49 protein-coding genes (2 of these 49 only partly in view) are annotated in these 56,885 nt (G+C 72.0%); 22 read left to right on the forward strand and 27 right to left on the reverse strand.

Annotated elements, in window-relative coordinates:
- On the reverse strand, nt 1-13 hold the start of the coding sequence (locus AB0K67_RS04230; RefSeq protein WP_364052579.1) for a GNAT family N-acetyltransferase. The gene continues 644 nt to the left of window position 1, outside the view; 13 of the gene's 657 nt are visible here — the first part of the coding sequence; the start codon lies at nt 11-13; its stop codon lies beyond the left edge, outside the window.
- Between the two features lie 162 nt (nt 14-175).
- On the opposite strand from AB0K67_RS04230, the gene AB0K67_RS04235 reads away from it, so the two are divergent.
- Nucleotides 176-430 carry a hypothetical protein gene (locus AB0K67_RS04235; protein ID WP_364052582.1) on the forward strand — a complete coding sequence of 85 codons (255 nt, stop codon included), beginning with the start codon at nt 176-178 and terminating at the stop codon, nt 428-430.
- A 108-nt stretch (nt 431-538) separates the two neighbouring features.
- Nucleotides 539-1,378 (forward strand): LLM class flavin-dependent oxidoreductase, encoded by an 840-nt coding sequence (locus tag AB0K67_RS04240; protein WP_364052585.1) that lies wholly within the window; start codon nt 539-541, stop codon nt 1,376-1,378.
- Between the two features lie 70 nt (nt 1,379-1,448).
- Here the strand turns inward: AB0K67_RS04240 and AB0K67_RS04245 are convergent, their stop codons facing one another.
- Nucleotides 1,449-1,976, reverse strand: coding sequence for a MarR family transcriptional regulator (locus tag AB0K67_RS04245; protein ID WP_364052588.1), 528 nt, complete (start codon nt 1,974-1,976; stop codon nt 1,449-1,451).
- Between the two features lie 103 nt (nt 1,977-2,079).
- On the opposite strand from AB0K67_RS04245, the gene AB0K67_RS04250 reads away from it, so the two are divergent.
- From AB0K67_RS04250 to AB0K67_RS04260, 3 genes are all read left to right on the forward strand, one after another.
- Nucleotides 2,080-2,439: a multidrug efflux SMR transporter gene (locus AB0K67_RS04250; protein ID WP_364052591.1), complete on the forward strand. Its 360-nt coding sequence runs from the start codon at nt 2,080-2,082 to the stop codon at nt 2,437-2,439.
- A gap of 28 nt (nt 2,440-2,467) precedes the next feature.
- The gene (locus tag AB0K67_RS04255; RefSeq protein ID WP_364052594.1) at nt 2,468-2,788 is read left to right on the forward strand and encodes a multidrug efflux SMR transporter; all 321 of its coding nucleotides are present in this window, start codon (nt 2,468-2,470) and stop codon (nt 2,786-2,788) included.
- 70 nt (nt 2,789-2,858) lie between these two features.
- Nucleotides 2,859-3,680 (forward strand): TetR/AcrR family transcriptional regulator, encoded by an 822-nt coding sequence (locus AB0K67_RS04260; protein ID WP_364052597.1) that lies wholly within the window; start codon nt 2,859-2,861, stop codon nt 3,678-3,680.
- 12 nt (nt 3,681-3,692) lie between these two features.
- Here AB0K67_RS04260 and AB0K67_RS04265 read toward each other — a convergent pair whose 3' ends face one another.
- The 4 genes from AB0K67_RS04265 to AB0K67_RS04280 form a co-directional block, all read right to left on the reverse strand.
- Complete coding sequence (locus AB0K67_RS04265; protein ID WP_364052600.1) at nt 3,693-4,040, reverse strand: DUF4180 domain-containing protein; 348 nt, start codon at nt 4,038-4,040, stop codon at nt 3,693-3,695.
- A 19-nt stretch (nt 4,041-4,059) separates the two neighbouring features.
- Complete coding sequence (locus tag AB0K67_RS04270; RefSeq protein WP_364052603.1) at nt 4,060-4,368, reverse strand: DNA-binding protein; 309 nt, start codon at nt 4,366-4,368, stop codon at nt 4,060-4,062.
- Nucleotides 4,369-4,499: 131 nt separating this feature from the next.
- Nucleotides 4,500-5,351: an ATP-binding cassette domain-containing protein gene (locus AB0K67_RS04275; RefSeq protein WP_364052606.1), complete on the reverse strand. Its 852-nt coding sequence runs from the start codon at nt 5,349-5,351 to the stop codon at nt 4,500-4,502.
- A 124-nt stretch (nt 5,352-5,475) separates the two neighbouring features.
- Nucleotides 5,476-6,360, reverse strand: coding sequence for a nucleotidyltransferase domain-containing protein (locus tag AB0K67_RS04280; protein ID WP_364052609.1), 885 nt, complete (start codon nt 6,358-6,360; stop codon nt 5,476-5,478).
- A gap of 128 nt (nt 6,361-6,488) precedes the next feature.
- Here AB0K67_RS04280 and AB0K67_RS04285 point away from each other — a divergent pair, with 128 nt between their 5' ends.
- The gene (locus tag AB0K67_RS04285; protein WP_364052612.1) at nt 6,489-7,721 is read left to right on the forward strand and encodes a sigma-70 family RNA polymerase sigma factor; all 1,233 of its coding nucleotides are present in this window, start codon (nt 6,489-6,491) and stop codon (nt 7,719-7,721) included.
- Between the two features lie 31 nt (nt 7,722-7,752).
- The gene (locus tag AB0K67_RS04290) at nt 7,753-8,235 is read left to right on the forward strand and encodes a metallophosphoesterase family protein (RefSeq protein ID WP_364052615.1); all 483 of its coding nucleotides are present in this window, start codon (nt 7,753-7,755) and stop codon (nt 8,233-8,235) included.
- Between the two features lie 38 nt (nt 8,236-8,273).
- On the opposite strand, the gene AB0K67_RS04295 is transcribed toward AB0K67_RS04290, so the two are convergent.
- Nucleotides 8,274-9,326, reverse strand: a complete 1,053-nt coding sequence (locus AB0K67_RS04295) for an ABC transporter substrate-binding protein (protein ID WP_364052618.1) — start codon at nt 9,324-9,326, stop codon at nt 8,274-8,276.
- A gap of 230 nt (nt 9,327-9,556) precedes the next feature.
- Between AB0K67_RS04295 and AB0K67_RS04300 the strand changes: the two genes are divergently transcribed.
- Complete coding sequence (locus AB0K67_RS04300; RefSeq protein WP_364052621.1) at nt 9,557-10,861, forward strand: FAD-binding protein; 1,305 nt, start codon at nt 9,557-9,559, stop codon at nt 10,859-10,861.
- 108 nt (nt 10,862-10,969) lie between these two features.
- Here AB0K67_RS04300 and AB0K67_RS04305 read toward each other — a convergent pair whose 3' ends face one another.
- On the reverse strand, nt 10,970-11,236 hold the full coding sequence (locus tag AB0K67_RS04305; protein ID WP_364052624.1) for a WGxxGxxG family protein: 267 nt from the start codon (nt 11,234-11,236) through the stop codon (nt 10,970-10,972).
- 540 nt (nt 11,237-11,776) lie between these two features.
- Here AB0K67_RS04305 and fusA point away from each other — a divergent pair.
- Nucleotides 11,777-13,789, forward strand: coding sequence for an elongation factor G (gene fusA / locus AB0K67_RS04310; protein ID WP_364052627.1), 2,013 nt, complete (start codon nt 11,777-11,779; stop codon nt 13,787-13,789).
- A gap of 47 nt (nt 13,790-13,836) precedes the next feature.
- Here fusA and AB0K67_RS04315 read toward each other — a convergent pair whose 3' ends face one another.
- The 5 genes from AB0K67_RS04315 to AB0K67_RS04335 all read right to left on the reverse strand — a co-directional run bounded on the left by AB0K67_RS04315 (nt 13,837) and on the right by AB0K67_RS04335 (nt 20,229).
- On the reverse strand, nt 13,837-14,331 hold the full coding sequence (locus AB0K67_RS04315) for a GNAT family N-acetyltransferase (RefSeq protein ID WP_364052630.1): 495 nt from the start codon (nt 14,329-14,331) through the stop codon (nt 13,837-13,839).
- Nucleotides 14,332-14,867: 536 nt separating this feature from the next.
- Entirely contained in the window at nt 14,868-16,907 is a 2,040-nt protein-coding gene (locus tag AB0K67_RS04320; protein WP_364052633.1) for a M14 family zinc carboxypeptidase, read from the reverse strand.
- Between the two features lie 211 nt (nt 16,908-17,118).
- Nucleotides 17,119-17,799, reverse strand: coding sequence for an aspartate/glutamate racemase family protein (locus AB0K67_RS04325; RefSeq protein WP_364052636.1), 681 nt, complete (start codon nt 17,797-17,799; stop codon nt 17,119-17,121).
- Nucleotides 17,796-18,683: a hypothetical protein gene (locus AB0K67_RS04330; RefSeq protein WP_364052639.1), complete on the reverse strand. Its 888-nt coding sequence runs from the start codon at nt 18,681-18,683 to the stop codon at nt 17,796-17,798. The genes AB0K67_RS04325 and AB0K67_RS04330 overlap by 4 nt, the downstream gene beginning before the upstream one ends.
- A gap of 142 nt (nt 18,684-18,825) precedes the next feature.
- Entirely contained in the window at nt 18,826-20,229 is a 1,404-nt protein-coding gene (locus AB0K67_RS04335) for an FGGY family carbohydrate kinase (protein WP_364052642.1), read from the reverse strand.
- Between the two features lie 61 nt (nt 20,230-20,290).
- Here AB0K67_RS04335 and AB0K67_RS04340 point away from each other — a divergent pair, with 61 nt between their 5' ends.
- Nucleotides 20,291-21,178, forward strand: coding sequence for a DeoR/GlpR family DNA-binding transcription regulator (locus AB0K67_RS04340; RefSeq protein ID WP_364052645.1), 888 nt, complete (start codon nt 20,291-20,293; stop codon nt 21,176-21,178).
- A gap of 1,291 nt (nt 21,179-22,469) precedes the next feature.
- Nucleotides 22,470-24,722 carry a rhamnogalacturonan lyase gene (locus AB0K67_RS04345; RefSeq protein WP_364057434.1) on the forward strand — a complete coding sequence of 751 codons (2,253 nt, stop codon included), beginning with the start codon at nt 22,470-22,472 and terminating at the stop codon, nt 24,720-24,722.
- 276 nt (nt 24,723-24,998) lie between these two features.
- Here the strand turns inward: AB0K67_RS04345 and AB0K67_RS04350 are convergent, their stop codons facing one another.
- The 3 genes from AB0K67_RS04350 to AB0K67_RS04360 all read right to left on the reverse strand — a co-directional run bounded on the left by AB0K67_RS04350 (nt 24,999) and on the right by AB0K67_RS04360 (nt 28,677).
- Nucleotides 24,999-25,568 carry a hypothetical protein gene (locus AB0K67_RS04350; protein ID WP_364052648.1) on the reverse strand — a complete coding sequence of 190 codons (570 nt, stop codon included), beginning with the start codon at nt 25,566-25,568 and terminating at the stop codon, nt 24,999-25,001.
- Between the two features lie 265 nt (nt 25,569-25,833).
- Nucleotides 25,834-26,607 carry an ABC transporter permease gene (locus tag AB0K67_RS04355; RefSeq protein WP_364052651.1) on the reverse strand — a complete coding sequence of 258 codons (774 nt, stop codon included), beginning with the start codon at nt 26,605-26,607 and terminating at the stop codon, nt 25,834-25,836.
- Nucleotides 26,608-27,963: 1,356 nt separating this feature from the next.
- Entirely contained in the window at nt 27,964-28,677 is a 714-nt protein-coding gene (locus AB0K67_RS04360) for an ABC transporter ATP-binding protein (RefSeq protein ID WP_364052654.1), read from the reverse strand.
- 665 nt (nt 28,678-29,342) lie between these two features.
- On the opposite strand from AB0K67_RS04360, the gene AB0K67_RS04365 reads away from it, so the two are divergent.
- A complete protein-coding gene (locus AB0K67_RS04365; RefSeq protein ID WP_364052657.1) occupies nt 29,343-30,473 on the forward strand; it encodes a histidine kinase in 1,131 nt (376 codons plus the stop codon).
- Nucleotides 30,474-30,494: 21 nt separating this feature from the next.
- Nucleotides 30,495-31,124 carry a response regulator transcription factor gene (locus tag AB0K67_RS04370; protein WP_364052660.1) on the forward strand — a complete coding sequence of 210 codons (630 nt, stop codon included), beginning with the start codon at nt 30,495-30,497 and terminating at the stop codon, nt 31,122-31,124.
- Between the two features lie 687 nt (nt 31,125-31,811).
- On the opposite strand, the gene AB0K67_RS04375 is transcribed toward AB0K67_RS04370, so the two are convergent.
- Entirely contained in the window at nt 31,812-32,828 is a 1,017-nt protein-coding gene (locus AB0K67_RS04375) for a LacI family DNA-binding transcriptional regulator (RefSeq protein ID WP_364052663.1), read from the reverse strand.
- A 231-nt stretch (nt 32,829-33,059) separates the two neighbouring features.
- On the opposite strand from AB0K67_RS04375, the gene AB0K67_RS04380 reads away from it, so the two are divergent.
- Nucleotides 33,060-35,390 carry a glycoside hydrolase family 3 N-terminal domain-containing protein gene (locus tag AB0K67_RS04380; protein WP_364052666.1) on the forward strand — a complete coding sequence of 777 codons (2,331 nt, stop codon included), beginning with the start codon at nt 33,060-33,062 and terminating at the stop codon, nt 35,388-35,390.
- An 11-nt stretch (nt 35,391-35,401) separates the two neighbouring features.
- Entirely contained in the window at nt 35,402-37,414 is a 2,013-nt protein-coding gene (locus AB0K67_RS04385) for a beta-galactosidase (RefSeq protein WP_364052669.1), read from the forward strand.
- Between the two features lie 121 nt (nt 37,415-37,535).
- Here AB0K67_RS04385 and AB0K67_RS04390 read toward each other — a convergent pair whose 3' ends face one another.
- From AB0K67_RS04390 to AB0K67_RS04410, 5 genes are all read right to left on the reverse strand, one after another.
- Nucleotides 37,536-38,345: a TIGR02569 family protein gene (locus tag AB0K67_RS04390; RefSeq protein ID WP_364052672.1), complete on the reverse strand. Its 810-nt coding sequence runs from the start codon at nt 38,343-38,345 to the stop codon at nt 37,536-37,538.
- Nucleotides 38,346-38,427: 82 nt separating this feature from the next.
- A complete protein-coding gene (add, locus tag AB0K67_RS04395) occupies nt 38,428-39,378 on the reverse strand; it encodes an adenosine deaminase (RefSeq protein WP_364052675.1) in 951 nt (316 codons plus the stop codon).
- A 68-nt stretch (nt 39,379-39,446) separates the two neighbouring features.
- Nucleotides 39,447-39,827: a VOC family protein gene (locus tag AB0K67_RS04400; protein ID WP_364052678.1), complete on the reverse strand. Its 381-nt coding sequence runs from the start codon at nt 39,825-39,827 to the stop codon at nt 39,447-39,449.
- A 191-nt stretch (nt 39,828-40,018) separates the two neighbouring features.
- The gene (locus AB0K67_RS04405) at nt 40,019-40,786 is read right to left on the reverse strand and encodes a class I SAM-dependent methyltransferase (RefSeq protein ID WP_364052681.1); all 768 of its coding nucleotides are present in this window, start codon (nt 40,784-40,786) and stop codon (nt 40,019-40,021) included.
- A 97-nt stretch (nt 40,787-40,883) separates the two neighbouring features.
- Complete coding sequence (locus tag AB0K67_RS04410) at nt 40,884-41,903, reverse strand: RNA polymerase sigma factor (protein ID WP_364052684.1); 1,020 nt, start codon at nt 41,901-41,903, stop codon at nt 40,884-40,886.
- A 76-nt stretch (nt 41,904-41,979) separates the two neighbouring features.
- Here AB0K67_RS04410 and AB0K67_RS04415 point away from each other — a divergent pair, with 76 nt between their 5' ends.
- Nucleotides 41,980-42,624 (forward strand): TetR family transcriptional regulator, encoded by a 645-nt coding sequence (locus AB0K67_RS04415; protein WP_364052687.1) that lies wholly within the window; start codon nt 41,980-41,982, stop codon nt 42,622-42,624.
- Nucleotides 42,625-43,016: 392 nt separating this feature from the next.
- Here the strand turns inward: AB0K67_RS04415 and AB0K67_RS04420 are convergent, their stop codons facing one another.
- A complete protein-coding gene (locus tag AB0K67_RS04420) occupies nt 43,017-44,510 on the reverse strand; it encodes a wax ester/triacylglycerol synthase family O-acyltransferase (RefSeq protein WP_364052690.1) in 1,494 nt (497 codons plus the stop codon).
- Between the two features lie 184 nt (nt 44,511-44,694).
- On the opposite strand from AB0K67_RS04420, the gene AB0K67_RS04425 reads away from it, so the two are divergent.
- Nucleotides 44,695-45,873 (forward strand): cysteine desulfurase-like protein, encoded by a 1,179-nt coding sequence (locus tag AB0K67_RS04425; protein WP_364052693.1) that lies wholly within the window; start codon nt 44,695-44,697, stop codon nt 45,871-45,873.
- 45 nt (nt 45,874-45,918) lie between these two features.
- Here AB0K67_RS04425 and AB0K67_RS04430 read toward each other — a convergent pair whose 3' ends face one another.
- The 3 genes from AB0K67_RS04430 to AB0K67_RS04440 all read right to left on the reverse strand — a co-directional run bounded on the left by AB0K67_RS04430 (nt 45,919) and on the right by AB0K67_RS04440 (nt 50,656).
- Nucleotides 45,919-47,322, reverse strand: coding sequence for a HAMP domain-containing sensor histidine kinase (locus AB0K67_RS04430; RefSeq protein WP_364052696.1), 1,404 nt, complete (start codon nt 47,320-47,322; stop codon nt 45,919-45,921).
- Between the two features lie 76 nt (nt 47,323-47,398).
- Entirely contained in the window at nt 47,399-49,570 is a 2,172-nt protein-coding gene (locus tag AB0K67_RS04435) for a SpoIIE family protein phosphatase (protein ID WP_364052699.1), read from the reverse strand.
- A 150-nt stretch (nt 49,571-49,720) separates the two neighbouring features.
- Entirely contained in the window at nt 49,721-50,656 is a 936-nt protein-coding gene (locus AB0K67_RS04440) for a hypothetical protein (protein WP_364052702.1), read from the reverse strand.
- Nucleotides 50,657-50,946: 290 nt separating this feature from the next.
- Here AB0K67_RS04440 and AB0K67_RS04445 point away from each other — a divergent pair, with 290 nt between their 5' ends.
- Nucleotides 50,947-51,558, forward strand: a complete 612-nt coding sequence (locus AB0K67_RS04445) for a GPP34 family phosphoprotein (RefSeq protein WP_364052705.1) — start codon at nt 50,947-50,949, stop codon at nt 51,556-51,558.
- A gap of 40 nt (nt 51,559-51,598) precedes the next feature.
- Here AB0K67_RS04445 and AB0K67_RS04450 read toward each other — a convergent pair whose 3' ends face one another.
- Nucleotides 51,599-52,135, reverse strand: coding sequence for an XRE family transcriptional regulator (locus AB0K67_RS04450; protein WP_364052708.1), 537 nt, complete (start codon nt 52,133-52,135; stop codon nt 51,599-51,601).
- 76 nt (nt 52,136-52,211) lie between these two features.
- On the opposite strand from AB0K67_RS04450, the gene AB0K67_RS04455 reads away from it, so the two are divergent.
- The 4 genes from AB0K67_RS04455 to AB0K67_RS04470 all read left to right on the forward strand — a co-directional run.
- Nucleotides 52,212-53,345: an aminotransferase class V-fold PLP-dependent enzyme gene (locus AB0K67_RS04455; RefSeq protein ID WP_364052711.1), complete on the forward strand. Its 1,134-nt coding sequence runs from the start codon at nt 52,212-52,214 to the stop codon at nt 53,343-53,345.
- A 27-nt stretch (nt 53,346-53,372) separates the two neighbouring features.
- Complete coding sequence (locus AB0K67_RS04460; RefSeq protein ID WP_364052714.1) at nt 53,373-54,773, forward strand: amino acid permease; 1,401 nt, start codon at nt 53,373-53,375, stop codon at nt 54,771-54,773.
- A 684-nt stretch (nt 54,774-55,457) separates the two neighbouring features.
- Nucleotides 55,458-55,973 (forward strand): hypothetical protein, encoded by a 516-nt coding sequence (locus tag AB0K67_RS04465; RefSeq protein ID WP_364057590.1) that lies wholly within the window; start codon nt 55,458-55,460, stop codon nt 55,971-55,973.
- A gap of 51 nt (nt 55,974-56,024) precedes the next feature.
- A protein-coding gene (locus AB0K67_RS04470; protein WP_364052717.1) for an SRPBCC family protein crosses the window boundary here: on the forward strand, nt 56,025-56,885 show its 5' portion. 714 nt of this gene lie beyond the right edge of the window; 861 of the gene's 1,575 nt are visible here — the first part of the coding sequence; it begins with the start codon at nt 56,025-56,027; the stop codon falls past the right edge of the window.

Raw genomic sequence — 56,885 nt, forward strand, 5'->3', positions numbered from 1 at the left:
CCAAGTTGGTCATGAGCCGCCATGATGGCACGCCCCGCGCATTGCAGAGGCGGGTGGATGCTTTGCCGGGCGGCGGCCTCCTGTTGATCGAATAGCGGGGCGTGGCGAGCACCCCGCCACAAGATCGCTACGTATAGTGATGGCCGATGTCACTTCGTGATTACAGGGGGAGATCATGAGAAGTAGCCTCGTTGCCGCCGGCGGCGCGCTGCTCATCACGGCAGCCGTGTTCGGAACGGCCGGCACTGCGGCCGCCGACATCTGGTCCGACCACAAGTGGAACAAGCACCCGAGGGCGTGCGGGCTCGCTCTCAACGACGACAGCACCTACCACTGGATCACCAAGCACGGCGTCTTCGCCGGCACGCGCCACGCCAACGCCTGCAAGCAGCACGTGCACCACTTCGGCTGGGACGCGGACGACGACTGAGCCGGCCTCCGGCCGCCGCGGCCCGGGGCCTCCCCCGGGCCGCGGCGGCCGTTCCCACTCCCTCGGCCGTTCGCACTCCCCCGAGACGATCACCGGTAGCCTGCGATCATGCGACTTGGTGTGAACGTCCCCAACTTCGGCCCCGGCACCGACCCCGAGACGCTGCGGCGGTGGGCGCTCACCGTCGAGGGGCTCGGCTACGACCTGCTCATGGTCTCCGACCACGTGGTGATCACGCCTGACGTCGCCGAACAGTACCCGGCCCCCTTCTACGACCCGTTCACCACCCTGGCCTGGCTGGCGGGCACCACGACCCGCCTCACGCTCGGCACCACCGTGCTGATCGTCCCCTACCGCCACCCGCTGCTGACCGCCCGCATGGCGGCCAACCTCAACGACCTCAGCGGCGGCCGGTTCGTGCTGGGCGTGGGCGCCGGTTGGGCGCGGCAGGAGTTCGAGGCCCTCGGGGTGGCGCACGAGCGGCGCGGCCGGCTGACCGACGAGCACCTGGCGACGATCAAGGCCGCCTGGGCGAACGAGAGCGACTACCGTTCCGGCGGGGTGCCGATCTGGGTGGGCGGCGGCAGCGACGCGGCCCTGCGCCGTACGCTGCGCTTCGGCCAGGCGTGGCATCCGCTGAGGATGACGCTGCCGTGGCTGCGCGAGACGTGGGCGAAGCTGCGGGACATGGCCGCCGCGCAGGAGCGTCCCGCGCCCGCGCTGGCCCCGCGCATCCTGCTGCGCGTGACGGACCGGCCGGTGACGGGCGCCGAGCGGCGCCTGGGCGAAGGCACGATCGAGCAGGTCATGGACGACCTGGAGCGGCTGCGGGAGATGGGCGCGGAGACGGTGGTGTTCGACCCGTTCCATGAGGATCCGGCCGAGACCCTGCACCCCGAGGCCGCCTGGGAGATGCTGGCCGCCGTCGCCGCCGGGACGCGGAAGTAGGCACCGGTCGGCGGCGGGCGAGCGCCTGGGTGCGGCAGAAGCCGGGCGTGGTCGCGGGCGCCGTCCGGCGTCACTTGCCGCCGCTCCGCGCGGTCTCGGCCAGGGCCGTGAGCGCGGCGGTCAGGTGCGGGTCGGCCTTTCCCGCCTCCGCGAGCGCCGCCTGCAGGGCCTCCTCGTACGTACGGCGCGCCTCGGCGTAACGGGCACGGCCGGCGTCGGTGATGACGGCGTAGACGCCGCGCTTGTCGTCAGGGCACAGGTCGCGGTAGGCGAAGTCGGCCGCGTTCAGCCGGGCGACCAGGCGGGTCACCGAGCTCTGGTTGAGCCCGAGCTTGTCGGCGAGCTCCTGCATGCGCAGCTCGCTGGCGGGAGAGGCGGCGAGGTGGCCGAGCGCGCGGTACTCGGACAGGCCGACGCCGTGCTTGCGCTGGAGCGCGGCGGCGAGCCTGCTCTCGACTTGGGAGTGCAGCAGCAGGACGCGCTGCCAGGTGGCGGTGATGTCACCTGGAGCGTCAGTGGCGGGCGAGCCGGAAACCGGCCCGGGAACCGGCTCGGAAGCCGGCTCTGGATCGGGGGCGGCGGGTGCCGTACGGGTCATCGATGAGCCTCTCTTCGTCCTGGAGATCGGCTTGACAGGAGGATACATGTACATACAACATAGCTCGTACTTATTTGCACGTACATACATATAGGAGGCACTAGTGGCGTGGATCTATCTGCTCATCGCGTCCGTCTTCGAGGTCGTCTTCGCGCTGGCCACCAACGCCACCGAGGGCTTCACGCGGCTCTGGCCGTCCGTGCTCACGGCCGTCGCCGCGGCCGGCGGCATCTTCTTCCTGAGCCTGGCGCTGAAGACCCTTGACGTCGGCGTCGGCTACACCGTCTGGACCGGCATCGGCTCGGTCGGCACCGTCGTCCTCGGCACCCTGATCTTCGGTGAGGAGATGAACGCCTGGAAGGCCCTCGCCTTCGTCCTGATCATCGGCGGCGTGCTCGGGCTCAAGATGGCCGACCGCCTGACGGGCGCCAAGCGGCAGCCCACGGAGCCGACCGCCGCCTGACACCCCTCGCAACCCAAGGAGCTTGATCATGGCCTGGATCTACCTGTCCATCGCGATCGTCTTCGAGATCGCCTTCGCCCTCGGCACCAACGCCACCAAGGGCTTCACCCGGCTCTGGCCGTCGGTCTTCACGCTGCTGGCCGCCGCCGGCGGCATCTTCACGCTCAGCCTGGCGCTCAAGACGCTGGACGTCGGCGTCGGCTACACCGTCTGGACCGGTATCGGTTCCATCGGCACGGTCGTGCTCGGCGCGCTCATCTACAAGGAGAAGATCACCCCGGTCAAGCTCGGCTCGTTCGTCGCCATCATCGGCGGCGTCGCCCTCCTCAAGATCACCTCTGGCGTCTGAGCGTGACGGCCGGTGACCGGGCCGCTGATATCTTATGCCGTAAGGAGTTGTCGGTTCCGGGGAGTTCGGCTTGGTCGTCTACGCCGGTCAGGGTGACGCGCGACGGTCGATGGCGCTGCTGTGGCGCAGCGGCGAGCCGAATGAGGCGCGGCCTGGGCCCAAACCGGGGCTGAGCGTCGACGCGATCGTGGACGCCGCGATCGAGGTGGCCGACTCAGAGGGCATGGCGGCGCTGTCCATGCGCAGGGTGGGCGAGCGGCTGGGCCGCACCGGCATGGCGCTCTACACGTACGTGCCGGGCAAGGGCGAGCTGATCGACCTCATGTACGACCGCGCCCTGGCCGAGCTGCCCGCCGAGTACGACCTGAGCGGCGGCTGGCGGTCGGCGCTGACGGCGTGGGCCGAGCAGACGCTCGCCTTCTACCTGCGCCACCCCTGGACGTTGCAGGTGTCGCAGGCGCGTCCCGTGCTGGGGCCCAACGAGTTCGCGATGCTGGAGAGCCTGGTCGCGATCCTGCGCGGCACCGGGCTCGGCCCGCGCCGGGTGCGCGGGATGGTGGCGCTGCTGTTCGACTTCGTCAGGGGCGCCGCCACGACGGTCGCCGAGTCGCGCCAGGTCCCTTCGGCGACCGGGGTGTCCGATGAGGAGTGGTGGCAGGCGCGCGCGTCGCTGCTCGACGAGGTCGCGCCGGGCTTCGCCGACCGGTTCCCGCTGGTCCGGTGGGTGGAGTCGGACGACTCCGAGCCCGGCGGCGACGAGCCGTACCTGGAGCATCGGGTGAGCGAGACGTTCTCGGTCGGGCTTGCCGTGCTGCTCGACGGCATCGAGGCGGCGGCCGCCCGAGCCGCCCAGAACGGGAACGGCGGCCAGGCCGCGCCACCTTCCACGTGACGCCTCCGGGGTTCAGGTGGACGCGCCCGCCAGGCGGGCGGTCAGCTCATCACCGTCGCGGACGAACCAGATGTGGCGGCCCCTGTTGCACTCCAGCACCCAGGCGCGCAGCGCCGAGCTCGCCGCCATGTGGCCGGAGACGTCGCCGACGATCGACAGGCCGACGCCGTAGTTGACGAACTTCTGCGCGATCTCGCCGGCCACGCCGGTGCTGAGCGTGAAGAAGCCGCCGGGCAGCCGGTCGGCGGGTACGGCCACCCACGCGGCGCCGCTCGACCACGCCTCGCCGATGAGGTCGATCACGTCGCGAGCCTCGTTCAACGGCGCGGCTTGGGGGTCGTACCAGTGGACGCCGGGCATCGGGTTCCCCCTGGGGTGCTCATGGCCGTACGAGAGCGTCGACGATCCGCAGGACCTGGGCGGTCTCCTCCAGCCCGCCGAGCACGATGATCTTAAGCTGCGCGCGCTCCTCGTCGTAGGCGAACTCGACGCGCAGCCCGCTCCGCTCGGCCGACAGCGCGCCGAGGACCATCGTGCCGATCCGGTCCATGCCGGCCCGGTCGATGCCGTCCACCTGGACGACGCTGGTCGCCTCGGCGCGGCGCGGGCTCAGCGGCCGTTCGGCGGGCAGCCCGGCGAAGGCGGCCAGGTCATCCTCGGCGATGCGGTACTTCTTACCGACCCGCACGGCGGGCAGGCGGCACGCGCGTTCGACTATCCGCCACTCTCCGGTCGTCGCGGCCGGCCTGGGCGGCGAGCCGGTTCCGGCCGGCCTTGGAGACGAGGCGGACAGGTACGTTCCGCCATCCGCCGAAAGCGTCAGGCGGCGGGGACGGGCTCGCCGGGCACGGTGACCGGGACGCGGGCGGCGCGGGCGGCCCAGCGGCCGTCGTCGCCGCGCACGAGGCGTACCGGGTGGTCGAAGCAGGCGCTCACCAGCTCGCTGGTGAGGACGTCGCCGACCGGGCCGCTCGCCAGGCAGCGGCCGTCACGCAGCAGCATGGCGTGCGTGGTGGTGGCGGGCAGCTCCTCCAGGTGGTGGGTCACGAGGACGGTGGCCAGCGAGGGGTGCCGGGCGCGCAAGGCGTCGATGCCGGCCAGGAGCTGCTCGCGGGCGGCCAGGTCGAGCCCGGTGGCGGGCTCGTCGAGGAGCAGCAGGCGGGGCTGCGGCATGAGGGCGCGGGCGATCAGCGTACGGCCGCGCTCGCCCTGCGACAGGGTGGGCCACCGGTCGCCGGCCTTGGCGCTCATGCCGAGCATGGCGAGGAGCCGGTCGGCGCGTTCCGCCTCCTGCTCGGTTGGCTGCCAGCGGGGCACGAGCGCGGCGGTGTTGGTCAGCCCGGTCAGCACGACCTCGCGCACCCGCATGGGCCCGTCGGGGGTGTGGCGAGGGTTGACGTGACCGAGGTAGGAGCGCAGCTCACGGACGTCCACCCGGCCCAGCCTGCGGCCGAGCACCTCGACCACGCCCCGGCTCGGATGGTTGACCGCGCCCAGCAGGGCGAGGAGCGTGCTCTTGCCCGCGCCGTTCGCGCCGAGCAGCGCCCAGTGCTCGCCGGGGTGCACGGTGAGCGAGATGTCGCTCAGCAGGTGACGGCCGTCACGGATGAACGCGACCTCTCCGGCCCGCAGCACGGGCCCGCTGTCGGCGGGGCGGGAGACGACCGTCATCGTGCCACCTCACCGTCCGTGACCGCTTTCGCGCCGTCCGTCGTGGACGCTTGCGTCACCACGTCTCTCCCTTCATCGCTTCACATCCGGAGCCCAAGTTATCAGCGTGTCAGACATCTGATGTTTAGCCGGTGGCTCCGCAGGCGGCGCGTACGTCGGCGATGAGGGCGTTGGCGTCTTCGAGGGTGCGGCCGATCTCCTCGGGAGTGCCGCCCACGTTGGCCAGGAGCGCCTGGGCGCGCTCGGCGAAGCGTTCGGGAGCCGACGGCAGCCGGGCGGCGGAGGCGATCATGCCCTTCTCGTTGATCAGCCAGACGCCTTCGGCCGCGTGCAGCGCCTGGCAGGCCACGCCGATGGCGCGGAACAGGGTGGCCGCCGCGTACGAGGGGTCGTTGCCCAGCATGCCGTACGTGGCGATCGTCAGGGCGAAGTCGCACTCCCACAGTCCCTGGATGAGCGCGTCGCGCAGGGCGGGCGGGTAGTGGACGGCCTCGGCGCGCAGCGCGGTCAGCTCTCCCCCGGGATCGGCGAGCACCCGGCACAGGGCCACCTCACCCGCGTACGCGTGCGAGTAGAAGCCGAGCGGATGACCCACCTGGAAGCCGACCTCGTAGCGGCCGGCCCGGCAGTCGCGCCAGATCCGCTGTACCCGGTCGAGGTCGCGGTAGATCCAGTCCACGTGCCAGCCGTCCACGACGAGCCAGCCGCCGCCGTTCACCCACGGCCCCCAGCCGCCCGGCTCGGTCACGTCGGTGTCGGCGCCGGTGATCTCGCGTGCGAGCGCGCGCAGCTCGTCGACGGCGAGCCGGCCCCGGTAGTAGAGGCCGAGGTCGATGTCGGAGTCGGGGCGGTGGGTGCCGCGGGCGCGGCTGCCGCCCAGCGCCACCGCCACCACTCCGGGCACCTCCAGCAGCCGCCGCGCGATCCCGTCCAGGTCGGGGCCGTCCAGGTCGGGGCCGTCCAGGTCACGGCCGTTCAGGTCGGGCCTGTCATGGTCTGTGTGCTGCATTCCGCCGAGCATAGTCAGCACGTCAGGACATCTCCCGGCGGTCATGCGCGCGCCACCGGAAATCGGCGCGGGACGCCGTACCGCCCCTACGATGGCCAGGTGGAAGGCGGGACGTGCGAGGTGAGGGCGTGAGCGAGGTCGAGGCGCTGCTGCGCGAGCTGGCCCCGCAGGTCCTGGGCACGCTCGTGCGCCGCTACGAGCAGTTCGACACCTGCGAGGACGCGGTGCAGGAGGCCCTGCTCGACGCCTCCGTGCAGTGGCCGGAGCAGGGGGTGCCGGACAACCCGCGGGCCTGGCTGACGACCGTGGCATCGAGGCGGGTCATCGACCACATCCGCAGCGAGAACGCGCGCCGCCGCAGGGAGGAGAGCGTGGCGGTCAGCGTCCCCGCCGATGCCCACGTGGCCGCGCCGCCGGGCGAGGAGCGGCCGGGCGACTCCGACGACACGCTGACCCTGCTGTTCCTGTGCTGCCATCCGTCGCTGTCGGCGCCGTCGCAGCTCGCGCTGACGTTGCGGGCGGTGGGCGGCCTGACGACGGCGCAGATCGCAAGCGCGTTCCTGGTGCCGGAGGCGACGATGGCGCAGCGCATCAGCCGGGCCAAGCAGCGCATCAAGGCGAGCGGCCTGGAGTTCGCGATGCCGCCGGAGAGCGAGCGGGCCGAGCGGCTGCGGGTCGTGCTCCACGTCCTCTACCTGATCTTCAACGAGGGCTACACCGCGACCTCGGGCCCCGAGCTGCTCAGGACCGATCTGACGGCCGAGGCGATCCGGCTGGCCAGGGCGGTGCACCGGCTGCTGCCCGGCGACGGCGAGGTGGCCGGGCTGCTTGCGCTGATGCTGCTCACCGAGGCCCGCAGGCCGGCCCGCACCGACGGTGACGGGCGGCTGATCCCGCTGGCCGAGCAGGACCGCGGCCTGTGGGATCGCGCGCTCATCCAGGAGGGCGTGGAGCTGGTGAGCAAGGCGCTGGCGACGTCGCCGGTGGGGCCGTACCAGTTGCAGGCGGCCATCGCGGCGGTGCACGACGAGGCGGCGACGGCGGATGAGACCGACTGGCCGCAGATCCTGGCCCTGTACGAGATGCTGCTCGGCATCGAGGACAACCCGGTGGTCCGGCTCAACCACGCGGTGGCCGTGGCCATGGTGCGCGGGCCGCGCGCCGGGCTCGCGCTGCTCGACGAGCTGGCCGCCGACGGGCGCATGGCGCGGCACCACCGGCGGGTGGCCGTCCGGGCGCACCTGCTGGAGCTGGCGGGCGACACGGCGGAGGCGGTGGCGGCGTACCGCGAGGCGGCGCGGCTGACCACGAGCCTGCCCGAGCAGCGTTACCTGGAGGAACGGGCGGCGGCGCTGGAGTGAGGCGTGCGGTGCGGCGGGCAGGGGTGACGGCGTGAAGGTGGTCGCGCTGTCCGACACGCATGCGCCCAGGCGCTGGCGCTCGTGCCCGCCGCGCGTGGCCGAGCACCTGCGCGGCGCGGACGTCATCCTGCACGCGGGCGACGTGTGCGTGCCGTCGGTGCTGGAGGAGCTGGCGGCGTACGCGCCGGTGCACGTCGTCAAGGGCAACAACGACGGCCCCGACGTGGACGCGCCCGAGACGCTGGAGCTGACGCTGGACGGGCTGCGGGTCGGCATGATCCACGACAGCGGCCCGGCCAAGGGCAGGACGGCGAGGATGCGGCGCCGCTTCCCGGACGCCGGCCTGGTCGTCTTCGGTCACTCGCACATCCCGCTGGACGAGTCGGGCGACGGCCTGCGGATCTTCAATCCCGGCTCCCCCACCGACCGCCGCCGCCAGCCGCACGGCACGCTGGGGCTGCTCACGATCGAGGACGGCGCGCTGGTGCGCGCGGAGATCGTCCCGGTGACCTGAGAACGGCGGTCATCGTCCCGGTGACGTGAGAACCGCGGTCAGGAGACGACGTCGTCGCGGGCCTTGTCCAGCTCGGCCACCAGCTCTTCCATCACCTTGGCGTAGCCGAGGTGGCTGTAGCGCTCGGCCGCGTGCCACGGGTAGACCTGGCCGGCCTTGACGGCGGGCAGGTCGGCCCAGGTCGGCTTCTTGGCCATCTCCTCGGCCTTCATCGACTGGGCGCGGGCGTCGACGAGGATCACGTCGGCTTTGTACTTGTCGGCGTTCTCCCAGCTCAGCACCTCCCAGAAGCCGCCTTCGCTCTCGGTCGGCCGCTCGGGGGAGACGATGTTCAGGCCGAGCTCGCTCCAGTAGGCGATGTCGGGGTGGTCCGGCTTGTACGCGACGTACAGCGCGTCCGGGGTCGCGGTGACCACCATCACCGTGAGGCCGGGCCGCTTGGCCGCGAGCTCCTTCAGCGCGGCGCTCGCCGCGTCGAACCGCTTCCTGGCCTCGGCCACGGCGGGGGCGTCAGGGTCCGCGCCGAGCGCGGCGGCGAGCTCGCCGTACCGCTCGATGATGCCGGGCAGCGGCTTGCCGCTGAGCTGCACGCCGACCGTGGGCGCGATCTGGTCGATGGCGTCGAGTGACTCCTCGGGCACGTACCAGAGGGTGTTCTTCTGGTACATCCCGGCCACCAGGAGGTCGGGCTGGAGCGAGGCGTACTTCTCGACGTTGAACTCGCCCCACACGTTGCCGATCGACTCGACGGTGTCGATGTCGACCTCGCCCACCTCGGGGTCGCGGCCGCCGTTCTTCAGCTTGTGCGGGCCGAAGACGCCGACCGGCCGCACGCCGAAGTCCCACAGCGCCGCCGCGGCGCCCGACTGGGCCACGATGCGCTCGGGCCGCTCAGGCAGGGTGATGGTCTTGCCGCGGTCGTCGGTCCAGGTCCATTCGCCCTGCGTCCGGCCGCCGGACGCGGAGGGGGTGGCCGGGGACCCGGTGGAGGGCCCGGCGGAGGATACGGCGGAGGTCCCCGCGCAGGCGCTGGCGCCGAGGAGTGCGGCTATGCCGAGGGCGGCGAGGGTGCGGCGCGGGGCAGCGGACATGGATGCTCCTCATTGCGCGGGCTTTGCCCTGGAGGACTGGATATTAGTTTAGCCTTACCTAACCATATGATCCTCATGGCGTACGCCCCAGCCCCGCGTTTACGCCCGCCGGCGTAGCCGGGGCGGCGACGGGCGACCGATTCGCGGGCGGCCGAAACGGCGGATTCTGAAGCTCACAAGGGACCCGAAAGGCGCGGTCCCGGGAGCGCGAGCCGAGAAGGGGCCGACAGATGAGCCAGCCGCACCGCATTCAGGACATCCGGGACGACATCAGCATTCCGGGCTTCACCGGCCCCGTGCACCGGCCGGGCGAGCCGGGCTACGACGAGCAGCGCCGCGCGGTGAACCCGGCGCTCGACGCCCGCCCGGCCGTGGTGGCCGAGGCGTACGGGGCCGGCGACCTGCGGGCGGCGCTGCTGGCGGCGCGGGCCCACGGCCTGCTGTTCGCGGTGCAGGCGACCGGTCACGGCACGCACGTCGCCTGCGACGGCGGCGTGCTGGTCAAGACCGCGCCCATGGCGTCGGTACTGGTGGACCCGGTGCGCGAGGTCGCGCGGGTGGGGCCTGGGGCGCGGTGGGGCGAGGTGCTGGCGGCGGCCGCGCCGTTCGGGCTGGCGCCGCTGTCGGGCTCCGCGCCGTCGGTCGGGGTCACCGGCTACACGCTGGGCGGCGGGCTCGGCTGGCTGGGCCGCGCGTACGGGTTCGCTGCCGACAGCGTGCTGCGGGCCGAGGTGCTGCTGGCCGACGGGCGGCACGTGACGGCGAGCGCGGACGGCCACCCTGAGCTGTTCTGGGCGCTGCGGGGCGGCGGTGGCGGGTTCGGCGTGGTGACCGCGCTGGAGTTCCGGCTGTATCCGGTGGCGGAGGTGTGCTCGGGGTTCGCGTACTTCCCGATCGAGGCGGCGGCGGACACGCTGGCGGCCTACCGGCGCTGGATCGAGGACGCGCCCGACGAGATCAGCACGGCGGTGGTGCTGCGGCGCATGCCGGACGACGACGGCACGCCCGCGGCGGTGCGCGGGCGGCACGTGGTGATGATCAAGGTGCTGTACGCGGGCCCGTCCGCCGAGGCCCGGCGCCTGCTCGCGCCGCTGTGGCGGGCCGCGGGCGAGCCGCTGCTCGACGAGATCCGCCCGACCACGTTCGCCAAGAGCTCGATGGGCGGGACGCCGGTGCGGCATCTCGACCTGTTCGACGCCGTCGGCGACGAGGTGATCGGCGTACTGCTGCGGACGTCGGAGCAGGCGGGAACGGTGGAGGTGCGCCATTGGGGCGGCGCGCTGGGCAGGACGGGTCCGGACACCGGGCCGGTCGGGCGGCGCTCGACGCGGCTGTCGGTGATCGTCGACACGGTGGTGCCGGGACTGGCCGATGAGCTGCGGCCGCACGCCAGCGGCGGCGGATTCCTGAACTTCATGGCCGACCCGTCGCGGACGGCGGCCGCGTACGAGAAGGACGATTACGCGCGGCTGCGCGAGATCAAGCGGGCCTACGACCCTGACGGCGTCTTCCACGTCGGGCACGTGACCCTGTGAAGAATGTGAACAGCCCTGAAGACGCTCCGGTGTGACACGGCCGACCTGCTACGGCAGCCGTGTCACGTCGGGACGTCACCCCGGCAGGGCGGCCGGGGATCGGCCTGGTTACGGCCTGTTGCCGCGGTGCGTGATGTGCTCCGCGCTGCCGACGTGATTGCGCTGCTTGCGCATGCCGGCGAGGCCGATCAGACCCAGGAGGCCCAGCAGGCCCCACAGGCCGGCGTTGCCGCCTCCTTCGTCCCTGTTCTCCTGCGGTGCCGGTGTCACCTGGCTCTGTGCGACCGGCCCGGCCGGTACCTCGGCCAGTGCTGCGGATGCCGGTGCCAGCGTGAGAAAGAACGCCAGGCCCAGCCCGGTGAGGGTCTTGCGCATTGGGTTCCCCCGATCCGGCGGTCTCGCGACCGCGGAGACCGCCTATCACGCCTTCACGATGAAGGCTTCCGATAGCGGGGCGATCTCCTCATCCCCTGCTACCTACGCCCCTACCATCGACTCCGCGGCATCAAACGCCTTCTCATCGGGCCGGAAGGGCGCTGACATGCGCGGATTCCCCGCCGTACGCGGGGTTTCCGCATTCTCGGCGCACGCCCAAATGACCCTCACGAGCCATCAATTATCACTATCCGCATATTTCAGATAAGCCGAAAGTAGCCGGAAAAACTGGTTGCCGGACGTTCCTAGATCAGTACACTCTTCCACCGGCATCATCACGCGACGAGAGAAGGGAGACCGGCCATGCGCCACCGCATCGCCGTCGTCATCCCCTCGTCGCGTCATGAGGTGATCCAGGTGTCTTCGTCGCCCCGGCGCCCGCTGCGCGGCCGGCGCCGGCTGCTGCCCTGACGAAGACCCCCTTCGCGGGGCCCAATCGCGCAGTCCTGTTCGGAAACGTCACCGAAAGGCTATGGGACCTTGCGTGCTCACCTTTCCTCCGCTCTGGCCACCGTCCGCAACCTCGGCATCCTCGCGCACGTCGACGCCGGTAAGACCACCGTCACCGAGCGCATGCTGTACATCACCGGCGCCACGTACAAGCGCGGTGAGGTGCACGACGGCACCACCGTCACCGACTTCGACCCGCAGGAGCGCGACCGCGGCATCACGATCTTCGCGGCGGCGGTGAGCTGCACCTGGGACGGCCACCGGATCAACCTCATCGACACGCCCGGCCACGTCGACTTCTCCGACGAGGTGGAACGTTCCCTGCGGGTGCTCGACGGCGCGATCGCCGTTTTCGACGGCGTGGCCGGGGTCGAGCCGCAGAGCGAGTCGGTGTGGCGGCGGGCCGATCGGTACGGCGTGCCGCGCATCGCGTTCATCAACAAGCTGGACCGGCCGGGCGCCGACCTGGACGCCGCCGTGGAGTCCATCCGCGAGCGGCTGCACCCGGCGCCGCTGGTCGTGCAGCTCCCGATCGGCCGTGAGGACGGCTTCACCGGCGTGGTGGATCTCATCGCCATGCGAGCGCTGGTGTGGTCGGGTGACGCCTACGAGACCGGGCCGGTGCCCGGCGACCTGGTGGAGGAGGCGACGCGGCGGCGCCGGCTGCTGGAGGAGGCGGTGGCCGAGCTGCATGCGGGCGCGCTGGAGGAGTTCTGCGCCCAGCCGTCCCTGTCCCAGGAGACGCTGACGGCCGCGCTGCGCGACCTGACCCGTACGGGCGCGGGCGTGGTGGTGCTGTGCGGCTCGGCGTACCGGAACCGGGGCATCGAGCCGCTGCTCGACGCGGTGGTCCGCTACCTGCCGTCGCCGCTGGACGTGCCCGCCGTGCGCGGCCAGGAGGGCGAGGAGCGGCCGGCCGACCCGGAGGCGCCGCTGGCGGCGCTGGTGTTCAAGGTGACCTCCGCGGCGTCGGGGCGGCTGACGTACCTGCGCGTCTACTCGGGCACGCTGCGCAAGGGCGACACGGTGCTGGACGCCGGGACCGGCAAGACCGAGCGCGTCGGCCGGATCCTGCGCGTGCAGGCCGACCGGCACGCCGACACGGACGTGGCGGTGGCCGGCGACATCGTCGCGGTCGTCGGGCCGAAGGCGGCCCGCGCCGGTACGACGCTGTGCGCGCAGGACGCCCCGCTGCTGCTGGAGCCGCCGGCCGCGACCGAGCCGGTGGTGTCGGTGGCGGTCGAGCCGCGCAAGAGCGTCGACAGCGACCGGCTGGCGGCGGCGCTGGCCAGGCTCGCCGAGGAGGACCCGTCGCTGTCGGTACGGACCGACCCCGAGACCGGCCAGACCGTGCTGTCCGGGATGGGCGAGCTGCACCTGGAGGTGGCGGCCGAGAAGCTGCGCCGCGACCACCGGCTGGAGGTCGCGGTCGGCCGGCCGAAGGTCGCCTACCGCGAGGCCGTCGTGCGCGGCGTGTCGGGGGTGCTCTACCGGCACGTCAAGCAGGACGGCGGCGCCGGGCAGTTCGCCCACGTCGTGCTGGACGTGGAGCCGCTGGATGAGGGCTTCGCGTTCGCGTCGACCGTGACCGGCGGGCGGGTGCCGCGCGAGTACGTGCGCGCGGTCGAGCTCGGCTGCCGGGACGCGCTGGAAAGCGGCCCGCTCGGCGGGCATCCGGTGACCGGGCTGCGGGTGACGCTGACCGACGGCGCCACGCACGTGAAGGACTCATCGGAGATGGCCTTCCGCGCGGCGGGCCGGCTCGGTCTGCGCGAGGCGCTGCGGGCCTGCGAGATGGTGCTGCTCGAGCCGGTGGTGGAGGTGACGGTGACGGTGCCCGACGCGATGGCGGGCGCGGTGCTCGGCGACCTCGCCGCCCGGCGCGGGCGCGTGTCCGGCTCGCAGGCGCGGGCCGGCAGTGTGGTGATCACGGCGGTGGTGCCGCTGGCCGAGGTGTTCGGGTACGCGTCCCGGCTGCGCAGCCGTACGCAGGGGCGGGGCACGTTCACCACCCGGCCTGCCGGTTACGCCCCGGCCGGCTGACCGCTCCCCCGCCCCCGGGCTTACCGCTGCCGGGGGCGGGGATCCGCTCATGCGGTCGCGAACGAGATCCACGTGTCCGGCGGGACATCGGGCTTGCCGGGCACGGGGCGGTGCTCCTCGGTCCAGGCGTCGCCCGCCAGCTCGGTGGCGACGCGCCGCCAGAACGCGACCGCGCCGGCGTTGGCGTCCTGGAAGGCGATCTCCCACCGGCCCGGGTGCCGGGCGATGACCTCCTTGACGGCCCGCAGGCCGAGGCCGGAGCGGCGGGCGCCGCGCACCACGAAGAAGCTGTTGAGCACGCGGACCGGCCCGTCGAGGCCGCGCACGAACGCGAACCCGGCGGGCCGGTCGCCGCTGCTCAGCAGGTACGCCGCCCAGCCGGGGCCGGTGAAGGCGGATTCGAGCCGCTCGCTGCGGAAGGTGGCGTCGGGAAGGGGCAGCCCGCCCTGGAACTCGGACATGTCGTGGCGGAACATCAGCCACAGGCGTTCCACGACCGCCCGGTCGGAGGGAATGACGGGACGTACGGTGAAAAGGGTCATGAACGCAGTTTCCGGCCGGAACCTAAGGTGATTTCCGGCCGGAAGGGATGGAGTACCGGAATACTAGCAGATCATGGACTTGTGACCGCTGCGGAGTGGATCGATGACGCCCAGTACCGGGCCCGCGCCACCTGCGGGAACAGGCCCTTGGGGGGTTGCGGAACATCGGCTCGGTGCCGAACATGACGACCGCCGCGCCGCCCTCGTCCCTGCCGCTGATCACCGCCGCCTGACCCCTGGCCTGCTCGGGGAGGCCGGCCGCGATCTCGTTGCGCTCGAGGCCGTTGCCGGAGTCGCGGACGGCGGGCTGCGCGGGCTGCGCGGGCTCGGCGGGTGAGACCTGCTGGGGTGCGGTGAACAGGGGGTCGCGACCGCGGTGCCGAGCAGGGCGGCCGGTGAGCGCACGGAGAACCTCCGGGGTTCCGGCTCGACGGTGTTGCGGGGGGCGGAGGGGTGCTGGCAAGGGTTGTCGCGGATGTCGATACGGCCGGGCGGCCGGGTGCGAGGTCCCGGCCGCCCGGTGGTCATTCCCGGTGTTACGGCTCGCGGTAGTCGGCGGCGATGCCGATGAGCGAGATCAGACCGGCGGCGAACTCCATCGCCTCGGCGTGGCCCTCCTCGAACGGCGGCTGGAAGCCCACGCCCTGCCAGCTGCGCGTCTCGGCGTTCCACAGGTCGGCGCCGACCTCGAAGTCCCAGCCGTAGATGCCGTGGTCGTACCAGAGCTCATCGGCCGAGTTGCCGGCCGCCGAGTACAGCACGTCCGTCACCGGCCCGGTCTGCTGCGGCCAGATCACGGTGCCGCGCTCGGCGGCGATGGCCTTGAGTATCGTCTCGGACGAGCGTTCGAAGAACTTCTCCTCCTTCGGCGTCGGCCTGGGCAGGGTGAGGCGGCCGTCCGCCTTGTACGCGCCGGGCGGCCACATGAAGTAGCCGCCGTAGCTGTGCACGTTCATGGCGAACTTGATGTTGCGGAACCGCTCGGCCAGCCAGATGACGTTGCGGCTCTCCGGCTCGGAGTGCTCGGCCGGGCCCGCGTACGTGCCGCTCTGGCAGTTGCCCGAGGCCCCGAAGTAGCCGTCGTGATGGGAGCCGACGGCGTAGTTGCGGTTGACGTCCACGCCCCACTGGTTGCGCAGCGCCGGATCGGACTGCTCGGGCGGGCAGTGGTTCGTCATGTTCTTCCGCTGGGAGTTGAAGTCGTAGAAGCTGTAGTTCGCGCCGTCGGGGTTGACGGTCGGCACGATGAAGATGTCCGTACGCTCCAGCAGCCGCCGGGTCGCCTTGTCCCCGGCGTAGTTGCGCAGCAGCCGCTCCGCCGCCTCGATCGTGACCAGCGGCGTCACCCACTCGCGCGCGTGCTCCTGCGCGTAGGCGAGCACGCCGGTGCGCGAGCCGTCGCGGCGGGTGCCGATGCGCAGCGCCAGCACCTCGGCGGGCTTCCTGGAGACGTCGGCGGGGGCGCTGAGGAAGTCGTCGAGCTGGACGGGCGGCGTGGGCGCCATGACGCCGGCCCCCGGGTCCGTACGGTAGCGCGACGCCTTCAGCGGCAGGCCCGGCGTCGCGTTGATCGCGGCGACCACCTCGGCCGCCGTGCTGACCGGCTCGCCCGCGTCGTTCGTGGCCAGGCTGACCGTGACGAGCTTGCCGTCGAGCGACACCCGCAGCGGGCTGCCCGGCGTGCCCGGGGCGACCAGCTCGACGGACAGGTCGTTGCCGCCCTCGGAGCCGTAGGCGTTCGAGGTGATCACGATGGCCTTGTCCGGGACGGTGCCGATGAGCGCCTGGGCGTGGCGGCGGTAGCCGTTCGTCCGGTACGGCAGCGTGATGATGTCGGTGAGCTCGGGGAACTGCCGGTGCAGCGTCTTGATGCGCTCGTTGAGCTGGGCCGGCGGCATGTACTGGGTGATGAAGTCCTTCTGGTAGCCGCGGCCGTGCTTGCCGGGCCGCTCGCCGTCCGGCCACTCGCGCACGCGCGCGTCGGCCCTGCCGCCGCCGGTCGAGGTGACGGTGATCTTCTGCGGCTGCTGGTCGGCCGGGACCGGGGTGCTGAACTGGTGGCCCAGGTACGCGCCCGCGTCCACGTACGCGACCATCTCGGCCCTGCCCGCCGTGCCGCGCTTGCCCCGCCACTCGACGGTGAGCGTGGCGGCCTGTGCGGCGCTGCTCGACGCCTCCACGGAGAGGAAGTAGCCGTCGCGCGACTTGTACCAGACCGCCCGCTCGATCACGACCTGGTCGCGGCCTTGCGCCGGCCGGGAGTCCTTGTGCGTCCTGGCCGGGCTCGCCTCGCCGGCGGGGGCCGCGCCGAGCGTGCGGAACTCGGCAAGCTGGGTCGGGGTGACGACGGCGTCCACCTGGACGCTGCCGTCGGGTTGGGGACGTACGCGTTCGGTGAGGTCGGCGCCGGACGCCACCAGCCGCTCCATGACCGCCCGGTCCGGCACGGACAGCGTGACCAGCGAGACCGCCTCGGGATCTGCCGGCCCGGCGACCGCGGGAACGGACGGCGCCGCCCCGGATAACGCCGTGGCGGCGATCAACAGGGCGACTGCGGACGCCCGTAAACCACGCATCTGGACCCTCCTGGATCTTGCCGTATGGGGCTCATTGAAAGCCGACAAATCACAACAAGCAAGACCCAGGAGGGCGCGGAAGCCGATCACTCCTGCCGATGACGCAGGTGAGCGGCACGGCGGCTCACCTGCGTGAGGGCCTCAGGGCGGTGGCTCGGGCCGGCGTCCGCCCCGCCGGACGCGCGGCCACCCGAACCGTCCGGAGCGGTGGTCAGCCGTTCTGGCGGGCGAGCTGGGCCACGCCGGAGCGCGGCGACGACAGCACCGGCACGCCGGCGTCACCCGCCTGCTCCACGATGCGGGCCATCGACGCCTGCGCCAGCACCACCACGTCCACCTGCCCGGCGAGCTTCGCGAAGCCCTCGAGGACCAGCGCGTCATGACGGGCCGCGTCGCCGCCGCGCAGCGCCTCGAACGCGCCCTCGCACAGGTGCGGCACCACCTCGCGCGCAACCTCGCGGCGGGCCGCCGCCCGCTCGACCGCCCGCGTGGTGGGGCCGAGCGTGGAGGCCAGCGTGGCCAGCACGCCGATCCTGGCGCCCGCCCGTACCGCCTCGTCCGCCATCGGCTCGTCGATGCGCAGCACGGGCAGCTCCGCGTACGGGCGGGCCCGCTCGGCCGCCTCCCCGATCGACGAGCACGTCACCAGCAGCACGCCCGCGCCCGACTCCTTGGCGTAGGTGGCGTAGGCGATGAGGCGGCGCAGCACGTGGGGCGGCGGGTCGCCGGCGGCGATGGTGTCCTGGAGCAGGCTCTCGTCCACGAAGTTCAGCACCCGGGCACCGGGACGTACCTCCTTGGCCAGGGTGGTGAGCGAGGTGGCGAGCGCGGGCACGGTGTGCAGCATCGCGACGGTGTCCTGAGCGCCTTCCCGGCGCGGCGTGCCGGTCATCGGGCGGTCCAGGGGCGGGCGTGCTCGTCCACGATCGCGGCCAGCCGCTGCAGCCTCGGCACCGACGTGGTGCGCAGATCGGCGGCGAGGTCCGCCGAGCCGACCAGGTCGCTCCAGACGGCCCGCCCGGCGAGCATGCCGGACGCGCCCGCGCGGCACGCGGCGCGGACCGCCGCCGGGAAGTCGTCCCGCTCCACGCCCTGCGACAGCACCACCCAGGGCACGGGGATCACCGCGTCCAGCGCGGCGCACTCCTCGACCAGCCGTTCCTCGGGCGCGGCGCCGCCGAGCGGAACCTGCGCCTTGTACAGGTCGGGACGGAGCCCGGCCAGCTCCCGGGCCGCCTCCCTGATCGCGGCCGGCCCGTCGAACTCCGCCTCCTTGCCGCGGGCGGGCTTGGCCACCCCTTCCAGCACCGACAGCAGCCCGGCCGCGGCGCACCGCCGGACGAACTCGGCCGCCGTCTCCAGCCGCCGCTCCCGTTCGTCGTCGTCCCGCCAGATGAGCAGCAGTTTGGCCGCCACCGCCCCCAGCTTGCGCGCCGCCTCCATGTCCACGCGGTCGTCGATGCCGGTGTCCTCGACGGGCCCGTCGGGGTCCTGCTGAAGGCTGTCCACGGCCACGATCAGCCCGCCGGACACCGTGCCGGCTTCGGCCACCTGCTCGAACCCATAGTCCTGGTCGATGAGGAAGCCCGAGGCGTACGGGCCGAGCTCGCGCGCCACCGTCAGCTTGAACTCCCGCAGCTCGTCGTCACCGGCGCGCCGCCCCGTCGCGGCGGTGAACATCTGCCTGAGGCTCTCGCGCTGGTCCATGGCGACCATGGCGAACCCGCCCGATGGGCGGGCGAGCAGGTCGAGGGTGGGCTGGTCGGCGGTGGTCATGCGTGCTCCCGTTCGGGTGATGGGTAGGTCTTCCGGCTGGTACGGGCGGTTCGCGCCGCGGGCTCGGCCGGGCAGGTCGCGTCCTGGGCTCTGGCCATGAAAGTCATGTCGCGGCCTCGGGCAGGAAGGTCTGAGTCCTGGGTCATGGCGCGGCCCTGGACAGGAAGGTCTCGTACTGCGGGCGGTAGGCGGCGCGCAGGCCGGGCTCGTCGGAGTGGCGTTCGCGGGGCAGGACCGGTACGTCGGCGAGCGAGCCGCCCGCCCGGCCCGCGATGAGGGCGGCGCCCGCGCAGACCGCGTCGCGGCAGCGGACGATCTCGACCGGCACCGGCGAGACCGCGGCCTTCACCCGCATCCACGCCGGGATCCTGACCTGCCCGCCGAAGACGGCCAGCCGTTCGGGGACGGCTCCCGCCACGGCGGCCAGCTCGTCGAGCATCCAGCGCGCGTGCAGGCAGGTGCCCTCGACGGCGGCGGCCAGCAGCTCGCCCGGCCCGTGCGCGGCATCGAGCCCCGCCAGCACCGCCCGCCGACCCCGGTCGGGCGCCGGCGCCACTCTCCCCCTCAGGTACGGCTCCACGACGATGCCGGTCGGCAGCCGCACGCCGTCGAGCAGGACGGGCAGGTCGTCATACCCCTTGCCGCCGAGCAGGCGCAGCGCCCAGTCGAGCATGGCCCCGCTGGTCGGCAGGCCGCCGACGAGCACCGTACGCTCGCCGTCCAGCGCCGGGTCCGCCGTGACGCCCAGCGCGATCCCGGTACGCGGGTCGGGTGCGCGTTCCGCCGGCACCATGAGTGCTTCGGCGGTGCCGAGCGAGTCGGCCACGTCGCCCGGCCGCCGTACCCCGGCGGCCCACGCCCCCACCGCGTGGTCGTGGCCGGCGATCACCACCGGCGCTCCGCGCCGTACGCCGGGCACGTCCACGACCAGCCCGCCGACGGGCTCGGCCGCGCCGATCACCGGCGGCAGCCGGTCGCCGTCCAGCCCTGCCTCGGCGATCAGGTCCGCGTCGTAGCGGCCGGTCCGTACGTCGTAGGCGAGGGTGCGCGCGGCCAGCGTCGCGTTCGTGCGCAGCACTCCGGTCAGCGCGTACGCCACCGCCTCCGGCGCGCCCGCCCACCAGCGCATGGCCTTCAGCACCCCGGGCTCGTGGCGGCGCAGCCACAGCCACTTCGCCAGCGGTGCCTTGGCATCCGCCCAGCGGCCGGCGGCGGCGTAGAGCGTGGCGTCGTCCAGGCCCAGCTCGGCGATCTCCGCCGCGCCGCGCGGGTCGTTCCACCAGATCAGCGGGGTGAGCGGCCGTCCCTCCGCGTCGAGCGGTACGCCGGTCTCGGCCATGCCGGCGATCCCGATCGCCTCCGGCCCGCGTCCCGCCCGCTCCGCGCACTCCCCGAGCGCGTCCGTCACGACCTTGACGAGGGCGGGAAGGTCGGACGGCGTCTTCCGCCGGACGCAGGCCACCTCGCCGCCCCGGCCGTCGAAGAAGCCCACCTTGACGTGGGTGGTGCCCACATCGATCCCGGCCAGCAGCCCGTTCGGCGTCATGTTGTCACTATAAATCCATAAGTTGGCGGAAAAGTGCCAACTTATGGTGCATCATGGCCACATGCCCGCCACCCGCCCCGGCGACCAGAATGCCCCCGACACCGCATCCGCCCCCCAGGTCGTCCCCACCACCGCATCCGCCCCCCAGGGCGTCCCGACCTCCGTTTCCGGCATGCCCGCGGACCGGCAGCCCGACCCTGGCCTGCGTTACGGGTCCGCGCCCGGGAGACGGGCCGCGATCCTGCGCCGCGTCTCGCGCGACGGCTACGTCTCGGCCGCCGACCTGGTGGACGAGCTGGGCGTCTCCCCCAACACCATCCGCCGCGACCTGCAACGCCTCGCGAGCGACGGCCTGATCAGAGCCGTGCGCGGCGGCGCCACTCCGGCGGACGCCACGGCTCTGCCGTTCTCCGACCGCTCGATCCAGGCCGCCGACGCCAAGCGCGCGATCGCCGCCGCAGCCGTACGCCACATCGAGCCCGGCACGACGGTGGCGCTCGACTCGGGCACGACCACGCTGGAGATCGCCAAACTGCTCCCCGCCGACGCCGACCTCACCGTCGTCACCCACTCGCTGCCGGCCATCGCCGCCCTCGCACCCCGGCCGGACATCACCCTGATCGGCATCGGCGGCCAGTACAGCCGCGACACCCGCTCCTTCGGCGGCCCGGAGACCCTCGCGGCGCTGGAACACCTGGGCGTCCGCACGCTGTTCCTGGCCGCCACCGCCCTCGACGAGGCCGGCGTGTACGGCGCCACCCCTTACGAGGCCGAGACCAAACGCCGCCTGATCTCCATCGCCCGCGACACCATCGTGGTGAGCGACGCCCGCAAGTTCGAGCTGAGCGCCCCGATCAGGGTCTGCACCTGGTCCGCCGTCACGCGCCTCATCACCGACGCCCTCCCCGAAGGCTTCACCCTCCCCGTTCGCACGACCCTCGCCCCCTGACCCGCTTCCACCTGCCGCTCCCTGACCCGCTTCCACCTGCGCGGGGCGACGGGCGACCGGCCACGCCCGGACCAGGTGGCCGGCTTCCCGCTTCCTCCTGCACGGGGGCCGATGACCGTAGCGGCGCACGCGTGGGTGTGGAGCGGCCGGAGGCGCGGCGGCCCCGCCGACCAAGCGGCGACCGCCCGGGGCGAAGAGTCCCGGGGCCACCTGCGGAAGTAACAACCCTACGACGGCGCGGGGAGAGCAGCAGTGACCCCAGGCGCAGCCACCGAGCACCCCCGCCAAGCACTGCGACCACGCGGGGCACCTCCCCTGTGCAGCGCCCCAACACCGCCCGACCTGCGCAACCACCGAGCCCGCCCCGCCAAACACTGCAACCACGCAGGGCACCTCCCCTGTGCAGCGCCCCAACACCGCCCGATCTGCACAGCCACGAGCACCGCCCCGCCTGCGCAGCGTCCGCGCGGCGCAGCCGGGGGCAGACGGGTGCCTCACCGAGCCGAACGTAGCCCAGGGACGCGCCCAGGCGCTGATCCGGGTCGGCCATCGCCTCGAAGTTCTGGGCGCACCACGTGATGACCTCAAGGTAGCGACCGGCGGCCCGATGCAGCGCGCCGGTGACGGCGGCCAGCGCCGTCACGCTGCCGTAGAGCTACCGCAACGCCCCTGCGCTTGACGGCGGCCTGGCCGCTCCACGGGCAGACCATGCCGGTCCTGCGCCCGCAGCCGCAGCGTGTAGGCCAAGACGTCGGGCCAGGCTTTCGCATCGTGCTCCGATCAACCGGGGTTGCCAGCCCCTCCGAAGATCGTCCGCACACTCGCAACCTGCGACTGTCAGCGGGATCGCCGCAGCCGGTCGAGGCCGCATGCTGCGGCTGAGCAGGCCGTGGCGACGATCGCCGCGATCGCAAACGGACGGCGGCCAGAGGGCACGGCGACCGTCGCAGTACGAGGCGGGCGGCGGTGACGCCCCCGATCTCAAGCGATGGCGCAGGCGCCCTGATCTCAAGCGACGGTGCTGGCACCCCCCGATCGCGCGTACATCACAGCGCCGCACAGCGGTCCTCCCCACCCTCCCACTGAACGCTTTCAAGGTGGTTCACGACCTCGGCCGCCCCCGCCACCCCCTATATCACCTGGCGAAACATGCCCTTGACAAACCTCACAGTCCCCAATAATCTCCAGCCAAATTTAATCGATTCAATGAGCGGAGCTCGTCACGATGAGACCCCCCAGCAGCATCCGCCGCGCCATGGCCGTGGGCTTAGCCGCACTCATGTGCCTGCCCATGACCCCCTCCCCCGCCACCGCCGCCTCCGCACCACAGGGCGAACACCGCCCGGGCCCGCGCCTTGAGCATCTCGATCGGGGCCTGGTGGCGGCCTCCACCAGCGAGGGCGTGTTCCTGAGCTGGCGACTGCTCGGCGACGAGGTCACCGGGCACGGCCCGGACGGCATGACGGGCACCGACTTCCGCGTCTACCGCGACGGCCGTCCGATCGCCACGGTGACCGACAGCACCAACTACCGCGACCCTGCGGGCACGTCCCGCTCCGAGTACCGGGTGGCGCCGATCGCGAGGGGCCGCGAGGGCCGGAAGAGCCCTGCTGTCAGGCCTTGGCTTAAAACGTTTTACAATCTCAAGCTGCGCAAGCCCGCCGACGGCGTGACCCCGGCGGGCGAGGCGTACACGTACGCGGCCAACGACCTGAGCGTGGGCGACGTGGACGGCGACGGCCAGTACGAGTACGTGGTCAAGTGGGAGCCGTCGAACTCCAAGGACGTCTCGCAGCGCGGCTACACCGGCAACACGTACCTCGACACCTACGAGCTGGACGGCACCCTGCGCTGGCGGCTCGACCTGGGCGTGAACATCCGCTCGGGCGCCCACTACACGCAGTTCCTGGTCTACGACTTCGACGGCGACGGCCGTTCGGAGATGATGCTGAAGACCGCCCCGGGCACAAAGATCATCCGGTACGGCGCCAAGGGCCAGGTCGTCTCCGAGCGCTACATCACGATGCCGCGCGAGGACCGCAAGGCCGGGTACGCCCACACCGACGACTACCGGATGAGCGCCGCCGACTACTTCGACCACCTGGCGGCGATGTTCACGAAGTGGCATGAGCATCCGGAGGTCGTCGCCGGGCGCTGGCCGAAGACCATCGAAGAGGCGCTCGGCATCGAGCCGAAGTACCGGTACCCGCTCTCCAAGGCCGACGCGGAGGAGCTGGCGACGTACTTCATCGACGTCTACGCGCCCTCCCGCAGCGGCAACAACCGGCTGCGCGAGTTCGCCGGCTTCGTCCTCACCGGCCCCGAGTACCTGTCGGTGTTCGACGGCGCGACGGGCCGCGAGCTGCAGACCGTCCACTACAAGCCGGGACGCGGCGACGACGGCCTGCTCTGGGGCGACTACGCGATGGCCAGGATCGAGCCGGGCAACCGGGTGGACCGCTTCCTGTCGTCGGTCGCCTACCTCGACGGCCGGCGCCCGTCGGCGATCTTCGCGCGCGGCTACTACACCCGCACCACGCTGGTCGCCTACGACTGGGACGGCAGGCGGCTCAAGGAGCGCTGGTACGTCGACAGCGGCCACGCCCCAATGACGAACCCGTTCAACGCCTCGCCGCACGGCGTCCCCGGCAGCAACCCGAAGTACGCCGACCTGACCACGCAGGGCTTCCACTCGATGGGCGTGGCCGACGTGGACGGCGACGGCAGGCAGGAGATCGTGTACGGCTCCGCCACCATCGACGACGACGGCGACCTGCTGTACTCCTCCTTCGACGTAGCGCCGCCGCAGAGCAACGTGCCGGGCCAGAACGTACGGCTCGGGCACGGCGACGCCATGCACGTGGGCGACTTCGACCCCGATCATCCCGGTTTGGAGATCTGGACCGTGCACGAGGGCGGCTCGTGGGCCCCGTACGGCTGGGCGCTGCGCGACGCCGCCACCGGCGAGGTGATCCACGGCGGCTACAGCGGCGTGGACACCGGCCGCGGCATGGTCGGCGACATCGACCCGGGCATCCGCGGCCTGGAGATGTGGTCCTCGATGCCGCCGGACCAGGCGGTGCAGGCCGGTCTGTGGTCGGCGCGCGGCGAGTACCTGGGCAGGAACACCCCCGGCACCAACATGAGCATCCGCTGGGCCGCCGACATGACCACGCAGCTCGTCAACGGCACCGCCACCGACGTCCTGCAGACGCCCACCATCGACGACCACCGCAGGGGAACGCTGCTGACGGCCGAGGGCACGCTGACGAACAACTGGACGAAGGGCAACCCCGGCCTGGTGGCCGACGTCTTCGGCGACTGGCGCGAGGAGCTGCTGGTCCGTACGGCCGACAGCAGCGCGATCCGCATCTACCTCAGCACCGAGGTGACCGACAGGAAGCTGTACACGCTCATGCACGACCCGCAGTACCGGGTCGACGTGGCCAGGCAGCAGACGGGCTACAACCAGCCGGCGTACCCGAGCTTCTACTTCGGCTCGGACATCGACTGGTCGAAGGTGCCCGTACCGAACCTGCGCTGACACCCGCATGAAACACCAGCGCTGACGCTCACATGAAACGCCGACGCCGACACCCGCATGACACGCCGACGCCCACGCCCGCATGACACGCCGACGCCCACGCCCGCATGACACGCCGGCACCGGCCTCCCGCATGAGACGCCGGCACCGGCCTCCCGCATGAAGCGGCGATGCCGACGCCCGCGTATCACGGCGACGCTGACGTCCGTGGGAAACGCCGAAGAGGGCGCTCCGCCCGATGGGAGCGCCCTCTTCGATGACGTCTGATGGCCGGCCTTACCGGGTGGCAGGAACCTTGACGGACACCTGCTGGATGACCGGGTTGTCGTCCTTCTCGGCCCAGGCGCCGGTGGAGAAGGCCACGGGGTAGCTCTTCTTGCCGACCCCGTCACCCCACTTGGTGATGATGTAGTCGACCTTGATGTGGCCCTCGCCGTTGACGCCGTCGACCCCCAGCGTGCGCGGGTTGAACGTGCCGCCGGTCAGCTCGGCGAAGGTCTTGGCGTCCAGGTCGAGCATCACGCCGCGGTTGGACGGGGCGCCGGGGCCGCGGTCACCCACGAAGAAGGGCAGCTTCTTGCCCTTGTAGATGACGTAACCCTCGGTCATGAGGGGCCAGCTCGGGCTGGCGGCCAGGCCCTTCTGCATGGGCTTGCCCGCCGCGGGCAGCCCGGTGTCGCCGGCTCGGCCGGAGGCGTCGTCCCAGAAGTAGGACGCAGTCGTCGAGCCCTTCAGCACCCCGCGCTGCTCGACGCCGGTCCCGGCGTGAGCGGTGGACGCGCCGACGGTCATGGCCGCGGCGGCGGAGGCGGCGAGCAGGGCGACAGAACGCAGGCGAGCAGACATAGGAAAATTCAGGTCCTTTGTTAGGGGACGGGAACTTTGCGCTCGTCGGGACGTACGTAGCCGGGCAGCACGCCGTACAGACGCTACGTGGAGCGCAGCGGGAATCCGCGTGGATCGTGGGATCCGAAGAACCGAGGCAGGCCCCGCCTCTCTTGGTCAGGCGCGGGTCACTGCTCGGTGACGTCTACGACGCTACCTCTTAAAACCGGACATTGGCAAACATATCGCCACGAAACCGGCATAGATCTACCTTGTGGGTAAAGCATCAGGTCACGTCGCTGCGGAGCACTCGCAGGGTCCCCACCACGGCAGGGACGACGATCCAGACCGTCACAGACGCCGCCAGGCGCGCCAAATCGCCGCCTGTCACGTCGCCGCTCATCAGAACGTCGCTGGTGGAGTTGAGGTCCAGCCACTGTGCCATGGCTTTACCTCCCTTGCCAAGTTGACCGACGAAGCTCCACACCATGGGGCTGACCAGGTAGATCACGATCACGGCCGGGGCGTTCAGCACCAGCAGCCCCAACGCCAGGCCCTGGGCGGTCACCAGCACCATCGTCGCGATCCAGCCCAGCAGCTCGTACGGCTCGAGCCGCCACGACGCCTCCACGCCCGCCACGGACGCCGCCACCGCCGTCACCGGCAGCGCGACCAGCACCGCGAGGACGCACGCCAGCGCGGCCGCCACCAGTACCGGCACGCACTTCGCCACCAGCACCCGCGCCCGTCTCGGCTCCAGGGTGAACGTGGTCAGCGCCGTTCGGTGATGCCACTCGCCGGTGATCGACAGAATGCCGAGCACGGGCAGCAGAATCCCGAACGCCGCCCCCGCCGTCCCGGCCAACGTGAACAGGTCGGCTGTCCCCGTCACGACGCCCCGGCCGGCGACGAGCGCGACCGCGACGACGACCAGGACGGCGGTCATGATCCGGCTGGTCCGGGTATCGAGCAGCTTCCGCGTCTCAACTCGCAGCAGGGTGCCGAACGTGCTGCGCTGCCAGGTTCGTGGGGCGATGTGGGTGGTCATGAGCAGCTCCAATCGCTATGGGTGCAAGGGGTGGTTCTGTCGGTGGTGGGGGTGAAGAAGTAGGGGGAAGAAGGGGCGAGCCACGCTCAGCCGTCTGGCCAAGCACCCGCCAGCCGTCTGGCCAGACAACCGCCGGCCGTCTGGCCAAGCACCCGCCAGCCGTCTGGCCAGGCACCCGCCGGTCGTCTGGCCAGGCAACCGCCAGCCCCTCCGGCCTAGAAGCCGCCGAGTGGAAGCCGTCGCCAACGCTTCACGAGTGCCGCCTAAGTGCAGCCGCGTCACACACGCGTTGCGTCCGATGGCCAAGTGGCAGGGCCACGGCCGAGCGCGGCCCTTCGCGAGCGACCGCTGAGCGTGCGGGTGCTGTGTCACGTGGGGTCGTCCGGCCAGGCCAGGCGCTGCCCGAGCGCATCCTTCGATGGCCACTTCGCGGGCGACTACCAATTGCGGCCGCCCCGCAAGCGCTGCACGGGCGACAGCACAGCGTCTGACCGACGACAGTCGAGGGGCGCGTGGGGACGCTTCGCGGGCGACACCAAGTTGGCGAGCGACGACGACCAACTACGGCCGCCTCACAAGCGCCTCACGGACGGCTATCGAGCGCACCCTGCGTAAGGACGCTTCGCGGACGACGCCGAATGGCAGGGAAACCCCCAACGTGGCCGTGTCTCGATGACCAGATGCAGCGCCTCCCGAACACGACCGCGTGTGCCGCCTCCCGAACACGACCGCATGGGCCGCCTCCCGAACACGACCGCGTGTGCCGCCTTGCGGGCGACGACCGGCGGAGGGTCCTTGAACGCCAGCCCGGTGGAGCCGCCGACGCTCGCCCGCCCGGCCCGCGCATGCAGACCCGCTTGACGACGCAGGCCCTTGCCGGACCGGCATCCGGAACGTAACCGGAAGCCAGGTGACGCACGGTCGCCGGATCGGGTAACGGCAGTAGACGGGGCCAGGTCGGGCCAGCCGGCGACGGCGGGCGAAGACGCCCGATCCGCTCGCAACGGCGGGACCGCATCGCCGGATCGGGCCGCCACAGCAAGCCACAACGCCAGGACAGGCCGCGACAACACGCGAAAACGCCGAGCCGAATCTCGACGGTAGGTAAGGGCCGGATCGGGTTGCGATGGCACGCCATAGCACCGGGCCGCCCCGCCACGGCGGGCGACGACACCGGCCCAGATCGCGACTGCAGACGACGGCGCCGGCCAAGGTCGCGACTGCGGACGATGGCACCTGTCCAGGTCGCGACTGCAGGCGACGATGCCTGGTCGCATTGCTACGGCGGACGAGGTCATCGGGACTGAGAGAGATCATCGGGTTCCAAGACGGGGTCGTGGGGGCTGGGAGACCAGGCCGAAGCCAGCGTCAGGCGGGGGTGCGGGATGCGCGGGAGGTGAGGTCGAGGAAGGTCTGTTCGAGGCTGCGGCCCTGGCTGAGCTCGGCGAGTGTGCCCTGGGCCAGGACGCGCCCGGCGCCGATCATCACGATGCGGTCGGCGACCTGCTCCACTTCGTACAGCAGGTGTGAGCTGAGCAGAACGGCGCAGCCGGAGGCGGCCAGGTCCCGCAGGAGCTCGCGCATCCACTGGATGCCCTGGGGGTCGAGGCCGTTGGCGGGCTCGTCCAGAATGAGCGCCTTGGGGCGGCCGAGGAGCGCGTGGCCGATGCCGAGCCGCTGTCGCATGCCGAGTGAGTAGCCGCGCACCGGCCGTCCGGCCTCCTTGGCGGTCAGGCCCACCATGCCGAGTACTTCGTCGACGCGCGTTTTCGGCAGGCCGAGCATGAGCGCGCCCAGGGTGAGCACCTCGCGCCCGGTGCGGCCGGGGTGCTGGGCGCCGGCGTCGAGCAGGGTGCCCACGTCGTAGCCGGGACGCGCCAGCTCGGCATAAGGCTTGCCCAGCACGGTGGCGCGGCCTGATGTGGGCTTGATGAGGCCGGTCAGGATGCGCATGGCCGTCGACTTGCCCGCGCCGTTGGGGCCGAGGAAGCCTGTGACGGAGCCGGGGTGGACGGTGAAGGACACGTCGTCGAGCGCCTTCACGCCCTTGTAGGTCTTGGTGACGCGGTGGAGTTCGATCACGATCAGAAGTTCATCGGAAACGCCACCGGATCACATCGGACCAGGGTCGAAAGTCGCCGTCGCCAGGGCTACACCTGCGCGGCGAGTTGTAGCCGAGGGTCTATAGCGGAGTCGACCCAGGGTGCTAACGCGCAGGCCAGGCCATGTTTAGGCTGATGGCCGTGCACGACCACCACGCTGTCCCTCCGCGCCAGATGGCACGTGACGACCCCGGCACGCCGCACCAGGCATCAGGCCACGACCCCTCCCTGCTCGACCGGGCATCAGGCCACGACCCCAGCCCGGTGCACGAGACACCAGGCGATGACCCTGGCACGCCGCGCTCGAGTGACGTCGCCGAACGCTTGGGTCCGCCGCGCTCGAGCCACACCGCCGAGCCCTCGGATCCGCCGCACCCGAGCCACACCGCCGAGCCCTCGGATCCGCCGCGGCAGAGTGTTGCCGAGTACCCAGACCCGGCCGAGCGTCTAGACCAGGCCGAGCGTCCGGACCTGTCGCGCCCGAGCTCGGCCGAACGCCTAGGTCCGGACGGGCGGCTCGGCATGCCTGAGGCCGTCACTACCGGCCGGTCAACCACCGGGCGGTCAACTGCCGGGCGGTCAGCCGCAGGGCGGTCAGCCGCAGGGCGGTCACACATCGGGCGGTCCACCGACAAGCTGGGGGCCGTGCTGCTCTACTTGTTCGCCGCGCTGCCCCTGCTGCTCTCCGCGGTGATACTGATCAGCAGCGGCACCTACGGACCTCAGGTGGACGTGGGCATGCTGCTCGCCGACATGGCCACGGGCGCGGCGGGCATGGCGCTGCTGCCGTTGCGGCGCAGGTGGCAGTGGCAGATCGCGGCCGTGCTGGCGGTGCCGACGGCCTTCTCGATGACGATGGGCGGGCCGGCGATCGTCGCGTTCGCCTCGCTGGCCACGCATCGCCGGTGGCGGCAGGTGGTGCCGGTCGCGGTGCTGTTCTGGGCGTGCGAGGTGTTCTACAGCCGGTGGAAGGACGACATCCAGCTGACCGTGTTCTACGCGATCGTCTCGGCCGCCGTCCTGGCCGCGGTGACCGCGTTCGGGCTCTACCTGAGGGGTCGGCGCGAGCTTGAGGCGGAGCGGCTGGAGGCGGAGCGGCGCGGGCAGGCGCAGCGGGTGGAGCAGGCCAAGCTGGCCGAACGCCTGAAGATCGCGCAGGAGATGCACGACGTCCTGGCGCACCGCCTCTCCCTGCTGGCGATGCTGGCGGGCGGGCTGGCGTACCGGAAGGACCTGACGCCCGAGCAGACGCGGGAGGCGGCGCTGGCGATCCAGGAGAACGCGCACCAGTCGCTGAACGAGCTGCGCGCCGTGCTGGGCACCCTGCGGCGGGGCGGGCACGACGACCAGGCCGAGCACGACGGTGCGGCCGAGATCGAGCCCGCCGCGCCGCAGCCGACGCTGGCCCACCTCGACGCGCTCTTCGCCGAGGTACGCGCCGCCGGGCAGCAGGTCGAGGTGCACGACACCGTCACAGAGAGGGATCGGCTGCCGACGCAGACGGGGCGGCACGCGTACCGGATCGTGCAGGAGGCGCTGACGAACGCGCGCAAGCACGCGCCGGGGAGCGTGGTGCGGGCCGAGATCGGCGGGCGGCCGGGCGACGGGCTGCGGATCCGGGTGAGCAACGCGACCATGCCGGGCAGGCCGGGGCCGGGTGGGCGGCTGGGCCTGATCGGGCTGGCCGAGCGGACGCGGATGGCCGGTGGGAAGATCACTCATGACGTACGCGACGGGCGTTTCGTCCTCGACGCGCTGCTGCCGTGGGAGGCTTGACGCGTGGTGAGAGTCGTGATCGTGGATGACGATCCCATGGTGCGTACGGGGCTGCGGCTCATCCTGGGCGGCGAGTCCGACATCGACCTCGTGGGCGAGGCGGGCGACGGCAAGCAGGCGATGACGATGATCCGCGACCTGCGGCCCGACGTCGTGCTGATGGACATCCGCATGCCGGAGCAGGACGGTCTGACCACCACCGAGCTGCTGCTTCGGCAGCCGTCGCCGCCCCGGATCCTGGTGCTGACCACGTTCGACGCCGACGACATGGTGCTGCGGGCGCTGCAGATCGGCGCGAACGGGTTCCTGCTGAAGGACACGCCGCCGCCGAAGATGATCGAGGCGGTGCGGGCGGTGGCCAACGGCGAGCCGGTGCTGTCGCCGAGCGTCACCCAGCAGGTGATCGCCGCCGCCACCGGACGCTACGAGCCGCGCCGGCCCGACGCCGCACGCGAGCTGGCCGAGCTGACCGAACGCGAGCGGGAGGTGGCCATCGAGGTCGCCAAGGGCAGCTCCAACGCGGAGATCGCCAGGGATCTGTCGGTGAGCGTGGCCACCGTCAAGGCCAACATCACCCGCATCTTCGCCAAGCTCGGCACGGACAATCGCGTGCACGTGGCGATGAAGGTCCGCGACGCCGGTCTCCTCTGACCGTTCCCTCGGTATGCCTGCTCGCCGGCTCCGCTCCGAGGCTCCTAGGCTCCGCTCCTCGTGGGTGCGCCCTTCAGGTCCAGTCCGGCTTGATCTGTTCCGGGCGCAGCCTGCTCTGGCTTGACGCTCGCAGGCGAGGCGCGAGGTGCTCACAGGTCGGGCTCGGGCGGGGGCGCTCGCCGACCGGGCTCGGGCGGCGGTGCTTGCAAGCCAGGTCAGGCGGGGCGCTCGCAGGCCGAACGTGGGCGAGACGCTCGCAAACCAGGCTCGGGTCGGGGCGCTCACAAGCCGGACGGGTTGAGGTGCTAGTAGGCCGGGCGCTGGCCGAGATGCTCGCAGGCCACTCCGGTCAGACGCTGGCGGGCTCCGGTCAGGCCCCTCGCGGGCTTTCGGGCGAGACGCCGCTTTCTCCCGGCCCCCTCCGCCTCCGACCGAGAGGTGCCGCGGCGGACGCGCTGGCAGCCGGCACTCCGGCCGACCCGTGCTGAGCCTGGCCCGGTCGCGAGTGGTCGATCGGGGGAGGGCGGTGCTGCGGCGTGCGCGCGGCCGGACCCCCGCCGCGACGCCGATCAGCCGAACCAAGGCTCAGGATCGGGCGGTCAAGTCAGGATCGGGCGGTCAAGAAGGCGGTGCTGTGGCGTGCGCACACCTGACACCGCCACACCACCCCCGCCAACTCACTGAGGCTCAGGGCCGGGCCTTCAGTGGCGCGGTGCTGCGGCGGATGATCAGGTTCGTGGCCAGCTCGATCCGGGTGCCGGACGGCCCGCGCGGGTGGGTGAGCTCCTCGTGGACGAGGCGGACGGCTTCGTTCGCCATGTCGTCGAGCGGCTGCCGTACGGTCGTGAGCGGCGGCGAGAGCATCTCGCACAGCGTCGAGTCGTCGAACCCCACGACGGAGAGATCGTCGGGGACGCGGAGGCCGCGTTCGGTGGCGGCCTGGTAGACGCCGGCGGCCTGGAGGTCGTTGCCGGCGAAGACGGCGGTGGGCGGGTCGTCGCGGTCGAGGAGTTCGCCGCCGAGCGTCTTGCCGCCGCCGACCATGAAGTTGCCGTAGCGGGTGAGCGCGGGGTCGGGTTCGATGCCGAACGTGCGGTGAGCCGCCAGGTAGCCCTCGTACCGGTCGAGCGTGCACTGGGTGTCGAGCGGCCCGCCGATGAAGCCGATCCTGGTGTGTCCGAGCTCCAGCAGGTGGGTGGTGGCCATGACGCCGCCGAGCCAGTTGGTGGCGCCGACGGTGGACAGGCGGGGGTCGCGCTGGCCGACGGGGTCGAGCAGCACGAGCGGCACGTGCAGCAGCTCCTCGAGGGCCTCGATCTCACGCTGGTCGGCCCTGGACAGCACGAGCACGATGCCGTCGGTGTTGCGCTTGCGCACCATGCCGATCCAGCGTCGCAGGTCGAAGTCGGGCCGGTAGGAGGAGGTGACGACCAGGGAGAAGCCCCAGCGGGCGGCGGCCTTCTCGGCGCCGCTGATCAGCACCTGCGCCCACGGCGAGCCGAGGCCGTCGATGAGCAGGTCGATGATGCCGGCGCGGGGTTTGCTGGGCGGGCGCGGAGCCTCGTAGCCGGAGGCTCGTACGGCTTCGAGCACCTTGTCGCGGGTGGCGGCCGAGACGTGTTTCTTGCCGCTGAGCACCTTGGAGACCGTCGGTACGGACACTCCTGCGGCCGCGGCGACGTCGGCCAGCGTGGCTCGACGCACAGGACCTCCCGTTGGCCGTGGCGCCGCCTTCCGGCGGCACCGGTGAAGTTGCGACTTTCGGAAAACCCGCCCGAACGATGGCGGCCCGCTGAACAGGCGGTATTCCGCCATATGAGCGGGTTATTGACAGGGATACGACCCGGACCTTAGCGTAACAGCTCGGCAAAGTCACGATGATTTATCGGAAAGTTAACCAGAAACTTTCCGATACCAGGAAAGTCGCGAGGGGTCATGCCAGCACTTGAAGATCCGCCGGAGCCGGAGATCGCGCAGCAGCGGGCGCGGCGGGTCGAGGAACTGCTCGCCGGCATGTCACTGCAGGAGAAGCTCGCCCAGCTCGTCGGCGTTTGGCTGAACGTCAACAGGAAGAAGGGCGTGGTCGCCCCGCTGCAGGACTCGATGCAGAGCGAGGACCTCGGGTTCGAGGAGTTCGCCCGCAACGGCGTCGGCCACATCACCCGTCACTTCGGCACGACCCCGGTCGAGCCGGAGGCCGCGCGCAAGACGCTGGCCGAGCGGCAGCGGTGGCTGCGTGAGAACACCAGACTCGGCATCCCGGCCATCGCGCACGAGGAGTGCCTGACGGGATTGGCGGCCTGGCGGGCCACGACGTACCCGGCCCCGCCCGCGTGGGGCGCCACCTTCCATCCGGAGCTGGTGGAGGAGATGGGCAAGGCGATCGGTGCGAGCATGCGGTCGCTCGGTGTGCACCAGGGGCTGGCCCCTGTTCTGGACGTGATCCGCGACCAGCGCTGGGGACGGGTCGAGGAGTGCATCTCGGAGGACCCGTACGAGGTGGCGACCGTGGGCTCGGCCTACGTGCGCGGCCTGCAGTCCGCCGGTGTGATCGCCACGCTCAAGCACTTCGTCGGCTACTCCAACTCCCGCGCGGGCCGCAACCTCGCGCCCGTGCACGCGGGCGCCCGCGAGGTGGCCGACACGCTGCTGTTCCCGTTCGAGGTCGCGGTGCGCGACGCAGGAGCGGGTTCGGTGATGAACTCCTACGCCGAGATCGACGGCATCCCGATCGCCGCCGACCCCCGCTACCTGACCGGCGTGCTGCGCGACACGTGGGGCTTCGACGGCACGGTCGTGGCCGACTATTTCGCGGTCGCGTTCCTGCACACCCTGCACGCCGTGGCGGCCGACGCCGGTGACGCGGCCGTGCAGGCGCTCAGCGCGGGCATCGACATCGAGCTGCCGACCGGGGTGACGTACCTGGACCCGCTGCGCGCGGCGGTGGAGTCGGGCCGGATCGACGAGGCGCTGATCGACCGGGCGCTGCTGCGGGTGCTGCGGCAGAAGGCAGAGCTGGGCCTGCTGGACGACGACTACGACCCCGAGCCGCAGGGCGAGGTGGACCTCGACGACCCCGCCTCCCGCGACATCGCCCGCCGCCTCGCCGAGGAGTCGGTGGTGCTGCTCACCAACGACGGCGTGCTGCCGCTCGGCGACACGGCGGGCCGCAAGATCGCGGTCGTCGGGCCGAACGCCGACCAGGTGGCGGCGCTGTTCGGCTGCTACTCGTTCGTCAACCATGTGCTGCCGCACTTCCCCGACGTGGAGACCGGCATCGCCGCGCCGACCCTGCTGGAGGCGCTGCGCGAGGAGCTGCCGCAGGCGCGCATCGAGACCGCGCGCGGCACGGGGGTGGACGACGGCGATCGCTCGGGGATCGCCGACGCCGCCCGCCTGGCCGCCGAGTCGGACGTCGCGATCGTCGTGCTGGGCGACCGTTCCGGGCTGTTCGGGCGGGGCACCTCGGGCGAGGGCTGTGACGTGGAGTCGCTCGCCCTGCCGGGTGCGCAGCAGGAGCTGGCCGACGCGGTGCTCGCCACCGGCACGCCGACCGTGGTGGTGCTGATGACCGGCCGCTCGTACGCGGTGCCGGGCATCATCGAGCGCGCCGCCGCCGTCGTGCAGGCGTACTTCCCCGGCCAGGAGGGCGCGGGCGCGATCGCGCGGGTGCTGAGCGGCGCGGTCAACCCGTCGGGCCGGCTGCCGATGAGCATGCCGCGCGGCATCGCCGGCCAGCCGTACAGCTATCTCCACCCCAAGCTGGGCGGCGCGGGGTCGGTCACCAACCTCGACCCGGCGCCGGTGCTGGCGTTCGGCCACGGGCTGAGCTACACGAGCTTCGGCTACTCCGGCTTCACCGCCGATGAGGAGGTCGTGGCGGGCGAGCCGATCCGCTGCTCGGTGACGGTGCGCAACACCGGCGACCGGGCCGGCGCGGAGGTGGTGCAGCTGTACGCCTCCGACCGGATCGCCTCGGTCACCCGGCCGCTCGCCCAGCTCGTCGGGTACGCCAGGGTCGAGCTGGAGCCCGGGCGGTCGGCTCGGGTCGAGTTCGAGGTGCCGGCCAGGCTGCTGTCGTTCACCGGCCGTGACGGGCGGCGCGTGGTCGAGCCGGGCGAGGTCGGGCTGTCCATCCGCCGCTCGGTCGCCGACGTGGTCGAGGAGCGTACGGTGCTGCTGACCGGTTCGGTGTACGCGTTCGGCGGCGACGAGCCACGGCTCACCACCGTCGTGGTGACGGCCGACGCCCCCCAGGACCGATGAGCATGGACCGCATGGAAGCCTTCAGGCGACGTGTCGGCGGTTTCGCCTACGGCGGCGACTACAACCCCGAGCAGTGGGACCGGGAGGTGTGGAAAGAGGACGTCCGGCTCATGCGGCAGGCGGGCGTCAACATCGTCAGCCTGGGCGTCTTCGCGTGGGCGTCGCTTGAGCCGGAGCCGGGCACGTACGAGTTCGGCTGGCTCGACGAGGTCATGGACCTGCTGCACGAGAACGGCATCAGCGTCAACCTGGCCACGCCCACGGCCGCGCCGCCCGTCTGGCTGACCCACCTGCACCCCGAGGTGTTCCCGATCAGGGAGGACGGCCAGCCGTTCGGGTTCGGCAACCGGCTGCACTACGACCCGTCGTCGCCGATCTACCGCGAGTACGCCGCGCGCATCACGACCAAGCTGGCCGAGCGCTACTCGTTCCACCCGGCGCTGGCGATGTGGCACATCAGCAACGAGTACGGGCCCACGTCGTACGGCCCGGCCGCCTCGGTGGCCTTCCGCGAGTGGCTCAAGCGCAAGTACGGCACGCTGGACGCGCTCAACGAGGCGTGGACCACCCGCTTCTGGGGTCAGGTCTACACCGACTGGGAGCAGGTGGACGTACCGCACATCCCGCGTACGTGGATGAACCCCACCCGTCGCCTCGACTTCAAGCGCTTCACCTCCGACGCGCTGCTGGAGTGCTTCAAGGCCGAGCGGGACATCGTGCGCTCGTTCCGCGACGACATCCCGGTCATGACCAACTTCATGCGCTTCTTCCGCCACGCCGACTACTGGAAGTGGGCGCAGGAGGAGGACGCGGCCGCGCTCGACATCTACCCCGATCCGGCCGACGCCGGCTCGCACGTGTCGGCGGCCTTCAACTACGACCTGTTCCGCTCGCTCAAGGGCGGTCAGCCGTGGATGCTGATGGAGCAGGCGGCCAGCGCGGTCAGCCAGTGGAAGCTCAACGTCGTCAAGGAGCCGGGGCGGATGCGGCTCGGCTCGCTGCAGGCGGTCTCGCGGGCCGCCGACTCGGTGATGTTCTTCCAGTGGCGGGCCAGCAGGGGCGGGCAGGAGCGCTTCCACTCGGCGATGCTGCCCCACTCCGGGCCGGAGTCGCGGACGTTCAGGGAGGTCACCGACCTCGGGCGGGAGATGAAGCTGCTCGCGCCGGTCGCCGGCACCCGCTCGTCGGCCGACATCGCGATCCTGTTCGACTGGGACGGCTGGTGGGGCCTTGAGGAGGTCTTCGGCCTGCCGCGCAACGACTGGAGCTACACCGACACGGTGATGCGGCACTACACGCCGTTGTGGGAGCGGCATCACGCCGTGGACGTGGTGTCGGCCGCCTCCTCACTCGACGGGTACAAGGTGCTGGTGGTGCCGAACGCGTACCTGATCGACGACGCGGGCGTGGCCCGGATCGAGAAGTTCGCGCAGGACGGCGGCACCGTCATCATGTCGTTCTTCTCCGGCGTCGTGGACGCGAACAACCGGGTCAGGCCGGACGGCTACCCCGGTGCGTTCCGGCGGCTCATCGGCGCGAAGATCGACGAGTACTGGCCGGCGCGGCCGCACGAGTCGTTCACCGTGGAGTTCGCCGACGGGCGGCGCGCCGCCTCCACCTGGTGGCGCGAGGACCTGCACCTGGAGACGGGCACGGCCCTCGCCACGTACGCCGACGGGCTGCTGGCCGGGCGCGCGGCCGTGGTCGAGAACCGGTTCGGCGCCGGGCGGGTGGTGTACTTCGCGACGCTGCTGGAGCAGGAGGCGTTCGACGAGACGGTGGCGCGGGTCGTCGCCGAGTCGGGGGTGCGCTCCCGCTTCGAGGGCGTGCCTGCGCACGTGGAGTGCTCGGTGCGGGGCGATGACGCGTACGAGTACGTGTTCCTGCTCAACCACAGCGCCGAGTCGGGGGCGTCGGTGGCCGTGGACGTGAGCGGTACGGACCTGCTCACCGGGCGTCAGGTGTCCGGCGAGGTGGCGCTGGATCCGCTGGGCGCGGCGGTCGTTCAGGTCGCGCGCGGCTGACCAGGCGCTTCTGGTGCTTCCGGCCCCGGGGGGCTTCCCGCCTCCCGGGGCTTTCGCTTTCCGAGGTTGTCCGGATGGCTGGGGCCGGTGCGGGGCCGAGGCTGAGCGCCGGTGCCGGCGCTCAGCCGGGGTGTTGTGCGTACGTGACGGCGAGGTCCGCGACCGGGCGGTAGGCGGCCACCCGGTCGCGGGTCCAGCCGTCCCCGCCGAGGAGGGCTTGGTCGGTGACGATGCGGTAGATCAGCGCCCTGATCAGGAGCTGCCCCCACTCCGGCAGGTGCGCCCAGCGGGCGGCCAGGGCGGGGGCGGCGCCGTACCAGCACAGGGCATCGACGACCGTGATCGCCGACGCCCACGCGGCGGGCCGCCAGTAGACCGGCCAGTCGATGATCGCCGGGGGCAGGCCGGGGGCGAACAGCACGTTGCCCGCCAGGTCGCCGTGCACCGCCTGGGACGGCAGATCGATCGGGCGGCGAGCCCGTACGAGCGGCTCCAGCAGGCCCGCCGCGTCCAGCGTCACGGGCCGCTCCGCCCAGGCCACCCGATCCCCATGTGTCCAGGGATCGTCGCGGTCATCGAGGAAGGCGGGCCTCGGCAGGTGCGCGACGGCCGCGTGAAAGGCCGCGCCGGCGCGTAGTGCGTCGTCCGGCCTGCGTACATCCGGCTCCCCCGCCACCAGCCGGGACGCCTCCCAGCCCCGCACCACCCAACCGCCGCCGCTCGCTTGGATCGGCCGGGCGAGCCGGAACCGCGGCGATTCGGGCAGGGACGCCAGCACCTCGGCCCGCCAGAGCGTCTCCGGCAGGAAGGTGACCGGCTTGAGCACGACCGGCCCCGCCCGCCACGCCCCGCCCAGCCACACGGGCTCCCCCGCTCCCCCGAACGCGGTGACGATCTCAGCGGCCGGCGCGCCGTCAGGGACGGGAGTCACGCGACCACCGCCTCAACGGATGGCGCGGCCCCGGACACGCGAGGCGCACGGCCACGGGACGGCGCAACGTCGGCGGCGGGGGTCATGCGTCCGCCTTCAGCCAAGCATCCACGCCGGCCCGCATTTCGGCCTTGAGCGCCTCGGGGGCGAAGGAGGCGTCGATGCCGGCCCTGGCGAAGTCGGCCAGGTCGTGGTCGGTGTAGCCCAAGACGTCGCGGAGCCGGGCGTACTCGCCGGCCAGCGCGGTCTCCCCGTCCGTGTTGATCGTGACGGCGAGCCCGGCGGCGCGCAGCCGGGGCAGCGGGTGCTCGGCGAGCGACGGCACGAGCCCGAGCAGCACGTTGGAGGTGGGGCAGACCTCCAGCGGGATCCCGCGCTCGCGGACCTCGGCCACGAGACGGTCGTCGTCGAGGACCCTGATGCCGTGGCCGAGGCGCTCGGCGTGCCCGATGTCGAGCGCCTCGCGGATGCTGGCCGCCCCCGCCGCCTCCCCCGCGTGGTGCACGAGGTGCAGCCCGGTGTCCTTGGCCGCGTCGAGCACGGCGGCGAACGGCGCGAGCGGGTGGCTCTCGTCGCCGGCCAGCCCGATGCCGATCACCTCGTCGTGCCGGGTGGCCAGCTCGTACGTCCGCCACAGCCGCTCGATCGGCCGCCGCCTGGAGTGGTCGAGCAGCACCCGGCACTCGATGCCGTACCGCTCCCGCCCTTCGGCGAGCCCGTCGAGGACGGCCGCCAGCGGCATGTCCGGCTGCCCGACCCGCTCGCCGTGGGAGGCGGCGGTGAACGTCACTTCGGCGTACCTGGTGCCCTGGGCGGCCTCGTCGGCGCAGAACTCCAGCGCGACGCGGCGGAAGTGCTCGGCGGTGCGGAGCAGCGCGCGGATCTGGGCGCGGCGGTCGGCGAACTCCCTGAAGCTCCGGAACACCCCCTCGGGCAGGGGCTCGCCGCCCAGCTCGCGGACGGTCTCGGGACGGACGGTGCTCTCCAGGTGCACGTGCAGGTGGGCTTTGGGCAACGCGCGTACGTCTCTCACGTGCCACCACCCTAGGCAGCCGCCCGGCACGGGCGCACCGCATTATCTCCCCGAGAGGCCGGGTTCCGTCAGGGCCAGGTGCTGGCCTCGGCTTCGAAGACCGCGGGGTCGCTGTGCACGGGCAGCACGCACATGAGGTGGCCGCCGGGGACGCGTAGAGTACGGCACTCCCGCCAGCGTGACACCTCCTCCGCGCCCAGGCCGAGCAGGCGCCGGGTCTCCGCCTCGACGTCGTCGGTCTCGATGTCCACATGGAAGCGAGGGGCGTCGTCCACCGACTGGACGGCGACGATGAGGCCGGGCATGGCTCCGTGGAGGCTGATGAACTGCTCTTCACCAGGGAGCGGCCGGGCCGTGACTCCGAGAGCCGCGGCCCAGAAGGCGGCGGCCGCCTCGGCCTCCGGGGTGGGGGTGTCGATGAGGAGGGCGTAGACGCGGCTGCGGTGCATGGTGATCACCCTAACGCCCGTCCGCCGGCTGGAACCTGCCCCGGCGCAGGGCCCGGGGCGCCGCAGAGCCCTGCACCTGGCTGCTCCCGGCCTGCCCCGGTCGAGCGCCGCACCCATGACCTCTCGCGCCGCAACGGCGCGAGCCATCGCCCGCAACGGGCTCCACTCTCACCCGCGACGGACAGGCCAGGTCAGAGGGTGGTGCGCTTGGTCAGGCGCATCTTCGACTGCTTGTGCGGCCCGCGCTCCCAGTCCTCCATGAACGTGGCGTTGAACCCGTACGAGGTGGCCAGGCCGGCCAGCGTCTCGGTGCGGTAGTAGAAGTCCTCGCGCAATACGTGGTGTTCCTTGCCCTCGGTGCGGTCGAAGGTGAAGTCGAACCAGCCGCCCGGCTTCATCACCCGTCCCACGTGGGCGAAGCACTCCTCGATGACGTGCAGCGGCGAGTGCGAGAACACGCTGTGGGCGTGCACGACGTCGAAGTGCGCATCGGGCAGGAAGGCGAAGCGCAGGTCGCGTACGGGGGTCAGGTGGGGCAGCTTGTCGGCCAGCTTGTGCCGGACGATGGTGTCCTGGGCGGCGATGAGGATGTCGGGCGAGATGTCGATGCCGTAGTAGTTGCCGGTGTGCAGGTAGTCGATGAACAGGTGCCCGGCCCGCAGGTTGCCGCAGCCGATCTCCAGCAGGCGGCACTCGGGCTTGAGCCCGTGTTCGACGAGGTAGTCGAACTGCATGCGGCCCACCTCCAGCCAGCGCTTGTGGCTGTGCGAGCCGACCGCCCCTTCGGGGTCGCGGGCGGTGTCGGAGCGCATGACGGCTCGGTAGTAGGAGACGTGGTCCCGCGTGCGCAGCCTGAACCACGTGTCGCGGGCCAGCCGCCGCAGGTGAGGGACGATCTTTTCCGGATGCTTGATTGCGTACGTCGCTTGGTGGGCGAGGCTCGAACGGGCGCGTTTCACGCCACGGAATCTAGGCCGACGGCCCGGCCCTGAGAGCGCTGTGGCGTCACTCTTGATGACCCGTTTGCGCAGCCTTTCACACCGGAGGCGGCGGCGCTCAGCTCAGGTAGTCGCGCAGCGCCAGTGAGCGCGACGGGTGGCGGAGCTTGGACATGGTCTTGGCCTCGATCTGGCGGATGCGCTCGCGGGTGACGCCGTAGACGCGGCCGATCTCGTCGAGCGTCATCGGCTTGCCGTCGTTGAGGCCGTACCGCATGCTGATCACCCCCGCCTCCCGCTCGGTGAGCTGGTCGAGCAGCGCCCGGAGCTGCTGCTGGAGCAGCGTGAACGAGACCGCGTCGGCCGGGGAGACGGCCTCGGTGTCCTCGATCAGGTCGCCGAACTCGCTGTCGCCCTCGTCGCCGAGCGGCGTGTGCAGGGAGATCGGCTCGCGGCCGTACCCCTGGACCTCGATGACGCGATCGACGTCGAGCTCGCACTCCTTGGCGATCTCCTCGGGCGTGGGCTCGCGGCCGAGGTCGCTCGCCAGGCGGCGCTGCACCCGCGCGACCTTGTTGATCAGCTCCACCATGTGGACGGGGATGCGGATCGTGCGGGCCTGGTCGGCCATCGCCCTGGTGATCGCCTGCTTGATCCACCACGTGGCGTACGTGGAGAACTTGAAGCCGAGCCGGTAGTCGAACTTCTCGATCGTCCTGATCAGACCCAGGTTGCCCTCCTGGATGAGGTCGAGGAAGAGCATGCCGCGCCCGGTGTAGCGCTTGGCGATGGAGACCACCAGCCGCAGGTTGGCCTCCAGCATGCGCTGCTTGGCGCGTACGCCGTCCTCCGCGATCCATTCCAGGTCGGCCCGCAGGTCGTCGGGCAGGTCCGGCTCGGTGTCGAGCCGCTCCCTGGCGAACAGCCCGGCCTCGATCCGCTTGGCCAGGTCGATCTCCTGCTCTGCGGTGAGCAGCGGCACGCGGCCGATCTCCTTGAGATACGCCTTGACCGAGTCGGCCCCGACGGTCGTGACACCGTCGGCGGTGTTGTCGTCCAGTTCGAGAACCTCTGCTGCTTGGGACAAAACCCTCTCCTCGCTTGCGTGCACGGACGGCGTCCTAAACTTGGGTCGCACCTAACTTTAGGTTCTCTCGATCGAAGAGTCAACCTAAAATAAGGTCGAACCTAAGTTTTTATGTAAGACTGGAGCCATGAGCACCGACACCTTGGGTTTGAGAGAACAGAAGAAGCGTGAGACCAGGCAGGCCATCTCTGACCACGCTACCCAACTGTTCCTGGAACGTGGCTTCGACCGCACGACGATCGCCGACATCGCCGCGGCGGCGCGGGTCGCCAAGATGACCGTGACCAACTACTTCCCCCGTAAGGAGGACTTGGCGCTCGACCACCACGAGGAGTTCGTGGCCGGGCCCGCCTCGACGCTCGCCCGCCGCCCGGCCGGGGAGTCGGCGCTGGCCGCGATGCGGCGGGAGTATCTGGCCGCGATCGAACGCCACGACGCGATCATCGGCTTCACCGGGCCCGCCTTCGCCCGCATGATCGCCGAGAGCCCCACCCTGGTGGCGCGCCTGCGCGAGCTGCATGATCTGCGCGAGGAGGCGCTCGCCGAGCAGCTCGCCGCCGAGATGCCCGGCGACCCCGTCGGGGCGCGGGCGGTGGCGGCACAGCTCGCGGCGGCCGACCGGCTGATCTTCCGCGAGCTGCAGGCCCGCATGCTGACCGCCGAGGACGGCGACGACGCGGCGATCGACCGCATGGCCGCCGAGGTCACGGAGATCGCCCGCCGCGTCTTCGACCTCCTGGAGCCCTCACTCGGCACCCTGGCCATCCGCTGACCACCCCCTTCACCGGGCTGCGTTCGCCCGGCCCCGTTCGCCCGGCCCCGTTCGCCCGGCCGCGTTCCGCCGCCGGTCGCGTTCGCCCGGTCGCTTCGCCCGGCCTTTGGCCTGACCGCTTCGTCGGGCACGGCGGCCATCCGCCGACCGACCCTTGCTCGAACCCCCTACCCACGAGCACGCCGATACCCAGCGTGTCACCCGCCACCGACAATTCCGCGCGGGCCCAGGGGCGCTAGCGAGGCAAGCCGGGCGCCGCTGGCGGTGCACGCTGAAACGGCACAGGAGGAACGAGCCGGACAGCGCCGGGCAGGGTGGGGTGCGAGCGGCTCACGCCGAGCGACGCCGTCCGGGCGCGCCCAGAACGGCGCAGTGGAGCCGGCCGGGCGGCGCTAATGCGGCCGGCCGGGTTCTGCCTCGCGTAGCTCGTGGAGGGCCGCGCGTAGGTCGTCGGTCAGTTCCCAGGCGTCCGGCACCATGTCCCGATCGGTGACCACGCCGACGTCGAGCCATCCGTCGTAGGAGAAGGCGGTGATGTTGATGCCGCCGCTGACGTCGGTGATCACCGAGACGGGGTAGTTGCCGAGCAGCCGGACGCCGCACACGTACAGCGGGAACTGGGGTCCCGGCACGTTGGAGACGATCAGGTTGATGGGCGGCGCGGCCTGGCCGACCAGGCCGAACGCCGAACGCGCGGCGAGTCCCATGAGCGCGGCCGGCATCGACTCGCTGAACTCGCGCAGCCAGCGCGCGGGCGCGAGCGAGAAGCGGTCCTTGATGCGGTGCATGGACTGCCGTACGTGGTGCAGCCGCTCCACCGGGTCGGCGAGGTGCACGGCGAGCGGCGCCGTCATGATGGCCACCTGGTTGCCCGGCCCCGAGCCCTCGCCGGACCGCCCAGCGCCCTCCCCCGAGCGCTCCGAGCCCTCCCCCGACCGGCCCGTGCCCTCGCCCGGCCGCACCGAGAACGGCACTCCGGCCACCAGCGGCCGGGCCGGCACGCCGCCGTGCGCGGCCAGCCACCGGCGCAGCGCGCCCGCGCACACCGCCATCACGACGTCGTTGACCGTGACCCCGAACGCCTTGCGCACCTGCTTGATCTCCTCCAAGGGCAGCGAGACGAAGGCGTAGCGCCGGTGCGCGGAGACGGGCCCGCTGAACGGCGTCCTGGGCGCGGGCAGCACCGGCAGGTCGGGGGCGTGGCCCTCACCGGCGAGGCGGCGGGCGATTCCGGAGACGAGGGCGGCCCCGGGCAGCCGGGACACGACGGGGATCTCGTCGAGGTGAGGGACGGCGTCGGCGGCGAACCGCACGGCGTGGGCCGGGTTGGTGGCCAGCCGGGCCAGGCCGCGCGCCACCATCTCGGCGAGGCCGGGCGGCGGCTGGTCGTGCTCGGGTTCGACGGGTGGCGGGGGCGCGGGTTCGGGGGTGACGTCGAGCAGGGCGGCCAGTACGTCGGCGCCGCCGATCCCGTCCACGGCGGCGTGGTGGATCTTGGTGTAGAGGGCCGTGCGGTCGCCGGGCAGGCCGTGGATCAGGTAGATCTCCCACAGCGGGCGGCCGCGGTCGAGGCGGCGGGAGTGCAGGCGGGCGACCTGCTCGGCGAGCTGCCGGTCGTCGCCGGGCGGGGGCAGGCCGATCTCGCGTACGTGGTAGTCGAGGTCGAGATCGTCCTCCTCCTGCCAGTACGGGTGGTCGAGCCCGAGGGGCACGGGGGCGAGCTTGCGCCGCAGCGCGGGCACGTACGGCAGCCGCCGCTGCAGCAGGTCCTGCAGGTCGGCGCGGAGCAGGTGGCCGTCGAGCACGGCCAGGCCGGCGATGTTGGCGACGTTGGTGACGGTCTCGAAGTGCAGGAACTGCGCGTCGAGTGCGGAAAGCTGCGGCATCGTCCCACCTCCGCCCCGAACGCAATCAGAGCACACCGGTCACTTCAAGAGCGGCCGGAACCCCTTCGACTCACAGCTGCCCGCGTACGGGCCGGGCACGCCACCCCGTCTCCTGAAGGGACGAAAGATACTGGCGAGTCAAGATCGCACGATTGAGGTCGCGCCAGGTGAGCATCTAGATATCATGCCTTTCCCCATCAAAGAGGTACGCGCCGCGTACCCCGCGCTCTCCGACGGCCACGCCTATCTCGACGGCGCCGCCGGCACCCAGGTCCCTCAGTCCGTGATCGACGCCATCGCCACCGCCTACCGGACGGGGATCGGCAACGTGGGCGGCGCCTTCCCGGCCAGCCACCGCTCCGACGCGATCGTGGCCGCCTGCCGCGCCGCCGTCGCCGACCTGGTGGGCGGCCGTCCCGAAGGCGTCATCCTCGGGCCCAACATGACGACGCTCACGTACCGGCTGTCGAAGGCCATCGCCGGTCCCGGCGACGAGGTGGTGGTCTCGCGGCTCGACCACGACGCGAACGTGCGGCCGTGGACGCAGACCGGCGCCACGGTGCGGTGGGCCGAGGTCGACCCGGTCACCGGCGAGCTGCCGGTCGAGCAGTACGCCGACCTGATCAACGAGCGGACACGGGTGGTCGCGGTCACGGCGGCGAGCAACATCCTCGGCACCCGCCCCGACGTGCCCGCCATCGCCGAGCTGGCGCACCGGGCCGGGGCGCTGGTGTACGTGGACGGCGTGCACGCCACCCCGCACGGCCCGGTGGACATGCGGGCGCTGGGCGCCGACTTCTACGCCACGAGCGCGTACAAGTGGGCGGGGCCCCACATCGGCGCGGTCGTCGCGGATCCCGAGCTGCTGGAGACGCTGAGGCCGGACAAGCTCGCGTCGTCGCCGGACACGGTGCCGGAGCGGTTCGAGACCGGCACGGCGGCCTTCGCCGACCTGGACGGCGTGACGGCCGCCGTGGACCACCTGGCCGCCATGGTGCCCGGCACCGGCACCCGCCGCGAGCGCCTGCTGGCCTCGATGGCCGCCGCGGAGGAGCACGAGCTGGAGCTGTTCGCCGAGATGCTGGCGGGCCTGGAGTCCATGCCGCACGTCACGCTGTACGGCAAGCCCGCGCGGCGGACGGCGACGGCCTACTTCAACGTGGCCGGGCACACCCCGCGCCAGGTGGCCGAGCACCTGGCCAAGCTGGGGGTGAACGTCTGGAACGGCCACAACTACGCCTGGGAGCTGACCGGCGCGCTCGGCATCCGCGACTCGGGCGGCGCGGTGCGGGCGGGCCTGGTGCACTACAACGACGCATCGGACGTGGAGCGCCTGCTGGACGGCGTGGCCAAGCTGCGCTGAAAGGCGGTGCCGAAGCGGCGGCTCGGCCATCCGGGAAGGGGCGGCTCAGGCGGCGTCGGCGGCCGAGGGCTGCTCGTACACCGGCAGGCGGATCACGAACCGCGCGCCTGACGGGCAGTCCTCGACCGTCAGCGAGCCGCCGTGCGCCACGCACGTCTCGCGGCTGACGGCCAGCCCGAGCCCACTGCCGCCGGGATCGAGGCGCAGCCCCTCCTCCAGGCGGACGAACGGCTCGAAGATCCGCTCGCGGTCCTCGGGCGGGATGCCCTCGCCGTCGTCCTGCACGACCAGGACGGCCTGCCGGTCCGAGCGCGCGACGGAGACGTCGATGCAGGTGCGGGCGTGCCGGCGCGCGTTGGCCAGGAGGTTGTCGAGCACGCGCAGGAGCTGCACCCGCGAGCCCATCACGGTGGGGCGGCCTGATCGGTGCAGCCGGATGTCGATGCCGGAGCGGGGCAGCGCCGCGAGCTCCTCCTCCACCAGCTCGACCAGGTCGAGCTGCTGCTGGGCCGCCATGCCCGAGTTCTTGACCCGGGTGTAGGCGAGCAGGTCGTCGATGATGGCCTGGAGGCGTTCGGTGGTGCGCAGCGTCAGCCGCAGGGCCGAGCGCGGCTCCACCTCGTCGGGGTACATGAGCGCCTCCTCCAGCTGCACGTGCAGGGCGGAGACGGGGGCGCGCAGCTCGTGGGAGACGAGAGAGGCGAAGCGGCGCTGCGCGGACACCGCCTTCTCCAGCCGGTCGAGGTAGAGGTTGGAGGTGCGGGCGAACTCGGCGATCTCGTCGTCGCCCGGGGGCGCGGGGACCCGGAGGCTGAGGTCGTTCGCGGTGGCCTCGCGCATGGTGGCGCTGATCTCCTGCACCGGGCGGAGCGTGCGGCCGACCACCATCCACGTGGCCCAGGCCGCCACAGCGGAGGCGATCAGCACCGCGATGCCGAAGCCGATCTCCAGGTAGGGCGTGGCGAGTGCGGGCGGCATCAGCCTGCCGCCGAGGACGAAGTGCTCCTCGCCGCCGAACAGCGTCTGTGCGACCCTGCCGTCGAGCCGCAGCACCGCCACCATGAGGCACGGCCCCTCCCCGGGGCAGGCCACGGCGTCCTTGAGACGCGCATCGGGCGGCGGGCGGACGGTGGTCAGCGGCGGGATGCGCAACCCGGAGCCGTTGCCCGCCACCAGCTCGCCCCGCGCGTTGATGAGCTGCAAATAGTCGCTGCGCACGCTCGGCGTGGGCCGCGGTATCTGGCCGGGCACCATCTGGTTCGCCCAGCCCACGACGTCCTGCCGCAGGTCCTCGTAGACGTCCTTGGAGATGCTGTTGCGGATGCCGAGCACGGCGAGGGCGGCGACCACCGAGAGGATCACCAGGAACAGCACCCCGACCCAGCACGTGTAGCGCGCGCGGATCGACCGGGGGTACGGCCATCGCCATCCCGTCCCGCTCAGCCTCATGCGACCTCCTCTGCCCGCCCCCAGCCGGAGCAGGCTTCGGTGGAACGGTCGGTAGGCTCCTTCCGTCATGGTCCCGTCATGGTCGTGGCAGGTGTTCGAGCAGGAGCAGCGCGATGTCGTCGCCGCGCTGCTCGGCGGCGGGCGCCTGGTCGAGCAGGGTCTCTCCGAGCAGGTGCAGGGGCTGCTGCCCCGCCTTGGTCAGGTAAGCGGCCAGGCGGGCGATGGCGTCGTCCAGGTGCACGCCCGGTGCCTCGATGAGGCCGTCGGTGTACAGCGCGAGGATCGCGCCGGGCGAGAACGGCACCTGCAAGGTGGGATACTCCGCGTCCGGGTCGATGCCGAGCAGCGGGCCCGGCGGTACCTCCACGGGTTCCGCGGCGCCGCCGGGAGCCCGCAGCAGGGGCGGCGGATGGCCGGCGTTGGCGATGGAGAACGCGCGCAGCCGCAGGTCCAGGTGGAGCAGCACGCAGCTGGTGAACAGGTCGGTGTCCAGGTAGAGCAGCAGCCGGTTGGCGTTGCGCAGCACCGTGCCCGGATCGGCCTCGGGGTCGGTGGCGGAGGCGTGGATGGCGGTGCGCACCTGCCCCATGAGCGCGGCGGCCGACAGGTTGTGTCCCTGCACGTCGCCGATGACCGCCACGGCGGCGTGGTCGTGCAGGCGGATGAGGTCGTAGAAGTCGCCGCCGACGCCGACGCCCCGCGTGGCGGGCACGTAGCGGGCGGCCGCCTCCAGGTCCTCGATGTCGGGCAGGCGGCGCGGCAGCAGGCTCGTCTGCAGGCAGTGGGCGGCCTGGTCCTTGGCCTCGTACAGCAGGGCGCGGTCGAGCGCCTGGGCCATCAGCCCGGCCAGGGAGGTGAGCGTGGTGCGCTCGGCCCCGCTGAACGGGTGGGGCTGCTCGAAGGCCACCACGCAGGTGCCGGCCAGCCGGTCGGGCAGCGACAGCGGCAGGAACGCCCACGCCTCCATGTCGTCGGCGTCCAGCGCGGGCTTGTAGACCTCGCCCATCTCCTCGCGGTCGCCGTAGAACCTGGCCTCGCCGGTCCGCATGACCCGGCCGGTCATGGTGAGGCAGTCCACCGGCATCCCGTTCAGCCGCTCGACGAACGTACGGCTGAACCCGTGCGAGCCGAGCACCCGCAGCCTGCCGCCCTCGGCGATGAAGACCGCCATGGAGTGCACGCCGCACACCGCCATCATGTGGTCGGTGACCACCTCGATGACCTGCCGCACGGTGAGCGCCCTGGTCAGGGTGGCGGCCAGGTGCAGCAGCTCGTGCAGGTGGTGCGGCTGCGGATGCGCCGAGCTGTCGGCCAGCGGCAGCTTGCCGGTGGACACGAGGTGCAGGCTGACGCCCGTCGGGTCGGGGTGCAGGCGGGCCTCGACCGTGACGCCGCCCGGCGTGCCGAGCAGGCAGGTGGTGGGCTGCTGGCTGACCACGGCGTGCCGGAAGCGCTCTTTGAAGACGGGGCCGCGCAGCCAGTCCACCGCGTCCCACAGCACGCGGCCGAGCAGCGTGCCGTGGGAGGCGCCGCCGAGCATCTCGGCGGCCGGGTCGTTGAGGTAGGTGATGTGGCCGTACAGGTCGAGCGAGACGCAGCCGTCGCGCAGCCGGTCGGCGAAGCCGAAGGCGGCGGGTGTGCGCGCCCCCTCAGAGGGCCGCGACGGCAGCGGGGTCAGCGTGCGCGGCTGCGGGGTGACCGGGGGCCGCTGGTCGTCCCCCGCCGACTCCTTCAGCACCTCTTCCATACGGCGGGTGGCCTCGTCGATGACCTCCAGCTCGTACGAGCCGAGCCGCGGCTGCCGCGACGACGACCACATGAGCACCCAGGAGCCGACCACCCGGTCGTCGATCCTGAGCGGCGTGGCCAGCACGGAGAAGTGATACGGCACGAGGAAGGCCATGGCCGGGAAGCGGCGGGCCAGCTCCTCCAGGTCGGGCACCCACACCCGTTCCCTGCGCCGCACGGCGACGGTGGCGGGGACGCCGGCCTCGGCGCGCAGCCTGCTCCACTGGCCGACCATCGGGCCCGGCAGTCCCATCTGGGACTGCATGAGCAGCACCTCGCCGGCCGCGTCGAGCAGATAGAGCATGGCGATGTGGGCCCCGGTCTCCCGTGCGGCGCGCACGAGCGTCTCGTCCATTTCCGAGGTGGCCGGGGGCCCGGCCGGCTGGAGCCGGTGAGACGCGGTGAGCCACTCGGTCCCGCGCGACAGCATCGGCTCCTCACGCCTCCCTACGCGAGCCATACGGTCACGGTATCTACCGCTTTAGCCCGATAGGTGATTACTTGTCGTAATCTGACCGGTTACCGAGACGTGGATGGCGGTCGTCAGACCTTTCCATGACGATGCCCGCCGGCCGGTCCGGCGGGCGGGCGTCGAAGCCCTGGCCGCGGGCTATTCCGCGAGGCTGCCGCAGGTAAAGCCCTTCTCCCTGTCGGGCGGAAACATCTGCACCTCGGTCAGGATCGTGCTCTCGGAGAACTTGCGGAAGGTCAGCGCCCTGTCGCAGTCGTAGATGGCGTAGCCGCCCTCGTGCTCGCCGAGCACCATCATCCAGCGGCTGTCGTACAGGGGCTTGCCGCTGCTGTCCTGGAGCTTGGCCCATTGCGTCTGGAAGCCGACGGCGTCGAGCAGGGCGGTGGACTCGCCCTTCTCCAGCACGTTGATCGCGCCGTAGATCATCTGGATCATGAGGACGTAGCCGAGTCCGATCCCGGTGAGCGCGCCGACCAGCACCTTCAGGCCCGCCCTGCCCACAGGCCTGCGGCGCAGCAGCCGGAACGGCACCACGTACGCCACCACGCCGAGACCGGCCGCGAGCAGCACGTCGCCCGCCTCGACACTGATCTTGGCGGTGGGGTCGTCGCCCGACAGCGCTGTCATGAAGTACATGAAGCCCAGGTACGAGGCGCCGGCCCAGGCGGCGGCGATCACCGCGACGATCCACGGCTGCCGGCGCACCTTCTGCACGATCCGGCCGGCCCAGCCGCGGGTGATCACGTTGAGCAGCCAGCCCAGGCTGACGGCGAGGCCGAGGGCGATCGCGCCCAGGATCAGCAGCGGCAGGATCGTGCCCAGCAACCGGCCGAGCAGCACGGCCTGGTCGATGCCGGCCTGCTCGGGCGTGATGCCGAAGATCGCGTACATGGCCTGGTAGCCCATGTAGAGCAGCGCGTACAGGGTCACGCCGAGCGGGACGAGGACGGAGCCGGCCTTTTCCAGCAGGTCGATGACGCCGACCTTCTCCTCGGCCTCCGGCTCAGGGGCTTCGGATGCTAAGTCCGAAATATGAGTATCCGCAGGGTGAGCGGCATAGGACGGAGAAGTCATGGCCGGAGCATAGAGGATGGACTCTCCGCACAACGCCGTTTTCACGCTGTGAGGGACAAGTCCGTCATAGTAGTGATCACAGCTTCGCGCCCTCGCAGCGCTGTCTCGCTCACGCCGGCCCGTGCGCCGCCCGCTCCTTCGCCGAGGCGGGCCCTTGACCGCGTAGCCGTTTGGCTGGACGCTCGAAGGCACCCGGCTTGATCGACGGATCTTCCCCGGCTGGCCGCGCGACCACGTCCGAGGTGGATCACGCCGTGAGCACCATGCCGCGCGAAGAGGGTGAAGGTCGCATGACCATCGCGGAAGAGCTGCTCCTGCTCGCCTACGACAAGGAAGGCCGGCCGGACGTCACCATGACCTGGCTGGATCCCGCGATCGCCGCCGCCGTCCTGGCCGAGCTGGTCGTGCACGGCCGGGTGGAGATGTCGGGCAGGAGGCTGCGCGTTCGCGACCAGAGCCGGCTCGGCGAGGACGAGCTGGACGCCGCGCTGACCCTCATGGGCGCCAAGAGCAGGCGGCCCGTGTCGTGCGTCCAGCTCCTGGAACGGCACGGCCTACGGCGGCGGCTGCTGACCCGGCTGGTGACGGGCGGGGTGCTGGCCGAGACGCGCGGCAAGGCGCTCGGCTTCTTCCCCGTCAAGCGGTGGCCGGAGGCGCGTCCTGGCGGGCGGGCCGAGATCAGGGCGCGGGTGGCGGCGGTGCTGGGCGGCGCGGAGCCCGACTCCCATACGGGGACGCTCATCGCGATCCTGCACGCCGACCGGTACACCCGCACGTTCTTCCCCGGCTACGACGACCGGCGCTACAAGGAGGTCGCCGAGGGCGGCTGGGCGGCCGAGCCGGTGATCCGCACGGTGGGCGTCATCGCCGACGCCGCACTGTACGCCATGGCCGGCGAGTGACCGCTGCTCCCAACCGGCTTCTCCCCTGACGGCGCACCGGTCAGTAGCTGGGCGGGGTCGCCGCGACGAGGAAGTCGGCGGGCTCGTCGCCCGGGTTGATGTAGCGGTGCGGGAGCGTGGAGTCGAAGTAGCAGCTGTCCCCCTCCTCCAGCAGGTGCTCGGTCCCCGCCACCTCGACCACGAGCCGCCCGCGCAGCACGAGCACGCACTCCTCCGACGGGTGCGTCCACGGCTCGGCGGCCGACGCGCCGCCGGGCAGCAGGTGGCCTTCGAGCACCTCCAGGCGGCCATGGCCGGGCGAGACGCGCGTGTAGGAGATCCCGCCGGCCGGCGACTTGACCAGCATCCGCCCGCCGCGCCGCACCACGGCCACGGCCTCGGCGTCGGGCTCCTTGAACAGGTCGAACAGTGGCAGGTCCAGCACCTTGGCGATCTTCCGCAGCGTCTCCAGGCTGGGGTCGGCGAGGTCGCGCTCGACCTGGCTGATGAGCCCGCTGGACACGCCGGTGGCGGCGGCGAGCTGGGCGAGGGTCAGCCCGCGTTCCGTGCGGAGCTGCCGGATCCTGGCACCGATCACCCGGCGATCCTACCGTCGTTCAACCACATTGAACGGCTATTGACCTGGTTGAAATCCCCTGGATAAGGTGCCCGAAATGTCGTACATGTTGAACGCCTCCCAGTTCCGGGCCGAGTTCCCCTCTCTGGCCGACTGCGTGCACCTCGCGAGCTGCAGCCAGGGCGCGCTGTCGTCGCGGCTGGCGTACGCGCTGCAGGAGATCGGCCACTCGCTGCGTGTGGAGGGCGCCCCGTGGGGGACGTGGATGGCGCAGGTCGAGCGGGCCAGGGAGCGTTTCGCCCGGTTGATCGGCGCCGAGCCCGGCGAGGTGGCCGTGCTGTCGTGCGCCTCGGAGGCCGCATACCAGGCCGCCTCCTCGCTCGACTGGTCGCGGCGGCCCGGCATCGTCACCACCGACCTGGAGTTCCCGTCCATCGCGCACGTCTGGCTGGCGCAGGGTCAGCGCGGCGCGCGGGTGCGGGTGGTGGCCGACAGCGGCGAACACGTGGCGGCGGAGGCGTACGAGGAGCTGATCGACGAGAGCGTCGGCCTGGTGTCGGTGCCGCTGCACACCTACCGCAACGGCGCCCGCCTGCCGGTCGAGGACGTCGTGCGGCTGGCGCACGAGCAGGGCTCGCGGGTCTTCGTGGACGCCTACCAGGCCGCCGGGGTGACCCCGATCGACGTGCGCGAGCTGGGCTGCGACTACCTCGCGTCGGGCTCGCTCAAGTACCTGCTGGGCCTGCCCGGCATCGCCTTCCTGTACGTGCGCGGCGGGCTCGAGCAGCAGCGCGAGCCGGAGCTGACCGGGTGGTTCGGCCGCAGGCAGCCGTTCGCGTTCGACCCCCGGCTGCTCGACTTCCCCGCCGACGCCCGCCGTTTCGAGACCGGCACGCCGCCCATCCCGTCGGCGTACGCCGCCAACGCCGGCCTCGACCTGATCGAGCGCATCGACCTGCACGACGTGCGGCGGCACGTGTCCGGGCTGGTGGAGGAGCTGGCCGAGCGGCTGACCGCGCAGGGCGTGCGGGTGGCGAGCCCGGCGGGCGCGCGCGGCCCGCAGGTGGCCATCGCCGACCAGGCCCCCGACCGGCTGGCCGCCGCGCTCGCCGAGCGCCGCATCTGGACGGCGCCGCGCGGCGACCTGCTGCGGCTGTCGTTCCACTACTACAACGACCGCTCCGATGTGGACGCGGCCGTCGAAGCCATCAGCTCCTATCGGAGGAGCTGACCACCCCCCTACCGAGAGGCACCCGCCGTGGACGACCCCGCGACCCCCAACGCACCCGGCCTGCAGCGCCGGCTGACCGGCCGTCAGCTCACGATGATCGGGCTCGGCGGCGCCATCGGCACCGGGCTCTTCCTCGGCTCCAGCCTGGCGATCTCGCAGGCGGGCCCGGCGACGATCGTGGCGTACGTCATCTGCGCCGCGGTCGCCATGGTGATCGGCTGGTCGCTGGCCGAGATGGTGGTGGTACACCCCGAGGCGGGCGCGTTCGGGGTCATCGCCCACCGCTATCTGGGGCCGTGGGCCGGGTTCGTGGTGCGGTGGACGTACTGGACGATCCAGGTCATCGCGATCGGCGGCGAGGTGATCGCGGCCGGGATCTACGTGCAGTTCTGGTGGCCGTCGCTGCCGCTGTGGCTGCCGGTCGCGGTCTTCTCGCTCGTCGTGCTGGCGGTGAACGCGGCCGCGGTGCGGCTGTTCGGCGAGATCGAGTACTGGTTCGCGATGATCAAAGTGGTGGCGATCATCGTGTTCGTCCTGCTCGGCCTGGTGCTGGTGACGGTCGGCCTGCCCAGCGCGGACGCCACGGGCCTCGCCAACCTGACCGCGCACGGCGGCTTCCTGCCGAACGGGATGAGCGGGCTGTTCCTCGCCATGGTGTTCGTGCTGTTCAGCTACATCGGCACCGAGGTCGTGTCGGTCACCGCCGCCGAGTCGGAGGACCCCGTACGCGACATCCCGCGCGCCGCCCGCCGCATGATCACCCGGCTCGCGCTCTTCTACGTGGTGGCCATCGCGATCGTGCTCACCGTGGTGCCGTGGCCGGTGACGGCGCAGGGCGGCTCGGTCACCGAGAGCCCGTTCGTCACCGTGTTCTCGGCCGCCGGAGTCCCCGCCGCCGCGACCATCATGAACTTCGTGGTGCTCACCGCCGCGCTGTCCAGCGCCAACACCAACCTCTACCTGACCACCCGGATGATGCACTCCCTGGCCGCCAACGGCTACGCCCCTCGCTGGACGGGACGGCTGAGCCGGGCGGGTGTGCCGCGCAACGCGCTCGCGCTGTCGGCGCTCGGCCTGGCGCTCGCGGCCGGGGTGTCGGCGGCCAGCGAGAGCGGCGCGTACCTGGCGCTGTTCGGCGTGTCGGTGTTCGGCGCGCTGGTGGTGTGGCTGCTCATCCTGGCCACCCACCAGGCGTTCCGCCGCAAGCGCGCCGCCCAGGGGCTGCCGCCGTCGCCGGTGCGGCTCTGGGGCGCGCCCGTGACGTCGGGCGTGGTGATGGTGTTCCTTGCCGCGGTGATCGTCTCGACGCTGTTCATCGAGCCGCTGCGGCCTGCCTGGTGGGCGGGCGTCCCGTTCTTCGTGATCGTCAGCGCGGCGTACGTGATCGCCTCCCGCCGGGCCCGAACGGGTGTGCGCGGCATCGGGTGAAGTGCCCGGCATGCCATGTGTACTTCCTCTGAGGACGACGCGGCCCGCCCCGCCCTGCCACGGGCGCGGCTGAGCGCATCCGCGTCAGCTCTGACCTTTCCTCGCTCGTGGTGGCCGCCCTGCGCGTGACCGGCGTGGACGTGACCGTCTCGGCCGGCGACCGGCTGGGCGTGGCCGGCGAGAACGGCCGTGGCAGATCACACTGCTGCAGGTGCTCGCAAGCAGGCTCGCACCGGACGCGGGCATCGTGCACCGCGCGGGCACCATCGGGGTCGCCGACGGCCGCCTGCCTGCTCGGCGCCGGGCACGACCTGCTGCTGCTCGACGAGCCGACCAACCATCTCGACGCCGCCGGGCTCGGCCCCGCGGCCGGCAGGCGCCGCGCGGGGCCGCCCCCGCTCCTCACCCCGGCCCACCCGTGCTCGCCGTCACGACGCGTGCCGACCCACCCGAAAGGATTGCGTGACGCTGCTCCCCGATTGACCCGCGGCGGGCCGTTCAGGCACCGGCACGGAGGCCCGCCGATGCCACGCGGCGGGCCGTTCGGGCACCGGCACGGAGACCGGCCGATGCCGAGTTTTGCTGAAGTTTCGCCTGATTTCAGGTTCTTTGCCCCCTTTGAGGGCAGGCGGGCGGCGATGGGTCGGCCTTCACAGACGCGGCTCGGGGAAGGAAAAATCGATCATGGCGAACAAGATGGGAATCGCCTGCGCCTTGCTGGCCGGGTACTACCTCGGGCGGCGACGGAAGCTGCGCACGGCGGCGTTCCTGGCGGCGGCCGGGCTTGCGGGGAAGGCCTCAGGGAACGGCGGGCTGCTGTCGCTGGGGCTGAAGGCGCTGGGCTCATCGGCCGATATCGGCAAGCTCACCGAGCAGGTCAAGGGCGGCCTGCTGGAGGCCGGTAAGGCCGCGGCGAGCAGACAGGTCGACTCCCTGAGCGACAAGCTCCATGAACGTGCCGAGCAGCTCAAGACACCGGCCACCGCCGAGGGCGGGGACGAGCCCACCGAGGGCGCGGACCAGCCCGCCGAGCGGGCGGACGGCACCGGCCCCACCGACGAGTCCTCCTCGGACGGCGAGCCCGAGAGCGATACCGGCGACGAGGCCGGGGATCAGGACGAGACCGAGCGAGAGCCTGCTGGGCAGGAACGGGCGCGACGGCAGCCGCGTACCATCCGGCGGACCTCCGTGCGGAGGTGAGCACAGGTGGCTGAGGAACGAGCGGGAGCGGGCCGCCCCACAGTACGGCGGTTGACGCGTACGGCAGGTAAGGCCGCGGGCGCGGGCAAGCGTGCGGTCAGCGGGCTCGGCAAGGCCGCCGGTGCGGCGAAGCAAGGCACGACGGGCAAGGCCGCGAGCGCCGCCAAGGAAGGCACGGAGAAGACGTCGGCCGCAGGCAAGGTCACGCGGACGGCGACCGGCACGGCCACTCGGGCCGCCGGTACGGCGAAGGGCGCCACGAAGGGCCCGGTGAAGGGCGCCGCAGATGCGGCCAAGCAGGCGACGGGCGCCGCCGCCGGCGCCGCTGAGCAGGCCACCGACACCGCCAAGGGCGCCACCGGCGCGGCCGAAGGCGCGACGGACACCGCCAAAGGCGCGACCGAAGGCGTCACCGACACCGCCAAAGGTGCGGCTGAAGGCGTCACGGACACCGCCAAGGGCGCTACCGGCGCGGCCGGAAAGGTCGCGGGAGCCGCCAAGGGCGTGACGGGCGCCGCCAAGGGTGTCACCGGCGCCGCCAAGGGAGCCGCGGGCACGGCGGCGGGAGCGGTCAAGGGCGTCGGCAAGGACTTCCTCGCCGCGCTGCCGACCGAGCGGCTCGCCGACGAGGCGAAGAACCTCATGCACGCCGCGCTGAACCGCGCGGTATCCAAGGCGGGCGACAAGCTCGAGGGCCTCACCGGCCGCCTCACCGACTACGCCGAGCACGGCGGCAAGGGCCTGCTGAGCGCGGTGACCGGCAAGGGCGGCTCGGGTTCAGACGACGGAGGCGGCTCGGGCAGCGTCCTGGGCGGAGTGCTGAAGGGCGGTGTCAAGGGCGGGCTGCAGAGCATCATGCAGAAGATCACCGGAGGCGGCAAAGGCGGTAAGGGCGGCTTCGAGAAGGTCACC

Origin of the sequence: Nonomuraea sp. NPDC052634 (assembly GCF_040678535.1) — a bacterium.
Lineage (GTDB): Bacteria > Actinomycetota > Actinomycetes > Streptosporangiales > Streptosporangiaceae > Nonomuraea > Nonomuraea fastidiosa.

What these genes read in the sequence shown, in the direction of transcription:
- AB0K67_RS04235 (WP_364052582.1), top strand. Translation starts at nt 176, where the DNA reads ATGAGAAGTAGCCTCGTTGCCGCCGGCGGCGCGCTGCTCATCACGGCA.
- AB0K67_RS04240 (WP_364052585.1), top strand. Translation starts at nt 539, where the DNA reads ATGCGACTTGGTGTGAACGTCCCCAACTTCGGCCCCGGCACCGACCCC.
- AB0K67_RS04245 (WP_364052588.1), bottom strand. Translation starts at nt 1,976, where the DNA reads ATGACCCGTACGGCACCCGCCGCCCCCGATCCAGAGCCGGCTTCCGAG.
- AB0K67_RS04255 (WP_364052594.1), top strand. Translation starts at nt 2,468, where the DNA reads ATGGCCTGGATCTACCTGTCCATCGCGATCGTCTTCGAGATCGCCTTC.
- AB0K67_RS04265 (WP_364052600.1), bottom strand. Translation starts at nt 4,040, where the DNA reads ATGCCCGGCGTCCACTGGTACGACCCCCAAGCCGCGCCGTTGAACGAG.
- AB0K67_RS04275 (WP_364052606.1), bottom strand. Translation starts at nt 5,351, where the DNA reads ATGACGGTCGTCTCCCGCCCCGCCGACAGCGGGCCCGTGCTGCGGGCC.
- AB0K67_RS04280 (WP_364052609.1), bottom strand. Translation starts at nt 6,360, where the DNA reads ATGCAGCACACAGACCATGACAGGCCCGACCTGAACGGCCGTGACCTG.
- AB0K67_RS04295 (WP_364052618.1), bottom strand. Translation starts at nt 9,326, where the DNA reads ATGTCCGCTGCCCCGCGCCGCACCCTCGCCGCCCTCGGCATAGCCGCA.
- AB0K67_RS04300 (WP_364052621.1), top strand. Translation starts at nt 9,557, where the DNA reads ATGAGCCAGCCGCACCGCATTCAGGACATCCGGGACGACATCAGCATT.
- AB0K67_RS04305 (WP_364052624.1), bottom strand. Translation starts at nt 11,236, where the DNA reads ATGCGCAAGACCCTCACCGGGCTGGGCCTGGCGTTCTTTCTCACGCTG.
- AB0K67_RS04315 (WP_364052630.1), bottom strand. Translation starts at nt 14,331, where the DNA reads ATGACCCTTTTCACCGTACGTCCCGTCATTCCCTCCGACCGGGCGGTC.
- AB0K67_RS04320 (WP_364052633.1), bottom strand. Translation starts at nt 16,907, where the DNA reads ATGCGTGGTTTACGGGCGTCCGCAGTCGCCCTGTTGATCGCCGCCACG.
- AB0K67_RS04325 (WP_364052636.1), bottom strand. Translation starts at nt 17,799, where the DNA reads ATGACCGGCACGCCGCGCCGGGAAGGCGCTCAGGACACCGTCGCGATG.
- AB0K67_RS04330 (WP_364052639.1), bottom strand. Translation starts at nt 18,683, where the DNA reads ATGACCACCGCCGACCAGCCCACCCTCGACCTGCTCGCCCGCCCATCG.
- AB0K67_RS04335 (WP_364052642.1), bottom strand. Translation starts at nt 20,229, where the DNA reads ATGACGCCGAACGGGCTGCTGGCCGGGATCGATGTGGGCACCACCCAC.
- AB0K67_RS04340 (WP_364052645.1), top strand. Translation starts at nt 20,291, where the DNA reads ATGCCCGCCACCCGCCCCGGCGACCAGAATGCCCCCGACACCGCATCC.
- AB0K67_RS04345 (WP_364057434.1), top strand. Translation starts at nt 22,470, where the DNA reads ATGACCCCCTCCCCCGCCACCGCCGCCTCCGCACCACAGGGCGAACAC.
- AB0K67_RS04350 (WP_364052648.1), bottom strand. Translation starts at nt 25,568, where the DNA reads ATGTCTGCTCGCCTGCGTTCTGTCGCCCTGCTCGCCGCCTCCGCCGCC.
- AB0K67_RS04380 (WP_364052666.1), top strand. Translation starts at nt 33,060, where the DNA reads ATGCCAGCACTTGAAGATCCGCCGGAGCCGGAGATCGCGCAGCAGCGG.
- AB0K67_RS04385 (WP_364052669.1), top strand. Translation starts at nt 35,402, where the DNA reads ATGGAAGCCTTCAGGCGACGTGTCGGCGGTTTCGCCTACGGCGGCGAC.
- AB0K67_RS04400 (WP_364052678.1), bottom strand. Translation starts at nt 39,827, where the DNA reads ATGCACCGCAGCCGCGTCTACGCCCTCCTCATCGACACCCCCACCCCG.
- AB0K67_RS04415 (WP_364052687.1), top strand. Translation starts at nt 41,980, where the DNA reads ATGAGCACCGACACCTTGGGTTTGAGAGAACAGAAGAAGCGTGAGACC.
- AB0K67_RS04420 (WP_364052690.1), bottom strand. Translation starts at nt 44,510, where the DNA reads ATGCCGCAGCTTTCCGCACTCGACGCGCAGTTCCTGCACTTCGAGACC.
- AB0K67_RS04425 (WP_364052693.1), top strand. Translation starts at nt 44,695, where the DNA reads ATGCCTTTCCCCATCAAAGAGGTACGCGCCGCGTACCCCGCGCTCTCC.
- AB0K67_RS04430 (WP_364052696.1), bottom strand. Translation starts at nt 47,322, where the DNA reads ATGAGGCTGAGCGGGACGGGATGGCGATGGCCGTACCCCCGGTCGATC.
- AB0K67_RS04435 (WP_364052699.1), bottom strand. Translation starts at nt 49,570, where the DNA reads ATGGCTCGCGTAGGGAGGCGTGAGGAGCCGATGCTGTCGCGCGGGACC.
- AB0K67_RS04440 (WP_364052702.1), bottom strand. Translation starts at nt 50,656, where the DNA reads ATGACTTCTCCGTCCTATGCCGCTCACCCTGCGGATACTCATATTTCG.
- AB0K67_RS04445 (WP_364052705.1), top strand. Translation starts at nt 50,947, where the DNA reads ATGACCATCGCGGAAGAGCTGCTCCTGCTCGCCTACGACAAGGAAGGC.
- AB0K67_RS04455 (WP_364052711.1), top strand. Translation starts at nt 52,212, where the DNA reads ATGTCGTACATGTTGAACGCCTCCCAGTTCCGGGCCGAGTTCCCCTCT.
- AB0K67_RS04465 (WP_364057590.1), top strand. Translation starts at nt 55,458, where the DNA reads ATGGCGAACAAGATGGGAATCGCCTGCGCCTTGCTGGCCGGGTACTAC.